This is a genomic window from Oscillospiraceae bacterium, from assembly GCA_035353335.1.
Taxonomy (GTDB): domain Bacteria; phylum Bacillota; class Clostridia; order Oscillospirales; family JAKOTC01; genus DAOPZJ01.
Genome location: DAOPZJ010000007.1, coordinates 1 through 57,671 on the forward strand (window position 1 = coordinate 1; position 57,671 = coordinate 57,671).

Sequence of the window (57,671 nt, forward strand, 5' to 3'; positions counted from 1 at the left end):
GGACAAGCCCGAGGTCGAACAGATCGACGGGCTCTCCCCGGCTATCTCGATTGACCAGAAGACCACGAGCAACAACCCGCGTTCCACGGTCGGCACGGTCACCGAGATCTACGACTATCTGCGTCTGCTCTATGCGCGCGTCGGTATTCCGCACTGCCCCATCTGCGGCGCTGTGATTAAGCGCCAGAGCGTTGACCAAATCGTCAACCGGATCATGGAGCTGCCGATCGGCACCAAGGTGCAGGTGCTTGCGCCGATTATCCGCGCCAAAAAGGGCGAACATATCAAAGAGCTGACGGGCGCTTCGCGCAGCGGTTTTGTCCGAGCACGCGTCGACGGCTCTATTTATGATCTTTCCGAAGAAATTTTCCTCGATAAAAATAAGAAACACACGATTGAAATCATCGTCGACCGCCTGATGATCAACGAGGAGGCAGAGGGTCGTCTCTCGGGCTCGGTCGAGACCGCCGCCGCGCTCTCCAAGGGCCTGGTCACGGTATTGTATGACGACGATCAGGAGATGTCGTTCTCTCAAAATTACGCCTGCCCCGAACACGATATCGACCTCGAGGAATTGACGCCGCGCGCATTTTCGTTTAATAATCCCTACGGAGCTTGTTCCAAATGTTCCGGTTTGGGCATCTTGATGAAAATCGATCCCGCCAAAGTCGTTCCGGCCCCGCTGCTCTCGATCAAGGAGGGTGCGATCCGCGCGGGCGGCTGGAATTACGATTCCGGCGGCATCTGCCAGATGTACTTCGAAGGGCTTGCGTCTCACTACGGCTTCTCGCTCGATGCACCTTATCACACACTTTCCGAAAAGGCCAAAGAAGTGCTGATGTACGGCACCAAGGGCGAAAAGATTCAGCTGCGCTATAACGGCGCGGGTGCGCATACCAGTTACATGCACGATTTCGAAGGCATCATCAACAACCTCAACCGTCGCTATTCCGAGACCACGAGCGATTATTCCAAAAAGGAAATTGAGTCGATGATGAGCAGCGAGGACTGTCCCGAATGCCGCGGCGACCGCCTGAAACCCGAAATTTTAGCCGTGACGGTCGGTGACAAGAACATCAGCGATTTGTGCAAGCTGCCGATCACCGACATGATCGCATTCTTCGATCATATCAAATTTTCAAAGACCGAACTCCTCATTGCCGAGCGCATTATCAAAGAGATTGAGACCCGTCTGGGCTTTTTGCGAGATGTGGGTTTAGAATATCTGACCTTAGCGCGTTCGGCCTCGACGCTTTCGGGCGGCGAGGGGCAGCGCATCCGGCTTGCGACCCAAGTCGGTTCGGGCCTGACCGGCGTGTTATATATTCTTGACGAACCGAGTATCGGCCTGCATCAGCGCGACAACGCCAAGCTGCTTGCAACACTCAAAGGACTACGTGATCTCGGCAACACGCTAATTGTGGTCGAGCATGACGAGGAGACTATGCGAGAAGCCGACACGATTGTCGATATCGGGCCGGGCGCGGGCATCCACGGCGGCGAAGTGCTCTATGTCGGCCCGCCGGAGGGACTGAAGGACTGCAAAAATTCCATCACTTCCGATTATCTGTTCGGGCGCAAAGCCATCGAAGTACCCTACCGCCGCCGTAAACCTACGGGTGCTTTAAAGATTTTCGGAGCAGCGGAAAACAACTTGAAAAACATCGATGTAACCATCCCGCTCGGCGTCATCACCTGTGTGACCGGCGTCTCGGGCAGCGGAAAATCGTCGTTAGTAAATGATATTTTATTCGCTTACCTCTCGCGCGAACTCAACGGCAGCAACGAGCGGCCCGGAAAATTTGAGCGGATTGAGGGCATCGAGCAACTCGATAAAGTTATCGATATCGACCAGTCGCCGATCGGCAGAACGCCTCGTTCCAACCCGGCGACTTATACCGGTCTATTCACCGATATCCGCGATTTGTTCACCCAGACACAGGATGCGAGGGCGCACGGCTTCGGTCCGGGACGGTTTTCGTTCAACGTGCGCGGCGGGCGCTGCGAAGCCTGTCAGGGCGACGGAATTATCAAAATCGAGATGCACTTTTTGCCCGACGTCTATGTTCCCTGCGAGGTCTGCGGCGGCAGGCGGTATAATAAAGAAACCCTTGAAGTGAAGTTCAAGGGCAAAAACATCTATGAGGTTTTGGAAATGACTGTTGACGAGGGCGTTGAGTTCTTTTCAAGCATTCCGAAAATCCACAAGAAACTGTCAGTTTTACAGGAAGTCGGCCTCGGCTACATCAAGCTCGGGCAGCCGGCGACGACCTTATCCGGCGGTGAGGCGCAGCGTGTCAAGCTCTCAGCGGAACTGGCGCGCCGTTCGACCGGAAAGACCGTCTACCTGCTCGACGAGCCGACCACCGGCCTGCACACCGCCGATGTCCACAAGCTCGTCGAAGTGCTGCAAAAGCTGGTCGCGGGCGGCAATACGATCATCGTGATCGAGCACAACCTCGACGTGATCAAAATCGCCGACCACCTCATCGACCTCGGACCCGAGGGCGGCGACAAGGGCGGCGAAATCGTGGTCTGCGGCACCCCCGAGCAGGTGATTAAGTGTGAGAAGTCCTATACGGGGCAGTATTTGAAGAGGGTTTTGAAGAAGTAAAGCGATGAATAGAGCTTCTGGATTTGTTGTTCGAAGCATTAATAACTGAGCGATTATTGATGCTTTTTTCTGATTTCGAATTCCGTCAGCAACGCAGTCGCTCTCGTGTGTTTCACAATACTCCCCAACGCACCGATTAATAATGAAAGGGCATGATAAATCAAATATTCGATAAAAGCAGCCATGCCGTATGTAATCAATCCGGTGAACAATACCAACACTTGAAACTCCGTTTTCGGGTCTCCGAAATAATCTGTTCCGACGACTACAAACGAATCGACGATTGATTTGATAATACCGAAAATGATAATAATCCAAAACAGAATCTTACCCCATTTTTCCAACCTTTCCGACCAAAAAACCAAGTTTTGCGTTAATTTATCGGGCTTAACGCAATCGTCGATCGTTGCGGGTGCCGAATCGGATGAAGAACTGTTCACAAAAGTCGGTTTTTCGCTAGGTAAACAGTATCCGCATTTGTTGCAAAACTTTTGAGTGTCATCCATGTTTTCCGTTCCGCAATTAGAGCAAATTTTCATTTAATAATCCTCCTATATTGCATTTTAACTACAATTATTAGCAAAGAATTCAATATTCCGTGGCCAAGACAGTTTACGGAATTAAGCCGAAAATCCACCCGAAAAGAAAAAAGAAACATATGAGGAATGGTATAACCAGTGTGAAAATGATAATAAAAATTTTCTCCCGGGTTGTTTTTAGCATCTCTTTTGAGATACCTTTTCCGCAATATCCGCAAAACTCGCTGTTGTCCGAATTTTCCTTTCTGCATTTTGGACAGATTTTCATTTGAATAACTCGCTTTCTATATATAGAATTTTACGAAACCGTCGAATACGGAGACAAAGGCGGCGAGATCGTCGCCTTCGTTTCAAAAAGCCACTTCTTACTTCTTTAAGAAATCGGCACAATGTTTCACAGCTTAACCATATAATGATGGTTATTATATCGACGAAATAAATTTTTCCTTTACACCTTTTTGACACCAACGACGAACATTCTTTCTTTCCCACTCGATTACCAGTCGCTCTCTCAAGTCCTCGAAAATATCCGTCTTTTCAAGTGAATATAAATTCCCACCGTTGGCTTCTTGATACCCATTATTTTTATAACAAGCAAAAAACCGTGCGGTGGTTCCCCTTTGCTCTCCGAAAAAAACCATCCAAAACTTTTCCGTCTTCTTGAAATTGCTTTTTTGTTCGGCAGTATATTTCATCATTGTCCCATCTTTATAATGATTACGAATGTGTTTCCAAGGATGCCGCATCAACAGAACATCGTTTTGGTCCAGCCCCTGCCTTTTGAACAAATCGCTGAGCATGATGTTGTTTGTCATTTTATAAAACACTCCTTATCAAATTGTGCTTTTATTCCCCACAATTTGCTATTTCCAGTATGATTTTACCATCTCAAATATAGAGTGTCAACATAAAATTTGACCGTTATTTACTTTTTCTCAATATGTTTTAAAATCCGCTCTTGATTTTGAATCAATAGGTCGATTTTCTCATGCAAATCACTCAAAATCAATTCGTTTTTCAAATTGACCTGATAATCATTTTCGGCACGGGCGCGGTCCTTTTGCTCCTGTCGGTTTTGGCTCATCATAATCAGCGGGGCTTGAATCGCAGCGATGCACGACAGCAGCAAGTTCAATAAAATGAACGGGTACGGGTCGAACGCTTTGAGATATAACAAGATGTTCAAAGTGATCCAGATAAAAAGTACCCCTAAAAAGCTGCCGATAAACAGCCAGCTGCCCACGAATTTTGCAACTGCATCCGCCGCCCGCTGTCCGAAAGTCCCCTTTTCCTCTTCGTCCCCGACATTCAACGAGACCTTGTTTGCCAGCAGCAGATGAATCAATTGCTCGTCGCCCAACTCTTTGTCGGCACTTTTCACCAGTTCCCGAATCAGTTTTTCTTTATTTTGCATGGTTTTATCCCCCCGAAGAGAATTCAGAATACGAAACCACCCCGGTGCTTCGCACCAGCCCCTCCACAGAGAGGAATTTTTTATATCATATTTTCACTTTAAATTTTACATTTTACACTTCACACTAAGCAGTACCGGCGGGCTTTTCAGCCCGCCGGTTTGTTTCATGTTATATCGTTTGATCCGTGCCGTATTTGACGGTTACGGTGCGGTTTTGCGGGGTCAGACCCGTCATCGCAATCGTGAACGCCTTGGCGTCGCCGGGGATAGAACCGCGCATGGTCTTGGCATAATGGTGGGTTCTGAAACCGCCGTCGACAATGAATTTGACATGATTTTCAAAGGTGTAAGACGCGTGCCCGTGATTTAAGAACACATAATCGCCCTCTCGGGTGAACATGTCGACGCTGTCGCTGGCTAAAACGCCGCCTGCGTCGAACATCAGTTCGAACTTAACCGGAATATTATCGCAGCCGCCCGCGGTCAATTCGATTTCGAGCTTTTTGTCGAACATCCGGATGTCAAACGCCACATCAAAGTCCTGCATGCAGACATCGGCGCGCTTGGTGTGATCCATCTCGCGCCAGTTTGCCGTGCCCTGCGGCACCTCCAACGGGCGCTTATATCCCCAGGTCTTGTGGTAGGTCAAGCGGTAGCCGCCGCCGATCGGGGTCAGGGTCTGCGGCACAAACTGGGCTAGCGGCCCGAAGAAGGAACCGGCAAACCGGAGGTACACGCGCTTATCGGCAAATTGCAATTTTGCGAACAGCGGGCGATCTTTGATCAATGTCAGTGTCGCATCGCCCTCGCGCTTTCTCAAAATGCCGCTTTCCACAAAGAGTTTTTCATATTCAAATGACGGCTTCAACGTCTTTTGCGCCAACATTTTCTGTTCGAGCGTGGAGTCCATTAAAAACGGAATCATCTGGCAGGCAACACCGGTCCTTTTTTGGATATGATCGGCCATCCAGGCAAACTCGGCGTTGCCCGTGATCAGCGCCATGCGCAGATAATTCTCGTAATAGCAGGAGAACGACGGTTCGGCGCCAAAGTCCTGGCGGGTCGAGTTCATGGTGTTGATGGTCTCGTCCGGCTCGATATATTTCAACACCATCATCAGGTTGCGGGTGATGTGATCGAACATCACGGGCATATTCAATTCTTTGCCGATGATGATCAGGGAATTGTTGCAGGCAATGTTATAAATACCCGCACTGCGTTCGGTGTATTCGCCGTTTTCATCGACGTCCATGCCCTCCGCGAGGAATTTTTTGAGATGAATCAGGCATTTTTCATCGCCCAAAATATTATAGCAGTAAGCCAATGCCGAACTGACAACCCAACGGTGATTGGGCGTATGGAAGCCGCAGTTGACCATGGCGCGTGCGCTGCGTTTTAAAAATTCGCGCATCATGTCGCCGACTTCTTCTTCGGCGTCGGTCTTATCGGTAAATTTCTGCAACAGCAGATATGCCGGCGCAAGCACCTGCACCGTAAACGCGTTGCTGGTGGAATCGTGGAAATTGGTCTCCATCAGGTCAATGGTGCCGTCGTCGTTGGTATGCGCAAGCGAATACGCCATTCCGATTTTCGCTCTGTGCAGAAGCTCGGAGTTTTTATACCATTTTGTGTGCGGGTTATAATAAGCGGTGACAAAGGTGATTGCGCAGCCGCAGCCCTCGCCCGGTTCGTTGAAGCCCTTGACAAAATTCGGGACTACTCCGAAACATTCGTTGTTGTCGTCAAGGCACTGCGCATCCAGCAGTTTCCCGACCGAAAACTCAAACTTAGGAAGGGACTCCCTGAAGTGATTTAACATATCATTCAAATTCCTTTCAAAAGTTTGAAATACTTTTTCAAACTTTTTCACCTAAAATTAGGTTTGACCAAAGTATATCACCCGTTTAAAAGGAAGTCAATTTAAATCGGGAAGAACAGGGGATAGTTTGAAAAAGCTGTGAAAGGGAGGAAGCAGAAAAAGACCTTATCTGCGTAAAGGCTCGCTGAAACAGGAAGTCTTACCATTTCCTAAAATATATACTGTTTTCCGGTCGATGAACAGGCAGAAATTCGTAATCGCAAAACCGTAAAATGCTTGAATAGTAACTCGGTAAACTGAAAAAATAAGAATGTGCTCAAACAGTCGCTTTGATTTTTTGAGCGCGAAGGGGGTTAATTATGTGAGCAGCAATAACAACAACGGCGGCGGTTATGGCAGCGGCGGCAACAAAGGCAGCTACGGTTATAGCGGCAAAAATGTCCGTACGAACTTGCGGCGTTTAAAGGATGAAACGTCAAAAGAGTTGGGCATTGACCTGAATGATATCGATACGCTTACTACGTACCAGGCCGGCATGGTCGGCGGCAATATGGTCCGGAAAATGATTGATATCGCAAAGAACTCCTAGATTCAATTGGATGAAATCGCGACCGCCTTCCGGCCGAAACGATTTATTAAAGCGGGACTTGCCGCGGTCAAAAAGCTGTTGGCGGGATTTTGCAAAAGGGAACGGGCAACGGCTCGTTCCCTTTTGCATAAAACTTTAAGACAAGTTGAGCAGAAAACAATCAGGAAAAGTTTTATAATTAATCATACGTGTCTGATTTTGTTTAGCGAAACGCTGTTTTAAAAAGGGAAAAGAGCTTGAAAAATCGTTTTTCTCCCTCTAAAACCGCTAATTACCAGAGTAAAGTTATCATCATGTGCAAAAATAAGACCGAGTTCGAAACCGCTTAACTGCGTTTCGAAACGTTAACAAAAGGGGGTTAAACAAAGTGAGTAACAGTAATCAATCGGGCTCAACTAAAAAAGTCCGTGATACACTGAACCGTTTCAAGACCGAAACGACTACCGAACTGGGTATTGACCTGTCCGATATCGACAATCTTCGTACTATCGATGCCGGCAGAGTCGGCGGTAATATGGTCCGGAAAATGATTAACATCGCTAAAAACTCTTAGTTTTTTGCGGCTGGCTAAATGCCGCCGTTAAATAATCGCTGGCGGCGTTATACAAGAGGGAACGGAATTTTATCCGTTCCCTTTTATAATAAATTAAACCGCAAATTTCCTGAGTAATGTCCCACTTGTGTGTAAAAATAAGTGTAAGCCCTTAACGGCTATTCCGCCTTTTGGGCAGTTCACGAAAGGGGTAAATCATAGTGAGTAGCAATTACACGAGTAACAGCAAGAGCGCGCGCGATACCTTGAACCGTTTCAAGATGGAATCGTCCAAGGAATTGGGCGTCGATCTTTCTAGTGTTGACACACTGACCACTGTCCAGGCCGGTTCGGTCGGCGGCAGAATGGTTCAGAAAATGATCAATATCGCTAAGAACTCTTAGGTAAAACTAAATGAGCTTGCAACGGCCTTCTGGTCGGCATCGAATCCGGAAGCGGGACTTGCCGCCGTCGCAAAAAGTTTTCTTAAGGGGCTGTTTGCAAAGCGGGCGGACTTTCGTCCGTTCGCTCTCAGAGAGCGGGCTTTCGCCCGTTCTCTTTTTGAGAGATTATACGAAGTTTTGCAAATTCATCTTCATAACCGAAGACCTCAAAGTCCTTCTGAATTTGCGCGTAATAATCACGCCGGTCGCCTTTATCGCTTCGATTGCAATGCGCGAGCGGGGCAAAACCGTTTGGCGGGCGACCATTTTTCCTCTCAAAAAAGAGATCTCCGTGTTCACGATTACAATCAACAAAATGCAATCAAGGGGAGATTTCGAACCGGCTGCCCCGATGAAACAGTTATCAGGAATTTCACAGGAAATCAGGAAAATCAACAGGGGTTTTGCAAAGTATTTATAAAATTACTCTGATGTATATAGGATAGGTAACAGTATATAAAATATAAATACTTTACAAAGTGATCCTCGAAATTCCTGATTTCCTGAAAATCCCCGACCCATAAAAACGATATTGAAAGGAAAAACAGCATGATTAAAAAACAACGTTCTGCAATTCCCGCATAAACCGGAGACGGCAGCACTTCAGCCCGGAAAATCAAAGAAGAATATTTTGCTTAATATGAACAGCGGTTTTCCCGTCATTGGGCGAAAGCCGGGCGGCGTGCTGCCGCGCCTGATCGGACAGATTAGAAACAAAAAGAGGGGACTTTTTTGTCCCCTCTTGTTTCGTTGTTATCTCTTTGAGAACTGAGGCGCGCGACGGGCCTTTTTGAGTCCGTACTTTTTGCGCTCGACCATTCTCGGGTCACGCGTGAGCAGACCGGCTTTTTTCAGCGTCAGGCGGAGGTTTTCGTCAAACTTCAGCAGTGCGCGCGAAATGCCGTGGCGGATGGCGCCCGCCTGGCCGGAGACACCGCCGCCGTCGACGTTGCAGACGATGTCGAACTTCGCGGTGGTCTCGGTCAGCACCAGCGGCTGGCGAACCAACAGCTTGAGGGTGTCAAGGCCGAAATAGTCGTCGATGGTACGGTCGTTGATCGTGATGTTGCCGCTGCCCGGATAGAGGCGGACTCTGGCAACCGAACTCTTTCTTCTGCCCGTGCCGTAAAAATAAGGAACTGTATCGTACATTTAGATGTCCTCCTTAATCCTGATACGCGAGGGTCTTGGGTTTCTGGGCTTCCTGTTTGTGGTCGGCGCCGGCATAGATCTTTAGGCGGGACAAACTGTTTCTGCCGATGGAATTGGACGGCAGCATGCGTTTGACTGCAAGATACATGGCTCTTTCGGGGTCATTTTCCATCATGGTCTTATACTGGATGGATTTGAGATGGCCGATGTAGCCGGTATGATAGCGGTAAAATTTCTTCTCGGTCTTGTTGCCGGTCAGAACTGCTTTGGCGGCGTTGATAATGATGATGTTATCGCCGCAGTCGACATGGGGTGTGAAGATGACCTTGTGCTTTCCGCGCAAAACAGCCGCTGCCTGAGCTGCAATTCTGCCCATCGGCTTTCCGGCTGCATCTATCACATACCACTCCCGGACGATTTCGTCGCCCTTTGGCATAAATGTGGACATAAATCAGATTCCTCCGTTATAATATCGCCTTTACAAATCCCCGATGGCGGGGCTTGCGTTTAGCCTGATTATTATAGTGCAGTAGAAACACGATGTCAAGGGTTTTTGGCGTATAACCGGAAACACGGTTTTGATAGTCGATTTATCTTCGTTTATATTATTTTAACTTGATTTATCTATGTCGGCATTTTTATGATTTTGTAAAAACCAAAGACCGACGCTTGACAGATGTGGCAAAGTGGTGTAAAATTTGTAAGAATTATTCGTGCTCTTCGGCTTCGAATCGTACGCATGTTTTTCAGCTGCGTTTTGTTTTCGGCGCCGGATGCGCGGGTTTGATATATAGGAGGTGCAGTTTTTGAAACTGTTTCGTGCCGTAATCGGCGCTTTACTGGACCAACAGCCCATTTGGGCGATCGTGATATGCGTAGTGGTGATTGTCCTGGCGCTGCTCGTCGGATATCTGATCTCCGAGAGTAAGCACAAGCGAGAAGAGGCCAAGAGGGCCGCTGCCCTTGAAGCGGCCAATATGCGTATTGCCGAAAGCGAAAGCAAGGCGGGCGAGATCATCCGCAACGCCAACAAAGAGGCCGCGAAGCTTCAAAACGAAGCTCTTCGCAATGCCGAAAGCCGCAAAAAAGAAATGATGATCGAGGCCAAGGATGAGATTTTCAAGCTCCGCTCCGAGGCCGATAAAGAACTCAAAGAACGCCGTAAGGAAGTACAGTTCTCCGAACAGCGTCTGCTTCAAAAGGAAGAAGCCCTCGACCGGAAACTCGAGAATGTCGATAAAAAGGAAGAGGCTCTGAACGACAAGATCAAGCTCGCAGAGAATAAAAACGCAGAAGCCGAAAAACTCCGTCTGGATCAGCAGAAACTGCTTGAGGAGATAGCGGGTTATACATCCGAACAAGCCAAGAAATATCTGCTCGATTTGGTGGACGCGGAACTTGTTCATGACAAGGCGCTGCGGCTGAAGGCCTATGAAAACAATCTGAAAGAGGAGTCGGAATCCGCCGCGAAGGAGATTCTGACCACCGCGATTCAGCGTTATGCCGCCGAACATGTCTCCGAGGTCACGGTTTCGGTGGTTCCGCTGCCGAATGACGAGATGAAGGGCCGCATCATCGGCCGCGAAGGCCGCAACATCCGCACCATCGAGACGATGACGGGCGTCGATCTGATCATCGACGACACGCCCGAAGCCATCACGATTTCATCCTTCGACCCGGTACGCCGCGAGATCGCAAGGCAGTCGCTTGAAAAGCTCGTCTGCGACGGGCGCATCCATCCGGCCCGTATCGAGGAGATCGTCGAAAAGACCCGCAATGAGGTTGAAGCCACGATCAAAGAAGCCGGCGAACGCGCCGCGCTCTCGGTCGGCATCCACGGCATCAACCCCGATCTGGTCAAAGTGCTCGGTCGTCTGCGCTACCGCACAAGCTACGGGCAGAATGCCCTTGAACATTCCACCGAAGTCGCGTTTATTGCCGGACTCATGGCCGCCGAAATCGGCGTCGATCCGGTCATGGCACGCCGCGCGGGACTGCTCCATGACATCGGCAAAGCCATTGACCACGAGACCGAGGGTTCCCATGTGACCATCGGCGCGGAGCTGGCCAGAAAATACCGCGAGAACGAGATCGTCATCAACTCGATCGAATCCCACCACGGCGACGTGGAACCGACCGGCATCATCTCGGTGTTGGTCGCCGCAGCCGACGCGGTTTCGGCCGCGAGACCGGGCGCGCGCCGCGAGAATATCCAGACCTACATCAAGCGGCTTGAACAGCTCGAGAACATCGCCAACAGTTTTGAGGGCGTTGATAAGTCCTTTGCCATGCAGGCGGGCCGCGAGATCCGCATCATGGTTAAACCCGATATTGTGAACGACGACGTAATCACCGTGATGGCGCACGACATCGTCAAACGCATTGAGGACGAGATGGATTATCCGGGTCAGATCAAAGTGCATGTCATCCGCGAAAACCGCGCGATTGAGTTCGCGAAATAAATCATTGAATTGTAAGAGCGGGGAGCCGTTATGACTCCCCGCTCTTTCTTTTGTTTATTTGTTAAATCTTTCACCTTTATGTTCGGCGTATCCCGAGCCGATAACCGAGGTTTATGAAAAAATTGGATAATATTTTTGTTTTTGAAACACGCGTCCTTCGAATGAAGGAACGTAAAGAAAAGAACTGCCGCCGGAAACGAAGATAGCCGTCAAAAAGTGCGCGGGCGGTCATATTTTTCGGCTCAAACGCCACCGCTGTCTTGCTGTCGTATTTACTCCAATCAGTGTCGAGCAGCCGCCCTTCGCTTTTGAATTGCTCGTGAATCGGCGTTTTCGGAAACGGCGTCAAAATACTCACGGTTGCGCCGTCAATACCGAGCGCCTCACAAGCGGTGAGCGTTTCGTCAAATACGGTTTTGGTATCGCTGTCAAAGCCGAACACGATGCCCGATTGAATCATGATCCCGTGGCGGTGAATTTTATCGATCAACGGTTTGTAGTCCTGTACACGATTTACGCCTTTTCCCGCATCGGAAAGCGACTGCTGCGAAAAAGATTCCAATCCGATAAATAAATAAGTGCATCCGGCGGCTTTTGCGAGGGACAGCAATTCCTCGTCCGCGCAGTCGCGCAGAGTCGCCTGCGCCGCCCATCGGCGTTTTAACGGCGCGATAACGCAGAGCAGTTCTTTGGCATAATCGGCGTCGGCGAACAGATTGTCATCCCAGAACACAAAGAATCGGGAAGGCAGCCGCCGAATTTCTTCAACCACTTCGGTAACGGGGCGTATCCGGAAACAGTCGTGATAGATCTGTTTGAGGTTGCAGTAGCGGCAATGATAAGGACAGCCGCGCGTGGCGAATACCGCGCCTTTCATCGTGCGGCTGCGTTTGAGCAGATCCCAGCGCGGAAAAGGCAAATGATGCAGCTTCGGCGGTTGTTCGGAGCGATAAACGCTTTTTGCCGTACCGTTTTGAAAATCATGCAGAAACTCCGGCCATGTCGCCTCGCTTTCGCCGACGAGCAGGTGGTCGCAGTGCTGCGCCGCTTCCTCCGGTAAAAGCGTTGCATGGGGGCCGCCCATTACAACTTTTACGCCGCGCTGCCGGAATTGCCGGCTGATTTCATAACAATGCGGGGCGTTCGGCGTATTGACGGTGATCGCAACGAGGTCAAAAGGCCGGTGATACGGGATTTTGCCGCAATATTCGTCTATAAGGGTGATCTGAAAAAAGCGTTCGTCGACGTAAGCCGCGAGATAAGGAATTGTGATCTGTGAAAAATTATTGAACTGAAGCCGCCGGAAACGGTTGATGTTCCGGTTTTCCGGTTGAATCATCAGAAGTTTGATCATGAGTTGAAGAAAAACGAATTGGCCACCCCCAAGATAACTACGCCGATGTTAAACAATGCAAGCGCAGCGCAGATAAAACCGGGCAAAAAGATGAGAATAAAATCTCTTGTTTTATGGGCGCTTTTTTGAAGAGTATTGAAGAAGTATACCGCGAAGCATGCCGCAAGCATGGGGATGGTTCCGAACGAAAGCCAAATAAATGCTAACTCTTTTTGAGTAAACGGAATCATCGCATCTGGATTTACCGGTGCTGAAGCACCGAACAGCGCGAAAGCTCCAAGAACCAGAACGATTGCCGCGCCTATGCCGTAGACGATATCACTGATGATTTTTACGGTTTTATTCATTGTTGTCTCCCTTTCTGTACTCTAAAATATCGCCCGGTTGGCAGTCGAGCGCCTCGCACAACTTATCCAGCGTCGACATTTTCAACGCCTTAATCTTTCCGTTTTTGAGCATGGACACATTCGCCATCGTGAAGCCCACCCGCTCCGCGAGTTCGGTGACGCTCATTTTCCGTTTGGCGAGCATGACGTCCACATTGATGATGATCACAGCGTTCCCTCGCTTTCCTCCTGCAGGACGGCGGCTTTGGTCAAGTAGCGCGACAGCACCGCCGCAAGCAGCGCGAGTCCGACCGCAAAAACCGCGCCGATCAGGGAAAACAATAGCACACCGGGATGGCTCATGCCCAAAAAGAATAGAACGATATTACCGACAAACAAAAACATGATGTCGGATAAGAGTAAAATTGAGCCGCTTTTCACCCATCCGGCTGTCCGAACGGTGAAAACCGTCTCCGCTATTACCGCGCCAGACACTTTCCAAACCAAGACGAGAATGGTAAAACAGGGCAGTGAAAACAGCCAAGCGAAGATTAACCACGGCCAGAACCAGGAACTCGTCTCGGGATTGGCTGCAATGGCGTTTTTTCCCATAAAGGGAATGACGAAGGCACAAAGGAAAAGACCGCAGAAAGCGGCGGCGAAAACGGAAATACGCATCAGATTTCCGAAAAATTTTGAGGACATATGAAAAGCTCCTTTCTAAAGTTGCTTATATCATAACACGTCTGTGCTTAAATATCAATAATAAATTATCGTAATATGATAATTTAATATCATAACGGGATAACATACAGAAGAGCAGTAATGCTTCATGGCAGCGAAACATTAGTAAAAAATAATTAAGACGATTTTTATATTAACAACAAAGGATGCCGTACAGGAAGGTCAATTTTTGTCGGAAAAACGTTGATTTTCAAATCGGGGTATGATAGGATGGTTACAATTCAGTTAAGAGGTGAACGGGTTTGATTTTTACGGATTTTTCACTGGGCGATAAAACGCTGCGTTTGAGCGTATATGCGGATAATATTATTAGGGTACGCGTATCGAAGAGCTTTGAGCTGTCTCTGTTCGAGCGTTACAGAGTTTTTAAAGAGCCGGAGGAGACCGGAGAGAAGACGGCGAACGGCGTGCGCACCGGACGGCTTGGTGTCTCTTTCGACGGCATCGGAATTGTGATTACAAACGACGGCATTCGCGCACGAACGAATGCCGAAAAGAGCCGCCGGATGGATTTTTCAAGGGATATCGCGGCGGACAGCAAGTGGTACAACGAAAAATGCAACCGCTTCCGGCCCGATATCAAGCGCATTTTGGGTGACGAGGCCAAACGCACGATCAACACGGTCGATTTTGAAAAGGACCCGAAATGCCTGACGATGGCGGCGCTGCCGGGTGAAAAATTTTACGGGCTCGGTACCGGCAACTGCGAGGATTTGATTTTAAACGGAAGAACCTATTTGCAGCGGGTGATCTATGCGACCTGCGAGGTTCCGATTCCGTTTTTGATGAGCGAAAATATCGGCGTGTTGTGCGCCTCTACTTTCTGGCACGGCATCGATGTGTGCAGCCGGAAAGAAAATGAAATCGGCTGGTTTTTACCCGATGGGGAGATCGATTTTTACATCTTCGGCGGAAATTCGCTGAAAGAAAATTTGCGGCTGTTCACGCGGCTGACGGGCCGTTCCGCGCTGCTGCCGAAATGGGCCTACGGGTTGACATTCATCGACCAGTATAAAGCCGACCAATTTGAAGTGATGCGCAACGCGGCGGATTTCCGCAAGAAGAAGTTGCCCTGCGACATGATCAGTTTAGAGCCGGGTTGGATGGAAAACGAATATGACTTTTCTACCAAAAAAAAGTGGAATACCGAAAAGTTTTATATCGCCGACTGGATGCGGCACGAAGAGCCCGGAAAGCAGATGTTTACGGCAGCATTAAAGCGGTACGGGTTCAAACTGGCGCTGTGGTTATGCTGCCACCACGATTTCACCGCGGATGAGGAAAACCGCGCGGGGAATCCTACCGACTTCGGCATCGAGCCGTGGTATCTGCACCTGCGCCAGTTTGTCAACGACGGGGCGGCGGCTTTCAAGATGGATCCCTGTCAGGTCGTGGACGGCGCAAACGAACAACGTGTTTATGCCAACGGGCGCGGCGAGCCGGAGATGCACAACCTCATGCAGACGCTGTATCAAAAGCAGATGTATTACGGCATCAGCGAGCACACCAAAAAAAGACCGATGCACCATTTCTGCGGCGGCTACACCGGTACGGCTCAATACGGTGCGACGACTACCGGCGACAGCGGCGGCGGGCACAAGACCATGGTCTGGGTTTTGAATTGCGGGCTCACCGGTCTTTCGAACATCACCTGTGATATGGACATCTTTTCGCCGCAGACATTGCATTACTGCTTTTTCACGGCGTGGTGCCAACTCAACAGCTGGTCGGGTTTCCGTCAGCCTTGGTGGGCGGGTGATGACAATGAGGAATGTTTTACGTTCTATGACCGCAACCGGTATGCGCTGCTGCCCTATATCTATTCGGCGGCGATTGAATCCCATCTGACCGGAGTGCCGGTCGTGCGAGCAATGCCGTTGGAATATACCGATAAAGAAGTTGAAAACACGGTAATGCAATTTATGTTCGGCAGCGAGTTATTGGTTGGCGCATTCACGGATAGAGTCTGGCTGCCGAGAAACGAGGTCTGGATCGACTTCTGGAGCGGCAAGGAATATGAAGGCGGGCAGTGGGTTGAGGGCACGACACCCGAAAACCGCGGCGGACCGCTGTTTATCAAGGGAGGTGCTATCCTTCCGACACAGCCCGAGCGGCAGTTCACCTCCTGCGCCGACGAGCCGTTGTTAAATTTGAAAATATACCCGTGCAAATCAAGCGAATACACGCTTTGGGAAGACGACGGGCTGTCGCTTTCCGAGGCGAAGGCAAAAACGGTGTTCACCGTGGAGACCGATAAAAAGACAGTAAAAATAAAACTTGGGCCGAGAACCGGTTCTTTCGAGGGCATGTGTATTCGGATGTACAACCTTTCGGTTCGCTGCGACTGCCCGAAAGAGGTTGTAATCGGAGGAAAGCCGCAGAGTTTTACCTGTGACGGAGGATTTGTTAAATTTGCCGCGCACGACGGGGACGAAGTCATCATCAAACTGTAGAGGATGAAAGAAGCGGATTGAGAAAGGATAACAGCAAGACCCTGAAAACGCATCTGCCGTACCGGCTGCTTTATGCGGTACTCTCAGCCGGGGCGACCGCGTATTATGCCCGAAAAGCCAAAATCGTCTGTGACAATGCGGCCATCAGGAGTTTGAAACCGCCTTTTATCGCCGTCTGCAATCACCCAAGCTTTTTCGACTGGGTTTTGTTGGCGCGGGCACTGCGCCCGCACCGGGTCAACATCATTATGACCCGTTATTATTACTGCTACCGGGTGCTTGCGCCTCTGCTCTCGGGCCTCGGTGCGATTCCGAAAGATTTATTCTCACCCGACCCCCAGACCGTGCGCGCCGCGATGACCGTGATCAAAAAAAACGGATGCGTCGGGGTCTTTCCCGAGGGAAGGCTGTCCCCGGACGGAAAAATCGAGACCTTTCACGCTTCAATTTACAAACTGATGAAAAAACTCGGCGTCCCGGTTGTGAACGTCCACATTGAAGGCAGTTATTTTATCCGCCCGAAATGGTCGCATGAGATGCGTAAAGGAACGGTATACGTCAAAGCCGAGCCCTTGTTTAAGGCGGGAGAACTGGAACAAATCGATGAGCAGACCGCACTCGTACGGCTCGAAAAAGCGCTTGCCTATGATGAATGCGAAACACAAAAAATACGCAGAACGGAATATCAGCACCCTACCATTGCCGAAGGCCTGCATAGAATTATATATTTGTGCCCGAAATGCGGAGCGGAATTTCTAATGAAGACGGCGGGCGATCGGATTTTCTGTGAAAAATGCGGAAACGCCGCAAGGTTAAATTCTTTTTATGATCTCACCGCTGAAGCCAAAGAGTGTGTGATTCCGGCCTCGATCGCGGACTGGTATGATTTTCAGCGCAAACATGAATTTTCACGCATCTGCCGCGACCCTGAAGTAAAAATGTGCGGACATGTGGTTTTGCGGCAGCCGCGGTTTAAACGCGAACCATTTTCCGAAGTCGGAGAAGGGATCGCAACGCTTGACAAAAGCGGGCTTGTCTACGAGGGCACAAGAGACGGCCGGGACTTCAAACTGGAAGTTTCGCTGGATAAATTGAACGCCCTTTTGTATGGGGCAGAATGCGATTTCGAGATCTATGACAAGGGGCAGTTTTACTATTTCGAACCGGACAACTTGTTGGAATGCGTGAAGTGGTCGGTTTTCGGAGAACAGCTCCATACCTATCATATTTCAGAAAAGCGGGATGCGGATGGAACAGTCGGAACAAAGCGGGATTAGAATCGGAAAACGCACTTTTATCAGCACGGTATGCATATTGCTGGCGGTGATGATCTGCGCCGGCGTATTGACTCTTGCGCTGCCTCAGAGCAGTTATGAGCGGGTGATCGTGAACGGCTACGAGGAGATCGTGCCGGAGTCTTACACGGTCACGGAAGGCGCAAAGCTGCCGGTCTGGCAGTGGTTCATGGCGCCGTTTGAAGTGCTCGCCGGAAGCGACGGCAAAATCGCGATCATGATCATCCTGTTCCTGATCTTCATCGGCGGCACGTTTTTGGTGCTGGACAAGAGCGGCGTAATGCGGTATATGCTGACTTCGGTTACGGCGAAGATGGGCAGGCATAAATACGCGCTGTTGGCCGTGATGACGCTTATCTGCATGGCGATCGGTTCGACGATGGGAATCTTCGAGGAATTTGCGCCGCTTGTTCCGCTTGCGGTCGCGCTTGCGCTGACGCTCGGGTGGGATTCGCTCATCGGGCTCGGGATGAGCATTCTGGCGGTCGGGTACGGCTTTTCGGTCGGAACTTTTAACCCGTTCAGCATTCTGGTGGCGCAAAAACTCGCAGGTCTTCCGGTCTTTTCGGGGCTGTTGTTCCGGGTCGGTTCGTTTTTGATTTTCTATGGCATTCTCTTTACCTTTTTATTTTTATATGCCAAAAAGATCGAGAAAAATCCGCAGAAGTCCCTGTGCTGGGAATCGGATAAGGTCATGCGGGAAAAATACCGTTATGACGCGCAGGACGGAACGCTAAACAATGATGCTCTGAAAAAGGCGTCGTTTGTCTTCCTCGGGGCGTTTGGGTTGATCTTCTTATACATTTCGGTTTCGTTAGTTTTGCTCTACGGCGGAAACGGCGCGCTGACCGATTATACGATGCCCATGATGGTGGTATTGCTGACCGCGGGCGGGCTTTTAGCCGGAAAGGTATCGAAATATACAAAGAAGGAGCTTTTGCGCGACTTCGGAAAAGGGATGCTCGCAATGGCGCCGGGCGCGCTGTTGATTATAATGGCGATGAGCGCAAAACAGATCGTGCTCGCGGGCGGGGTCATGGATACGATTTTGCACGGGGCTTATGAATTGATGAGCGGCGTGGGAAAATATCAGGCGATTTTGATCGTATTCGGCTTTGTGCTTGTGCTTGAGTTTTTCATCAGCAGCGCATCGGCCAAGGCTTTTATCGTCATGCCGCTGGTCATGCCGTTTGCGTCTTTGCTCGGGCTGACCCGGCAATCGCTTGTGCAGGGCTACTGTTTTGCTGACGGCTTTACGAATATGTTTTTCCCGACCAATGCCGCGCTTTTAATTGTATTGGGGCTTGTGAATATGTCCTACGGAAAATGGCTCCGTTGGGGATGGAAACTGACGCTTGCAACGGTTGCCGCCTGTGTAGGTCTATTATTACTTGCGGTTAAAATCGGGTACGGCCCCGCGTGATTAGACAACCCGGCTAAAAAACGGTAAAATTAAAGTCAGGAAATTTGAAAGGGCTCTATGATGGAACAGGCATACCAAAAGATCTATGCGTTTTTGGATGAAAACCGTAATAATATGATTGCGGATCTCTGCGAGTTGATTGCTTATAACAGCGTTCGGGGCGAAGCATTGCCCGGAAAGCCGTTCGGAGATGCGCCCGCTGCCGCGCTTGCCAAAACGGAGGAAATCTGCCGCAGAATGGGTCTTGCGGCGGAAAACCATGAGAATTACGCGCTGTCCGCAAAGCTGAACGAAAAGCCGGTGAAACTCGATATTTTGGCGCACCTGGACATTGTGGAAGCCGGGGACGGCTGGGACACCGATCCGTTCAAGGGCGTGATCAAAGACGGGAAAATTTTCGGGCGCGGTTCGTCCGACGATAAAGGGCCCGCGGTCGCGGCGATCTATGCGGCTGCTGCGGTCAAAAAATTCTGTCCGGAACTCTCCGGCAACTGCCGTCTGGTGCTCGGAAGTTCCGAGGAGACGGGAAGCGAGGATATCAAACACTTTTATGCGACGCATAAGAATGCGCCGATGTCGTTTTCTCCCGACGCCGAATATCCGGTCATCAACATCGAAAAGGGCGCATACGGGCCGAAATTCTCAGCGGAATGGGAATCGGACGTATGCTGTGCTTGTGAAGCGTGCATCGCAGGGATGCGTGTTTTAAAACTGGCCGGGGGCAAGACCAATAATATCGTACCCAAAACGGCATGGGCGCAGATTTTAATCCCGGTTCAGGGGGAAATCCTGATTGAGCTTTTGACCATCGCCTGCGAAAAAACCGGGAAAGCGACAGGAGCGGTTTTTGACATTAGACGGGAGTCGTCTGAAGTATACAGGGTCACCGTAACAGGAGAAGGCGCGCACGCATCGATGCCCGAACGAGGCAATAACGCCCAAACCGCGTTAATTAAGATGCTGGCTTCGCTGCCGCTTGCCGATTGCCGCAGTACCCGCGCGATCAAAGCGTTCAACGCGCTGTTCCCGCACGGAGATACCTCCGGGAAAGCACTCGGAATTGAACAAAAAGACGACATCTCGGGCGCGCTGACCTTGAATTTCGGGGTGCTCGACCTCGGGGAGAACGGATTTACCGCGCGCTTTGACAGCCGCGTTCCCATTTGCGCAACAGAAGAGACGGTCTCGAAACCTGTGGCTAAAAAACTTGCGGCGCTCGGATTCACGGTTGACACGCTTCAGATGAAAGCCGCGCACCACACACCCGCGGACAGCGAACTGGTCAAGACTCTTATAAGAGTTTATGAACAGCACACCGGAAAGAAGGGCGAATGCCTTGCCATCGGCGGCGGGACCTATGTCCACGATATCGAGGGCGGGGTGGCGTTCGGCTGCGAGATGCCCGGCGCGGATTACCACATCCACGGGCCGAATGAATACGCCATCATCGACGAGCTGATCAAAAGCGCGAAGATGTTTGCGCAGGCCATCTTTGAACTCTGTGTATGAAAAGAACATTTACCGAACGCTGCGGCCTTTCGCAGATTCAGATCATTATCGCACGGCTCTACGCCGCTGTTCCCTGTGACGCGGCTGAAGTGAAAAAGGTCTTTTTGGGGCTGCACTTCAATGAACTAAGTTCCGAAGAGAGCTTGCTGCTTGCGCAGGCCGCAGCGAGAAACGAATATGCCGGCGTGCCGCCGAAATTTCTGCCCAGACTCAGGGGCGTGCTGGCTTATCATGCAGCCAAAAACGCGGCGGTGATGAGCGAGACCGCGAAACTCATCGGCTATATCCGTGCAGAGGGCATTGACGTGCTATTATGCAAAGGGGCGGCAATCAAATGCTGTTACGGTCAAAACCGGATTCGACACATGTGGGACGCAGATTTTTCGGTAAAAAAACCGGATTTTAAGCGGGCTCTCGAAATTGCACGCGAAAACGGGTATACCGGGTTGGCGGCGCGTCATTCAGTCGATTTGCGCGGGAAAAACGGCAATTTAGCCGACATCCACAAAATATTTATGCGGGAATTACTGATTTCAGGGGACGATGCGGTCTGGAAGCGAGCGCTCCCCGCCGATTTTTACGGGCAAACCGTATTCGTACCCTGCCGGGAAGATTTGATCATTCAATTGATGGCCAATGCGGCGCTGGATTTTGCGCAGCAGCCGATCCCGTTTAAGTGGGTCGCCGATATGGTCAATTTGTTGCCTGAAGCAGATCCCGAAAAGTTGGTCGTTTATGCCAGGGAGCTCGGCGTGGGCGCGCAGGTGGGATCCTCGTTTGCAATTCTGAGCGGCGTTTTGCCGGATTTATGCGATTACGGGAAATTGATTTCGGGCATGAAAGAGAAAGATGATCACGTGATTCTGGAGCGGCTTGCAAAACTCGCATGCAGTTATCCGGTTTATCAGACCGGCTATCAAAAAAAAGGCATGCGCTACATAACCGCCTCGTTGAGGGCAAAATGGGATGAGCACTGTTATCTGTGCGGCAAGCGGCTGTTTTTATATCGGCTGTTTACGTTCCCCGCATTTTTAAAGAACTGCACGGGCGGAGAAGGCCTTATAAAAAGCTTCTTCGCGCGGCTTCGCAGGCACCGTGAGGCAGTAGGATGAGCGCCGTCTCGGAGCGGTTTAGTCAGTGCTGCGCGCGGTATGGAACCGAGCCCGCTGAGCGGTCAATAACCGTTGGCGGCGTTGGGCTGCATCTGCATTTCTCGGATCAGTTACTCGCGGAAACAACAAAAATATCGCTGAATTTTCCGGCGGTCGGCTCGGACTGGGATTTATATATTTATCGGGATCAATTTCCCAAGGCAGTCCGCAACAGGGAAGAAAACAGTTATTTATTTCACAGGGATGATGAACGCATATTCGGTACATTTGGCTTCGACACCGTTTTTGAGGTGGATTTTGCGGCAAAAGAAGGATATGTTTGCTTTGATGCGGACAAACCCGTACCGTTCGAATTTCAATGCCATCCGCTTCGGATTTTACTGCACTATATTATGCGCGTAAGCGGTAAATTACTGCTCCACAGCGCCGCGGTAGGGCTGGGAGATACAGGCGTAATGCTCTCGTCGTGCGGCGGGCGCGGAAAATCAACGCTGGCGCTCTCCTCGCTGATTTACGGGCTGGATTATCTCGGTGACGACTACATCATTTTATCCCGGAACAGCCACCGCGCCGAGATGCTGTATACCAGCGGATATCTGACGCCCGTATCTCTGCAAATGATGCCGACACTGAAGCCATATGCCTGCGCAAAGGACTCATCAAGAGACGATAAGACCCTTTTGGATCTGTCGGATTTTAAGAACAGTTTTTCAACGGGATTTACGGTCGGCGCAATCGTCTTTCCGCAGATCAGCGAATCAAATCAACCGGCAATCAAATCTGTTTCTGCGCAAATACCGACGGCGCATCTGGCTGTCTCCACCGCCGCGCAGATGCCTGATCCGGATAAAAATGAATTCATCGCAGCGGTTATGGGGGCAATCAAAGGAATTCCGACTTATCAGATCACGCTGACGCGCAATCTTGAGGCCAACAGCGCGGTACTCGCGCAGTTAATTAAAAAACTGAAAGAGGAGAAAAACAAATGAACTTTAAACTGAATCGGACGGAAATGTTTTTTGACCTTGCGGACGAACAGGCCGTTATCATCGACACAATGCAGGGGTACTATTATGCCGTCAACAGGTTAGGCTCCGTTTTGCTTGACGAAGTTTTAAAAGGCGGCACGCTTGAAAGCGCCGAAACGGTTCTGAAAGAACTCGGGGGGCCTGCCGATATCGGCGAGCAAATATGTGCGTTTTTCGATCGGCTCAAAGAATATCGGATCATTTTGGAAGATGACGGTAAGGGAGAAGTACATATTCCGCAAACAGCCGTTACCGACGGATTTAAGCTCGAGATTACGCAGTTTGAAGATATGGCTGATCTGCTGACCGCAGATCCGGTTCACGACGTAGACGAGGACATCGGCTGGCCCGAAAAAAAGGACACGCTGTAATGGATGCGATTCTGAAGATCAAATGAAAACAAAGAAATAGAAATTCAACTGAGGTGGAAGCATGCCGAAAATTTCTGTTTTAATTCCTTCTTACAATTACGGGCGTTTTTTGGGGAATTGTCTTGATTCGGTATTTGCCCAAACTTACCGTGATTTTGAAGTCATTGTCGCTGATGACGGTTCAACCGACGATACCGAAGAGATTACCCGTTCATACCCTGTGCGCTATTTTAAACTCGAGCACAGGGGTATTTCTGCAACGCGAAACTTTCTGCTGGAGCAGGCAGCGGGCGATTTCATTTCATTTGTCGACTCCGATGATATATGCATGCCCGAAAAACTGGCGGTGCAGATCGCTGAATTTAAAAAAGATCCGGACCTACAAGCGGTTTTCAGCGCGGTCGAAATCTGGATTGATCCGGAAGTTCGGGAAGTAAATGAATGTGTTGCGGCGGAGTCCGAGAACGTGACGCTCTATTTTCCGAGTGCTTTATTCAGAAAAGAAGCCGTTGAACGCTGCGGAGAATTTGATGAAACTTTACGTATCGGTGAGGATACCGCTTACATGTCAAAGTTTCATCTTCTCAATTTAAAGTATTCGGTCTTGCCCCTGAAACTATACCGACGCCGGTTTCACAATAACAACACGATATATACCCGTAATGCGATAGAAGATCGGGAGCTGTTATTAAGAATCGTCAGGAACATCAGGAGAAATCTGAATGAAAAATAAGATATCCGTTATTATACCGCTTTACAACTGCGAAAAATATATCACCGAAGCCATCGGAAGCGTTAAACGGCAAGGCGTTCCGACGGAGATCATCGTGGCCGATGACGGCTCAACTGACGGCGGGCCGCAGATTGCGGAAGAGTTGGGGGCTAAGGTACTGCGACAGCAGAGAAAACGAACCGCTGCAGCACGCAATGCCGGATTTGAAGCGGCAAGCGGTGAGTACGTTCTGTTTTTGGACAGCGACGATGTCTTAAGCGATGGCGCACTGGCTGCTCTCATGGCCGGGTTTGATTGCAAAACCGATGTAGTATTCGGTAAAATTACCGAATTTATTTCCGAGGAACTGCTGCCGGAGGAAAAAGAAAAACTTCGTCCGAGGACAGAGCCTTTTTCCGGACAATATATCGGCTGTGCATTGCTGCGTCGCAAAGTCGCGAAAGAGACTCCGTTTGATGAAACGTTAAAAACAGGAGAAGCGATTAAATTTACGCAGGCTGTTCGGGAGAGATTTCGGGTGAAACCGATAGAGACGGTCACAATGAATCGCCGCTTACATATGACCAATACCGGGCGCATCGAAAAATCGCAGGAGATGAAGGATTATGCTGCGCTGATCAGAGAGCGTATCAGACAGAAAGTTTAACGATTTGTATCCGTAAGAAAACCGTTCGGGATCAACCCGGGCGGTCTTCTGTTTTTGTAATTCATTACAATTTGCATTTCGATAATTTAATAAGAAATATCAAATTTTATAGAGTTTCATCACTCTTCCGATAATTTAGTTTACAAAGATACCGGATACATTTGGGGTATTTTTCACCGAGGGAAGTGATTACAAAACCGCATCTGCGATAAAAACCGATAGCGTCGTTGTCTGTTTCGGCGGTGATTTGAGCGCAGTGAAGAGATTGGGCCGCATAAGTGATCAACTTCGAACCGATTCCTTGATTTCGGCAATTCGGTATGACGGCGATGCTCATGATTTCGAAAGATTGTGCACCATGATTTGTTAAAACGATAGTGCCAAGAGGTTTTTCTTTATCGAAACAGGCGAAAACGGAGACGTCGGGATCTGCTTGATAAGCGGCAGCACGTAAAGCAAGTTTTTCCGGCGTCGGCAGATACATGCTCAAGGTGAAGACGGAACGGATTGCCGGTTCGTGCAGGCGGTTTTTGATATTGATGATTGTCATAAATAACTCCATATGTCACTTTTAAACGGAATCATACGCATGTTTTTTTCTTTTGCGAAGAAAAACCCAAAGGGCGATTGTAATGATAAGAACTGAAAGACATGCACAAGCAATCCATAAAATTGCCTTGAGAGAAGAATCGGACGCCCCGAAAGCTGATGCAGCCATCAGTTCGGCGTTTGGAATCGTCTTTGTCGTGATCACATATTCGGACATGGTGTTGTTTTGATATGTGACAATGCCTTTTTCGCCGACTGTGAGTCCTTTTGCAATCAGAGTGAATGTGCCGGAAGACGCATCGAATTTGTAGACATTGACCGTTTCGCCCGCAGAAAGTGTTGTTGAAACGGAGAAGGTCGCGGTACCGGGAAGCGCACCGTGGTGTTGGAATCCGTAAGTGAAGCTCTTGTAATCCGAACCGATTTGATCCAGCATGGTTTTTTCGTGTACCGCGTGAGTGAATCCGATGTTTATTAACTCTTGTTCGTCGGCTGTTTTAATCTCTTTTCCTGCAAAGGTGATGTCTGCGCCTTCCTGCCGGAAGGTGATAGACGCTCCGGAATTGCCTTTCAATACGGTAAAATATGCGCCCGAAACGACGGTGCCGGTTTCAGTAGTCAATTCAACCGAGTACGCGCCGCCCTTTTTGCCGTTGATTTCGGCGACAAGCGCTCCGTAGTCCAGTACCGATGTCTGCCGGTCGATGGGATTGACAAGGCCGATATCGTTTGCACCGATTTGCCGGACGGTGTTGTATCCGTTTTTATATGCCGCCATTTCTTCGCTGACGACGTTTTGCAGATTTGCCTTGAGTTTCTCCAGTTCCTCGGTTGAAAGCGGCAGTGTCGGGGCGGATGGGTCGTAATAATGATACCGGTCGCAGACGGGCGTGTTGTCGCTCATAATGACCGTTTTGCTCATATAAATCCTATTTTGACCGGAAAGGTTTGTTCCCGTCAGGTAGGAAGTATTCATCATCGTCGCAAGCGTGATCGTGATGGATGTGTCCCAGTGGATGAAATATGCGCCGTCGCAAGTTTCCCGGTCATGGGTATAGACGTCTTTGGGATCATCACATCGGATAGTCAAGTTGTTGGGTGGTGTTTGACCGGCGAACAAGTCCGGCACAACGGTCTGAACCGGTTGATTGCCCGGATTGATTTTGGCAATCGGCACAACGGCGGAGGCCGTATCGGTGTATCCGGAGCTGGAAAAGCCGGTCTTGCGGGAGAGAAGGGGCGTTGTCACTTCCAGTGTGCAGGTTCGCTGATCCGAACCTGCGGCGTTGCTCGCCTTGACGATGAATTCGTAGGAACCCGTTTTAATGCCGTCCGCGGTTCCGCCTTTGACATGCAGTATACCCGTGGAGGCGCCGATTGTGACCTCAGCCGGGACGGGGATGCGGGCGTTCACCGCCTCCAGCGACCACACGATTGGTGCACTGCCTGTGGCTTTGAGCTGCACTGTATAGTCGGCAGTGAAGCGGGACATGGAAAATTTGTATCCGTCTCGCCTGTTTTCCAATACGGGTGCAGTGAGCGGCGCTACGACAAGGGTGCATTCGTGCTGGTCGCTCCCTGCGCTGTTGACTGCTTTTATGACAAAGGTATAAGTGCCGGGGGCGACGGATTTAACCGCTTTCAGCAAGCCGGTAGAAGTGTCGATGGAAACGCCGGTCGGTGCGGGTTTACCGCCGGATAAAGCCAGTTCCCAGGTGATGGGCGTGCTCCCCGTGGCCTTGAAAGCGACGGTCAGATCCTTGCTGCCGTCCATGGTGAGATAGGTGTTATATTCGTCCGCGTAAATCACGGGAACTTGCTGCCCGGACACGGAAGAAGATACTGACGCAGAGGAGACCGATGATTCGGACGGTTTTGAGGATGAAGTCACCGTATTCTCCGTGACCGTGAGGGTAAAAGTTTGGCTGTCGGGCGGGGAGGAATCGTTGCCCTTTTTGGGGTCTTTTCCATTCAAAACCGAAAGGGCAATACCCTCTTTTGCGTGGATGGTAAAGACATATTCACCGGGGCTGAGGGTTTGAGGGATATATAACAATCCGGTTTTTTCATCGATCCAGACCCGCCGGGGCGCGCCTTCCAAACTGAACCGGGGTAAAAATCCGTCGGCTGTCACCTGAAAGGATGACTCGACCCCGGCAGAGACCTGCGTGTGGTCTTTGCTGGTGATTTTAATCGGGTTGGGGTGTTCCTGCCACACCCATTGCACGGTCACGCGCTGGGCGTAAAGCGCCGTTCCGTCTGGATTCCCCTCGGCCGCAGGAATGAGCGTAAGAGGACCCTGCCGAACCGTTGTGACAGGATTTTGCCCGTAACCCTTGTAGTCCTGCGAAGAAAATCCGGTCACCGCGTAGGACAGCATATCCGCCGTGACCGCGCGGGTTCCGTTCAGGTTCGCGATCCAGATGTATTCATCGTATTCCATTTGATTGACGACCTTGCCGCCTTCGGTCAGCGTTTTTTGGGAATCCTTTACGGCATTCAACGAGCGGGTGATCTGAAACTCCGGCATTCCCGGTGTGATACCGTAAAATGTGACGGGTCTGACCGCGTAGTTGATTTGCAGGTATGCAAATACGCCGATCCAGGCGGGCGGATAAACCGGGGCGTATTTTGCTTCTCCGTTTTCGTAATAGAGAAATTGCTCGCCCGTCTGTTCGAGCACATCAATCACACCGGGAGCGTGCGTATTGCCGTCTTTATCCCGATAGGGGTTGCGGGTGTCGAATACGCCTTTCTCGTCGGTATCGGTGCGGGCTGTCCCGCTGACAGTGTATGCGCGGTGTTTGGCGGAGGTCTCCATGCCGTAATCGTTAAACGGAGAGACGAAAATCGGGCCTTGATAATAGGTCAGTTCGGTCTGTTCCTCATCGGGATTCAAGCGGTTTGCGTCCCATATGATCGTACGCACGGGTTCCACTTTGCCGGTGATATAGTCGTTGAACAGATCTGTTTGGGTGATGGTGATGTCTATAAAAGGCAGAATCGGTTTTGCCGGCCCGACAAAAAAGGTCTGCGGTACAGTGTTCCCGTTCTTGTCTTTTACCTGCCCGATGAATTCCAGCCAGATTTGATCCCCTTCGTAGCAGATGTCGGGGTTTTCTTCAAAGAATTCGCCCTCGATGTTGGTCTCGGAAAATCCGGTATCGGGATAAGTGCGTAACCGCTGTGTGAGCGGGGTTTTCACGTCCGCTTTTGCCGCCGATAAAATCGTCTCACGTTTCGCGGCGTCAAAGGAACCGATCAGTTTTTTCGGTATAATCCAAATACGATAATCCAAACCAACGGAGGATAGATAAGCGCCGCCCGTTTGCGTCGGTTCTTCTTCGATCAGGCCGCCGACACGTCCAGGACTGATATAGGTCTCTAAAAAACTCACCCGATAGCCGTGCATGTCGGGCTGCTGCTTTTTATAAATCGTCGGACGAGCGGTTAAAAGATTAAAGTTTTCGTCCGCGAGTGTGACATAGATGTCGATGCTGGCGTATAGCTCGACATCCATCATAGAACCGTCCGAGTCCACATTGACGCCCGCTCCGAGCAGTACGCCCGCACCCGCCAAATCAAAGCCGAACAGCTCTATGCCGAGCATCGGACCGAATTTGATAAATCCGTTGATCTGACCGTTCAACCCGCAGTCGCCGGAGAGTTTGGGCGGCTCCGGTTCAAAGATCGGTTGAAAACTGGTGGGAACATATAAAAAAGTGCCGCCTTTGATGCCCATTTTACACGAGCTGGTCTCCCGCGCCTCGATATCCAGTCGGATTGTGCCGTCCATTCCGATGACGGCGAAAACGCCGCCGTATACAGAGCCGATGCCGAAAGGAATGTCAATGCCGAGAATCGGAACGCGGATTTCCTCGTGAACTTCCGCGTCCAAGGTGGCGACGAGATAGCACTCCTGCTGTAGCGTCAGGGATATCTCGTAGCCGCCGTTGCAGGAATACCGCCCGGTCAATTGGATGCCGCCGATGGCAATACCGCCCGAAAGCCCGACATAAATAGTGGAATTACCGACCTTCCCCTGCACGGCAGGGACATCTTTAAAATCCAGCTCAATCAAATTATCGCCCGTTAAGTACTTGAATTTTTTATCGCTGTCATCCACGGTTGAGAGCGGTTTTACGGCGAGCTCCACATTCGGCGCAAAACCGGTGATGTTGGCTTTGTTGAGCTGCACGGTATCTTCTTTCAGTTCGAAATTGCCGACTATCTCGTGCAGTTCGGGTTTCGTGACCGAATACGTGCCCTCCAGCGGTTTTACCAACTTATTCAGCTCCGGGTCCGAATCGAAGATGCCTGTATATTGGGTTTCAGACGAGATTTTAAAAGCGGTGCCGGCCGCCTCATCGACAACCACCGAACCGTTTTTAAGGACTTTTCCGGCGGCGTTGTCCAATACCGCTTTTGAGATATAACCGCCTTTTTCCACGATGCGCCCGGGCGAGAGCTTTTGTTCGGTGCTTCCGGATAAAAGCTGCCCCGCGTCTGCGAGTTTTTCGGAGATATGATCAATCTTGGTGACACCGGGGGAAAGCGTGTATTTGATTTTGTCTTTGGAAAATGTAGCGGGTTGTTCGCCGCCCACTTGTGCGAGCCATTTGGCAGTTGCGGGTAAAAAATCATTCTCAAACGCGGTTTCAGACGGCAGACCTTTCAAATCTCCGGAGGTATAAATCGATGTTTTAAATGCATCCGTAAAGGTCACGCCAGCAGCTGGCGCAACAGCTGCAAATACCGATAATGAAGGGGCAAGGGTAGTTCCCAAAAGGAAGAGCGATACCAGCAATGCAAAAAATCTTTTCATAATTGACCCCCTCTGTTCTTGTAGGTACATCGATTCATTTAATTGCGGACAGTATCCAACACTTGTATTTTAGCACAATGAAATCCGGTTGACAAGAGCATTATAAAACCCGAGGACGAACAACAAGTCGATCCTCGGGTTGCGGTTTATGACTGTACGGGATAAAAATAAGGAGTTTTTGCCGCGACAGATAGTCCTATGGTTGCTAACGTTCGATTTTGATCTCTACATCTTTGGGCAGTGCGAGACCGGCTTCGACTTCCATCGCTTTGAGCATGGCGGTGCAGACCGGGCAGGCGGTATGTTTAAGATGCGGGGACATGACACGATAGATTTCGGTCTCGCAGGATTTTTTAAACATCTCGATAAGCGGGTCCATCGGCTCGAGTCCTTTTGCACCCGACATCACCATGGGGCAGTTGCTTTCTACTTTGAGTTCGATCAGATCGTCGTCGTTGGCAGTTGCGGTGATCGTGGTCTCGAAGCCGCAGATACCGGATTTGACATGCGCTTTTGCCATGGTTATTCACCTCTTTCTTATGATAATGATATTTCCGCGTGCAGGGCATCTCCCGTAAGCGGAATCAACAAGCCGTCGCCCTCGGGCTTTGCGCCGGAGAGTTTCGGGGTGACTTTGTCCGGGGTGCGGACATGTAGGAAAATGCTTTCGAGCGGAATATGGCCGGGTTTATGGGTGAAGTCAAAGAGCAGCGTAGAACCTTTGCGTTTGAGGGTATAACTGACATCCCCGAAATCGGTGCGGATGTCTTCGATATGAATGTGTTCCCCGTCGGCCATCCACTCGCGCGGCAGCATGCGGGCGATGTGAAGCATATTGCCTTTTTCGGTCACAAGACCGTCACGGATAAACTGCATTAAGGCGTTAGGGGTAAAGGTGTGTTGGATATCACCCGTGATCTTGGTCGCGCCGGGTTCGGGCATGCGCTCCTCGCACCAGGTGAACAGCGGCGTTCCGTGATTGAGAGTGATCGGCAGATAGGCAGCGGCTTCGTCGATCTCGCCGCGCGCGATATGGCCTCTTGCGATCTGATCGAGCGCCATCGCGACCCAAAGGCCGCCTTTCATCCAGCCGAGATCGACCGGAACGCCGCCTTCGCTGCGGGTACGGGTCAAATGGCGCATCGTGCCCTCGGCAAGCGGATCGAACGGACTTATCAGATCGACGCCTTCCATAAACGGAAGCACTGCACCGAACCGACTGCCCGAGGTCTTGCCGGGTACAGCGGGAATCCAGCGGTAGCCGTCCTCCTCAATCGAGCCGCGCTGCATGGCCTCGTAGGTGCAAGCCCAGAGGTCGTCAAGTTCGGGTTGCAATTCCGCGACAATTTCAGGTTGATTTAAAACTTTGGCGGCATAAATAACGTCTTTGAGGGTTTGGCAGTGGGCGACGCTCGCCATATAGAAATGGCCGAAATAGTCATCGCCGTCCATCAGGCCGCCGTCACCCATGCTGCGCGGCAGCATGCCGTAATAGAGTACCTTTTCGCCGTTTTCATCGGTGATTTTGGTTTTATTCCGAGCGTTCTTAATATACCGGCAATGCGCAGCCATGCGCTCCATCGGGATTTTAAGGGAGTTCTTGTCGCCTGTGAGTTCGTAATAGCGGATATAAAAGTGCATACGGTACATCTGCGTCCACAAAATGTGATGGCCCCAGACGCGCACATCGTCCCAGCGGCCGTTCGGCTCCTGGAACAACATCAGAATGTCGACCATCTCGCTTGAGATGTTTAAAAAGCCAAAGGAGGCCAGTATCTGTGAGGCGATGGTCGGCTCGACGGTGTTGGTGGCGCGGTACATATCCGAGCCCGCGACTCCGCCTATGTAACCTTCGATTGCGCGCTCACGCATGACAAAGATGTCGGCAAAGCAGGCGTAAAAAGCATCCTCGATCATCTTGTCGGGCAGCTCAATTTTACTGGCCTGTTCAAAGATTGCCGCCCATTTCGACAGACCCCATTCGATCTCGGCGTCCCAATCACGGCTTGTCCGCTCCTCGAGCGAATCGAAGGTGATTTTGCGCGGGATAACGAGATATAAAACACGTTCTTCGCCGGGTGCAAGCGTCACGCCCATGCGGGCTTGGCGCACTTTTTTTGGCTTGATATCGTCGCCTCCGATGCAGAAAGCCAACACGCGGTCGGCACGCTCGTTCATATGAGGTAGCAGAGCATTATAACGGGCGTCTTCCTCCATCCAAAGGAGGTTGAAGCAAAAATGCTTGGAAAGGGCGTTGATGTCGAGTTCGACCGGTTCGTTGCCGGTATTCGCGGCTGTGATGCGCATTGCCATGGCGTCGCGGCAGGGAGCGGTGAAGGTATGTATGGAAGCAGAGTTACCCGAAAGCGTGCATTCCAGCGCGGGATAACGGTTTTGATAGCGCTGATACGCAGTTGTTTTCATCGGCTCCCCGTTTTCGGTGGCGGAGACATTGATGATCCAATCGATGCGCGGCCACGCGAACGCGCCGAACGGCACCTTCGTCAAATCGCCGTCGGACCACGAGAGCGTGATCTGGTCGTCGTTTACATCGGCGAGCAGCTTAAAGCCATCGGAAGGAAGGCATACGGTCAGCCGGTGGGGAAATCCGAAAGCATGGGAAAAATCGATTTGAGTGCGCATAAAACCTCCTGCGTGCGAAAGGTCTTTCACACGTGATATCATGAAATTCGGTTGAATTTTTCAAGAAAAAACACTGCTCCCCGCCATGTCGTAGATGCGGGTTTTTGATAACCTGCCTAATTTCTTAAACAGGAGGGATGCCGCCGACCGGGTTTGTGCTTCCAACTTCCGCGCGCGGGGCGCGGGAGGCCTGCATTCCTGCCGGCCGAGAAGGCATCCGATTACGAGAAGTTGTAGGGTTATAAAAACCGCAATTCGCATACATGGCAGGGAGAAAGCGAATTCGAAGAATTCGCTTTACATGGATATTTTGTTTTGCAAGAATATCTCTTGCGAGATATTCTTGATGCGCTGAATAGGGCTTAGTTAGAATTCGCTTGGCAGGAATGTCTCTTGTGTGACATTCTCGGCATTGATATTATGCACAGAGTTTAGAATTATTCGTCGGCGTCCTTATCCTCGTCTTCATCTTCATCGGATTCGGGTTCTTCTTCAAAAGCGGCTTCAAAAGCGGCGGAGACCCGCTCAAATTCTGCGTCGTCTTCGATGATCTCGAAGATTTCTTCCCCGTTTTCTTCGATGACTCGGACGATATAGACGTCTTCATCGTCATGGTCATGGTCGCATTCATCATCATTGCAGACGGGCAGAAGTGCCGCGTAGTGTTCTCCGTCGAGTTCGAGTTCCCGAATGATCTCAAATTCGTATTCGGTGCCGTCCTCATCGGTGAGGGTGACAAAGTCATTGCCGTATTCTTCGCTCATGATGGTTACCTCCGCAAATAAAAAAGTTAAGAGATGATTTTGATGACATTGACGGAGCCCGGACGCAGATAGAGATATTCGCTTAGCGGGCTGAGAACACCTGTCTGCGCATAATCGCTGTTTTCGTCAGTGACAAAGAAACGCGCTTCGTGCTTCTTGGGGAGCCCTTTGATATCGAATTTATATTCGCGCGCGCAGCCGGTATAGTTGGCGATCAGAATTACCTTTCCGGCATCGGACTTGGCTGCGAGTATTTCGACGCCGTCGGCGCTGCCGGTACACTGAACTTGATTCATTCCCGCGGTTTCATGAAATGCCGCCAATGCATAATAGGGCTTTTGGGGGACGCCGTGCCGGTCGAATCCGGATTCCCAGAGACCGCCGTCATCGTTGCGGTAGAAGTTCGCAATTTGAACCGGCAGGTTTTGAAAAATGATCATAGCGCCGAGGATATAACTTGCCGCCCGGGCGCTTTTCATATCTTCAAACAGGGCCGCGCAGAAGTGTTCCCCGTTCGGGTCGCCGAGTTTACGCCAAATGTCTTCGAATTCCCAGATATAATTATATTCGGTACAAAGCAGTTCGAGATCGGAATAACCGCTTTTTTCGAGGGTCTTTGTGATATAGTTTACGCGGTCGCGCAGCTTTTTGAAACTGTCTCCGTAGGCATGGAACGAAAAAAAGTCAAAGGCGTGCGGGAATTTTTTAAGTGCTAAGAGAAAGTTTTCGAAAAAGACCCTTCGGGACGGCTCGTCGACCGCGCAGGAGGCGTATCCGCCGATTCTGAGCGCGGGGAACCGCTCTTTTAGTATGGACGAAGCGGTGCAGTAGAATTCGTAAAATTGTTCGGGAGTTCCGCTCCACTGACCCGCCATGGCCATATTGGGGTTTCCGAGGTCGGCGTCAGGTTCATTCCAGATCTCCCAATACTCTATATCGTAGGAGAATCCGTTTGCCCAGCCGAGGTTATAATGCTCAATGATTTTGCAGCAGATGCGGGCCCATTTTTCGTAATCCTTCGGGGGACGGTTGTGGAAGCGGAACGGGCCGCCCTCCATACTGCTGCCGAGCCGATAGATGACGTCCATGCCTGCGTCTTTGATCGATTTCAGGTAATAATCGGTCGGAGCAAAAAAGTAATTGCCCGGATCGTTTTCGTCGGCGTCAAAATCGGGAAAGACCGCATGGACGTCGACACAGGCGAGATTGCCGATGTAACTGTCGTGCATGCGGGTATAGGGCGGGCTGACCCGCTTAAAATACTTCGCCGTGCGGAAAGTCGGCGCATTGCAGGTGCCGTTGACTGGCTTGATCGGCCCGATAATTTTATCGAAATCGATGGAAAAATCGGATTTAATCGGGCGGTATTGATATTGATTGAGCAATATCTCCATATAATTTATTGTTGTGCGACTCCACCGTAGAACACGATGTCGATGCTGTTGATCACGACATCTTCGACCGGTTTGTCGTTTTCATCGGTCTTGACCGCCGCAATTTTATCCACTGTATCCATGCCGTAGAAAATGAAGCCGAAGACGGTGTGTTTATAATCGAGCGAAGGTGTTCCGCCGTATTGGCGGTAGACATCGATGACCTCGCTTGAGAAGCGGGACGGAATCTGCTGCATCTGAGAGATCAGGTCATCGGTGACTGTGTCGAGCTGTACGACGAAGAACTGGCTGCCGTTGGTATTGGCTCCGGCGTTTGCCATAGAGAATGCGCCGCGGAAATTGCGGGCATCGGTGCTGAATTCATCGTTGAATGCATGACTCCAGCAACTGTCGCCGTAATAGCCGGTGCCGGTCGGATCGCCGCCTTGAATCATGAAGTCCTCAATGACCCTATGGAAGATGATGCCGTTATAATAACCGCCGGTCGCAAGTTCTTTGAAGTTCGTCACGGCGAGCGGTGCGGCTTTCGGGAAAAAGCGAATGCAAAAATCGCCCATTGAAGTATGCATGACGGCGATTTCTTCGCCGACATCGGGCTCGCCGTAAAGGCCGAAGTTGTAATTGAGGATCTTGTCTTTTGCTTCCGCGGGAAGCGTAACGGTCTGGGTGGCATAAGCCTTGTCGGAGACCGAAGGTGTGCTTGAGGTTTTGCCGTCGATAATCACGGTTTTGTCACATCCCACTAAAAAAATAAAGATTACGAGAGTCAGCGCGAAGAGTTTTTTTGCCATGTTCGAGTACCATCCTTTATTCGATAATATCCGATTAAACGCCGAGAATTTGATTGAGTCTGTCACGGGTCGTCAAAATATATTCGTCGGTGCGCGGATATTGTTCAAAAGTGAGCGTGCCGTCCGGGTCGATCAGCTTTATCACAGCGGATTTTCCGATTTTGGCTGCAGCGGCGTTGAACGCGCGCAGGTCGCACAAGGCCTCGTAAAAATGCAGGTAATGCAGCGAGAGCACCGGGCCGTCTTTACCTGGATAGACTGAGAACGCATCGCCCGCCGGGAAGACGCTGTCGCCGTCGGTATCGCGCCACGGGTCAAGCGATGAAATCGAAAGATGGGAGTTCCAGAAGTTATAACCCCACTGCAAAAATCCCGCGATGTCGTATTTGAACAGCTGGCTCGCAATCACGCGGGTGCGGCGTCCGGGCATCGCGATAAACCGATTGCTGACTTTGTCGCCCTGACCGCAGCAGTAGTATACCCACAGATCGGGCACTTTTGCCGAAATAAACGCTCCGGCATGATCCGTGGCTGCCACCGGTCTTTTTAATAGCCCGTCTTTATAATAATCCAAATTGCTCAGCGCGTCAATAATTTTTTCCGCCGGAATGAATTCCCGAATCAGCGCCGCGCCGTCTTTATAGTTTTCAACGGAGGTCTCGTTGGGCTCGTCGGAGACATGAAAGACGCAGCTGTCCCAGATGCCGGTGTTTTTTAAATACGCGGTCAGAGCCGTTAAAAACTGTCGCAGGAACGATTTGTATTCGGGACCGTGCGCGTCGGTCTCCCAGCCGAAGATACGCTGCTGCCTGCCGTTCTGCTCCGCAATGATTTTCGGCGCGTTTTTTGCGCCCCACTGGGTGAACAGGTGGGAGATTTCAAAATATTCCATTCCGGCGCGTTTGGCGGTTTCGATCCAGCGGGAGAGCAGGGTGAAGTCAAACTCGTATTTACCGTGATTTGATTTTACAGCGATCAGTTGAACGGTCGGGCGTTCGGTGCCGATTCGCGTGTCTAATGCAGGGGTGAAGACCGGCGTCAGTATCATATTCTGCCCGTGGGCGGCGGCGGTTTTCATGTATTTTTCGATCAGTTCCCAATGTTTTTCCGAGAAGATGGGGACGCCGTAATACTGTGCGATGCAGTCGGAATGGAACCACTGGGTGTTGATGAGTTTTTGTTTGGGCAATTCAAATCCGATCAAATCGAGATCGAATTGGACCGCGGTCAGTTCGCCGTGTTCGCTGTCGCCGAAGGCAAACATCAATTTGTGCGTCCCGGGTTCGGGGCGGAATTTCGCCAGATCGACACTGACGAGCAATGAGCGCCATTCCTGATTGACCGCCGCAAGTTCGCCGCCTTTTTCAAACGGAAGCAATGCGTCGGGCAGCAAACCCGGTGAACGGGTGATATAATCGCCGTCATCGACATTTGGGTAACAGGGCAGTTTGACCGGAACGAGTTCAACCCGAAAAAGCGAAACCGCTTCGGCAAGGTCTCCCGCGACGCCCACGGTATAATAACCGCGCATGCTGTCGGGGCTTTGCAGCGTATAAGCAATTTGAAACGAGAACTTTTCTCCGTTACAGGCCGAAAACCGCTCGAAGCCGCCTTTTGGTTCGGCTTTCGGCAGGACTTTTTCAAGCGAAGAGCAGGTTTTCAACAAAATCGGCATCGTAGGGTTCCTTTCATGCTTAAGGTAATGTAGGGGCGAACTGCGTTCGCCCGTCAGAATGCCCTGAAACGATGAGTAATGGCGGGCGAACGCAGTTCGCCCCTTCATTATCATCATTATTTTTCTTCATTGCTCCTCATTCGCTCCGCAGCATTTTTTGTACTTTTTGCCGCTGCCGCAGGGGCAGGGATCGTTGCGGCCGACTTTTTTGCCCTTGTTGACCACAGTTGAAACGGCCTTCTTTTCCTTGGGTAATTTTTCGCCGTGGACAGCTTCGGAGGGTTTCGCCAGCTGAGTTCGCTGCATCGGAGCCGCGGGACGCGGCATGACGGTCAGAATCGCGCGTACGGTATCTTCCCGGATGATGGCGACCATCGCGTCGAACATCTCAAAACCCTCGACACGATATTCGACCACCGGGTCGCGCTGGCTGTAGGAACGCATATAGATACCCTGTTTGAGATCGTCCATCGCATCGATGTGATCCATCCACTGGCGGTCGACATTTCGCAGCAATAAAATGCGCTCAACTTCACGCATGTTTTCTCCGAAAATCTTTTCGCGCTTTTCGTATTCAACGTCGGCGCGTTTTTGCAGCAGGTCGATGAAGCCCTGTTTGCCCATCTTGTGAATGTCCTGCGGGGTCAGGTCTTTGAAGTCGTTATCGGCGCACAGCCACCCTTTGAAGTGCTCGCGCAGCCCGTCGACGTTCCAATCGGCGCTTTCGCCGTCGGAGATGAAGGTGCCGACGCCGCTCTCGATACACTCGGTGATCATATTCGTGATGACCGGTTTCAGATCTTCGCCGTTCAAAACGCTTCTGCGCTGACCGTAGATGATCTCGCGCTGGCGGTTCATAACGTCGTCGAATTGCAGAACACTCTTGCGGGTCTCAAAGTTGCGCTCCTCGACGCGTTTCTGGCAGTTTTCGATCAGCTTGGAAAACATTCCGGCTTCAATGGGCTGATCCTCGGGGATTTTTAGCGTCTCCATCATATTGGTGAGCCGCTCGCCACCGAACAGACGCATCAGGTCGTCTTCAAGCGACAGGAAGAAGCGGCTTTCACCGGGGTCACCCTGACGGCCCGAACGGCCGCGCAGCTGGTTATCGATACGTCGTGACTCATGGCGCTCGGTGCCGACAATAAACAGTCCGCCAGCCGCGACGACTTCCTGCGCGGCATCGGAGATTTCGGCTTTATGCTTCTCCAAAAAGGCACTGTACTTTTCACGGGCGGCGATAATCTCGGCGTCGTCTGTCTGGGAACGGCTTACCGCGTTTACGATCATCTCATCCTCGAAGCCCTCTTTGACCATGTCGTTGCGGGCCATGTATTCCGCGTTGCCGCCGAGGATGATATCGGTGCCGCGCCCGGCCATATTGGTCGCGATCGTGACCGCGCCTTTTTTACCGGCCTGCGCGACGATCATCGCCTCGCGCTCGTGGTGCTTGGCGTTCAGGACTTCGTGTTTGACGCCCCGGCGCTTAAGCATTCCGGAGATGATTTCCGATTTTTCGATGGACACCGTGCCGACCAGTACGGGTTGTTCTTTTTCGTGGCAGGCAATAACCTGTTCGACGATGGCCTCATATTTGGCTTTTGTGGTTTTATAAAGAACGTCGTCGTGGTCGTCGCGGATCATCGGCTTGTTGGTCGGGATCTCGATGACGTCAAGCGAATAAATATCCCGGAATTCCTGCTCCTCGGTCAGCGCAGTACCCGTCATACCCGAGAGTTTATTATACAAGCGGAAGAAATTTTGGAAGGTGATGGTCGCAAGCGTTTTGGACTCGTTCGCGACCTTGACGCCTTCTTTGGCTTCGATCGCCTGGTGAAGTCCGTCATTATAACGGCGGCCATACATCAGACGTCCCGTGAACTCGTCGACGATAATGACTTCGTTGTCTTTGACGACGTAGTCGACGTCGTTTTGCATGATTCCGCGCGCGCGAATCGCTTGATTGATATAATGGGAGAGCGAGCTGTTTTCGGCATCGGAGAGGTTTTCGACGTTGAACGTCTTTTCCGCTTTTTCGATGCCGTTGGCGGTCAGGGTGGCGGTCTTGTGCTTTTCATCGACGACATAGTCGGCGTTGGCGAATTGCTCGGTGTCCTCCATGTCCTGTTTGTCGTCGACTTCTTTGATCTTGATCACGCGCAGGCGTTTGGCGAAATCGTCGGCGAGCAGATACATCTCGTTGGATTCTTCGGCCTGGCCCGAGATGATGAGAGGTGTTCTCGCTTCATCGATCAAAATCGAGTCGACCTCGTCGACGATGGCGAAGCTGTGGCCGCGCTGCACCATCTGGGCTTTCTGAACGACCATGTTGTCGCGCAGATAGTCGAAGCCGAACTCGTTGTTCGTGCCGTAAGTGATATCTGCGGCGTAGGCCTTTTTGCGCTCGTCGTTCGGAATATCATGCAAAATCAGACCTACGGACATGCCGAGGTAGTTATAGAGCCGCCCCATCCACTCGCCCTGGAATTTGGCCAGGTAATCGTTTACGGTGACAATGTGAACGCCGTTGCCGGCAAGCGCGTTCAGATAAGCCGGCATGGTCGCGGTCAGGGTCTTGCCTTCGCCGGTCTTCATTTCGGCGATACGGCCCTGATGCAGCACGATGCCGCCGATGACCTGCACCGGGAACGGCTTTTGTCCGAGCACCCGTACGCTGGCTTCACGGCAGGCGGCAAAAGCATCGGGCAGAATCTCATCGAGCGACGCCCCGGCCTCCAATTTCCCGCGCAGCCGCTCGGTCGTGCCGCGCAGCTCCTCTTCGGTCATATTTTTATATTTTTCTTCGAGGGCAAACACCTGATTCGCGATCGGTTGAACGCGTTTCAGTTCACGCTGGCTGTGTGTGCCGAAGATTTTTTCAGCAAGTCCCATTCTTTTATCTCCGTTCATTCCCGTCAAAACGGTATCAATCTTTTTCATTTTTGGTTGCATTCGCAGCCATTTTGCATTATAGCACAGCTCTATGAAAAAATAAAGTCGGCGAGCGGGCACTGCTCGCTCACAAACGCGCCGGCATGATGCCTGTTTCAAACGCGTCATAGAATCTGCGTGCCGTTCGCCGCATAGCTCGCGCTTCCAACCCTTTACCTCCCTTGTTAAAGGAGAGGGAAGCGTGCCGCAAACGACACTAACACCTTACAGTGGCGGTGAGATTTTTTTAGGGGCGTTCATATATTCAAAACACGCTTTCGACTTCGGTGTTTATCATAGGGACGCAATCACTTGTTCGAACAAAACCTGTTATCCTGTGAGGTTGCAATTATATGCTCATCATGTTAAAATAAGGGTGAATTTTTATCGGGAGGGATGGGCCGTGATTCTTGTCGTCGACGGCAACAGCATCATCAATCGCGCTTTTTACGGCATCAAACTGCTCACGACCAAAGACGGGCGTTTTACCAACGCCGTCTACGGTTTTTTGAACATGCTCGACGCCATCCGCGAACAGGTGAAGCCCGACGGAATTGCGGTCGCGTTCGATTTGCACGGCAAGACCTTCCGCCACGAGATGTATGAGCCGTACAAGGCCGGGAGAAAGGGCATGCCCGAGGAACTCGCCGCGCAATTACCCGTAACCAAAGAAGTTTTGGCTGCGCTCGGCTGCGAAATCGTAACCTGTCAGGGTTATGAAGCAGACGATGTTTTGGGTGCATATGCAGCCGCTTGCGAAAAAGTCGGCGAGCCTTGTGAAATCGCGACCGGCGACCGCGACAGCTTGCAGCTGGTTCGTCCCAATGTTTCGGTCCGGATTGCCAAAACCACCATGGGCGCGGCGGATTCGGTATTATATGATGAGGTAAAAATCCGGGAAGAATACGGTGTTCCGCCGAAAGCACTGATCGACGTCAAGGCGCTCGCGGGCGACAGTTCCGACAACATCCCCGGCGTGGCGGGCATCGGTCTCAAAACCGCCTGCGATTTAATTGCAAAATTCGGGTCGCTGGATGGCGTCTATGATCATCTTGACAGCCCCGAGATCAGGGACGGCGTGCGCAAAAAGCTGACCGAGAGCCGTGAAAACGCCTATATCTCGAAAGAACTCGGCGCGATTGTAAGCGATTTACCGCTGAAAATCGATTTGGAAGAACTGAAAGCAAGAAAACGGGACGACGCCAAACTGCGCGCGCTGTTTGTCGAGCTGGAGTTTTTCCGGCTGCTCAAAAAATACGGACTTGAAAATGTGACAGCTGAAACCAAGGTGATTCCGGTTATAAAAGAGCAAAAAGAGCGGGACAGCCGCGATATTTACGACCTCAAGAGTTATCATAAACAGCATCCGGATGAAGTTTTACCCGATAATGTGTTTGATCCGATGTTGGCGGCCTATTTGATCAACCCGCTGGCAAACAGTTATGCGCTCGACCGGCTTTTGACCGAATACGGCTGCGGCGAAGATGAGTTTTCGTCGTTGTGTCAGTTGCTCTCGGAAAAGGTTGACGACATGGGCATGACACCCCTGCTGCGAAATATCGAACAGCCGCTTGCCATGGTACTCGCCGATATGGAAACCATGGGAATTCGGGTCGAAAAGAACGGATTGGAACGGTACGGCGCCGAGATGATCAATATGGCCGAAGCCGTCAAACAGGAGGTCTATGAATTGGCGGGTGAGGAGTTCAACATCGGCTCCCCCAAGCAGCTATCGCACATTCTGTTTGAAAAACTCGGTCTGTCGTCAGGCCGCAAGACCAAAAGCGGCTTCAGCACCGACGCGGATGTGCTCGCCAATTTGGCTTTGGAAAATCCGATTGTCGAGAAAGTCCTATTATATCGGCAATATACCAAACTGGTCTCGACCTACTGTGAGGGACTTTCCAAACAAATCGCCGAAGACGGCAGAATCCACACGACCTTTATCCAGACTGAGACCCGCACCGGACGCATCAGCAGCGCCGAGCCGAATCTGCAGAATATCCCCGTTCGAACCGAACTCGGGCGGCAGCTTCGGGAATTTTTCGTCGCCGAACCGGGGCATATCTTACTCGACGCGGACTATTCTCAAATTGAACTGCGCGTTTTGGCGGCGGTCGCCGGCGATGAGAACATGAAAAGCGCATTTGCGAGCGGGCTGGACATCCACACCAAGACGGCATCCGAGGTGTTCGGATTGCCGCAGGAGATGGTCAATTCCACGCTGCGCAGCCGCGCAAAAGCCGTCAATTTCGGCATTGTCTACGGCATTGGGGCGTTTTCGCTGTCGCATGATATCGGCGTCACGGTCGCGGAAGCCGACCGATATATTAAGAACTATCTGGCCGCTTACCCGGCCATTGCGAAGTTTTTAACCGATACGGTTGAAAGGGCTAAAAAGGACGGATTTGTGACGACCTATTTCGGACGGCGCAGACCGCTGCCGGAACTGGCTTCCTCGAACAACAACATTCGAAATTTCGGAGAGCGCGCGGCAAAGAACACGGCGATTCAGGGCACCGCCGCCGACATCATTAAGATTGCGATGATCAAGGTCGCAAAACGGTTGAAAGACGAAGGAATGAAGTCGAAGCTGATCTTACAGATTCACGATGAACTGATCGTCGAAGCACCGAAGGACGAAGCGGATTTTGCGGCCGCGATTTTAAAACAGGAAATGGAACGCGCTGCCGAACTCGGCGTACCGTTGCGCGCAGATGTCTCAAGAGGGCAAAACTGGCTCGAAGCCAAGATTTAAAAAACGGAAGTGAACGTATGAAGATCCTGTTTGTCTGCACAGGCAATACCTGCCGCAGTCCGATGGCGGAGGCTTTTGCGCAGGATTATGTCAAAAAACACGGACTTGATGTGATTTGCAAGAGCGCAGGGCTTGCCGCGTTCGAAAGCGATAAAGTCAGTGAAAATACAATCGTCTCACTGGCTGCCGACGGGCTCTCTGCCGTGACCACGCAGCCGATTCGTTTTACAAGAGAACTGGGCGAGTGGGCCGATGTCATTTATGTGATGAGTGAACAGCACCTCGATTTTATCAAGATGCGGTTTTCGGAGTTCGCAGATAAAACGAAACTGCTCGGAGAGGGCATTCCTGACCCTTACGGAAAGGATTTAAATGCCTATTCGGAATGCTACCGGCAGCTGAAATGGTATATCAGGGAGGTCTTCGATGCTCTCAGACATTGAGATCAAAACGCTCCTGCCGGAGTTTTATCAAGTCGTTTACGAGTTGGAAAACAGCGTTTTTTCTTCGCCGAGGTCGCTTTCCGAAGTGAAAGAGGACGCTGAGAATCCGCGTGTGGTGTTTTTGACTGCCTTTTGCGGCAAGGAATTTTCCGGATACGGCGCGTTCGGATATGTGTTGGACGAGGGATATATCGGTAATATCGCAGTAGCGCCGGAGTTTCGGCGGCGCAAGGTCGGCTCGGCGATTTTGGCGGAGTTCGACCGAAAGGCCAAAGCACTTGGACTTCGGTTTTTGACACTGGAAGTACGCGCGCGCAACGATGGCGCAATCGCCCTATATGAAAAGCACGGGTACGTGAAAAAAGGATTGCGCAAGGGGTTTTATATCAAACCGGACGATGACGGATTGATTTATACGAAAGAATACCTGGGACAGTAAGGACTGTATGAATTGTTATCCCGAGCGAAGCACGAAGTGCGTAGTCGAAGGATCTCGTTCCCTACAAGCCTACGGACATGTTTCCCGAAACCTTCATCAGCTCGAGATTCCTCAGGCTTCAAGAAATATTGCGATGTCATACTCGGAATGACAGTTTAAAATAACGGAAAGATGGTTTATTAATGAGGATATTGGCGATTGAGAGTTCCTGCGACGAGACCGCCGCCGCGGTTATCGAAAACGGGCGGACGGTGCTTTCTTCGCTTGTCAACTCGCAGGTCGCGGAGCACGCCCAATATGGGGGAGTAGTGCCCGAAATCGCTTCACGTCGGCATGTCGAAAACATCGGCGGGCTGGTGAAAGGCGCGCTTGAAAAAGCTGATATGACGCTTTCGGAAGTTGACGCGGTGGCGGTGACCTGCTGCCCGGGGCTGATCGGCGCGCTGCTCGTCGGCGTGAATTTTGCCAAGGGGCTGGCGTTTTCGTCAAACAAACCGCTGATCGGCGTGCATCATATCCGGGGACATGTGGCGGCGAACTATATCGCATATTCCGAACTCAAGCCGCCGTTTTTTGCCCTGATTGTCTCGGGCGGACATACGGTGATCGCGCGGGTGAAAGACTATACGAAATTTGAAATTGTCGGCACGACCCGTGATGATGCGGCGGGAGAGGCGTTTGATAAAGCCGCAAGGGTGATGGGATTTCCTTATCCCGGCGGGATTTATATTGATAAGTCGGCAAAGGCGGGTACCCCCGATGCTTACAAGCTGCCGATGCCGGTGATCGGCGGGCGGCCGTATGATTTTTCATTTTCGGGACTTAAGACCGTCATCGTCAACCTTGCGCACAACGCGCAGCAAAAAGGCGAGACGCTGAATACGGACGACCTTGCGGCGAGTTTTCAACATACGGCGGTGACGATGTTATGTGACCGGTTTTTTGCGGCGGCCCAGGAGTACGGAGAAAAAAAGCTGGTGCTTGCGGGCGGGGTCGCAGCCAATTCGGGGCTGAGAAGCGAACTGCAAAAACGGGCTTCGGCGGGCGGATATGAGTTGTTTATCCCGCCGTTATCGTTATGCGGAGACAACGCCGCGATGATCGGCGCGCAGGCGTATTATGAATTTTCAGCAGGCAACATCGCCGACAACACCTTGAACGGAACGGCGTATATGTCGATTGATTACAGAAACGAGGATAAGCAATGGAGAACATCGTAATTATCGGGGCTATGATGGTCGAGATTAAACCGCTGATCGAACTGCTCGGCGCACGGAAGACCAGAAACGGCGACTGGAGCAAGGGGAATATTAAAATTTGCCACTCCGGGGTTGCTAAAGTGAACGCCGCGATCACAGCACAGCGGGCGATTGATACTTATAAACCAAATTTCATTCTAAATATCGGCATCAGCGGAGGACTTGACCCCTCGCTTGCGATCGGTGAGATCGTGGTCTGCGGCGCGTTTTCGTACCACGATGTTGCGCCCGACGAAATTTTCGCCAACCATCCGACCCTCGGCGGCGAACGGAAAGCCGATGAAAAACTAATTGAAAAGGCCGTTGCCGCCTGCAAAACGCTCAACATTCCATACCGGACGGGCAAGGCGGTCAGCGGCGACCAAATCATCATCAACATGGATCACTCAAAACGGCTGTTCGAAAAAGGCGGGATAATTGTCGACATGGAGAGCGGCGCGCTTGCGCATACCTGTCATGTCAATAAGACTCCGTTTTGTGCGGTGCGGGCGGTGTCGGATTTCGCCGATGAGAACGCTCTCTCCGAGATGGAGCGGCAGGAACACATTTTATCGGTAAAGTTGGCGCAGGTTGCAATTGAGATGTTGTGCGAATATCGGATTATTGGGAAATAAGATTATATAAGTATCATCATTTAGCCCCTATAAAGCGGAAGATGAAAGGTTAAAAATGATAAGACTGATCAGTGTGAATGAAGATAACTGGATCGAAATATCAAAATTGAGCGTTACGGATGAACAAAAAGAATTTCTTGACAGTCCGATCGGAATTATTGCAAGAGGATATGTATATAGAAATCAAAATGCGAGAGTGCTGGGAATTGCGGATAACGATCAAATCATTGGCATAACCTTGGTAAAGGATCTGGATGAAGAGCCTGCCTGCTATGATCTTCAGCAATTTATGATCGATCAACGTTTTCAGAATAAAGGATACGGTACTGAGGCGCTTAAGCAATTCTTGATCATGCTTGGCAAAGAAGGAAAATATAAGTGCGTTGAGGTTTGCGTTAATAAAGCGGATACTCCCGCGCTTCGTATGTATGAGAAGGTGGGATTTCAAGACACAGGATATATTGATGATAATTGTCCCGATTGCCGGAATTTGATGTACTATTTCAAAGTGACGGAATAAAACCCCGGAATACCGGTTATGCTTACGTGTACGACGAATAATTATTTATTCAGCGCATCCGCGATGCGGCAGAAGTCGGCTACCGTTAATTGCTCGGCGCGCATTCTGAGATCGATACCCGCTGCTGCCAACACGGCGGCGGCTTTTTCTTTTCCCGAGAGTACAGACAGAGAATTGTGCAGCGTTTTGCGGCGTTGGCCGAATGCGGCGCGCACGACCGAGAAAAAGGCGGCTTCGTTTTCGGCAAGAACCGGCGGTTCGTCATAGATATTCAGGCGGATGACCTGACAATCTACATTCGGAGCGGGCAGAAAACTGCCGCGCGAGACGTCGAACAGAATTTCGGGCTTTGCGCGGTAATGCACCGTCACGCTGACAGCGCCGCACTCCCGACTCGGGGGTACCGCGCAAAGCCGAACGGCGAGCTCTTTTTGCAATAAAACTGTAATGCCTTTAAATTTTACGCCGCTCTCCAAAAACCGCATGATCAGTTCGGTGGAGATATAAAACGGCAGGTTCGCGCAGACCACGACCGGCATGTCGACGAAATGTTCTTTTAAAAATGCGGGCAGATCGAGTTTGAGCGCATCAGAGAAAACGACTTCAACATTCTCAAGACCGCCGACGGTTTCGGCGAGCACCGGAGCAAGCCGTTTATCCAGCTCGACCGCAACCACCTTCTTCGCGCGTTCGGCAAGCCGGCAGGTCAGCATCCCCGCGCCGGGGCCGACCTCCAAAACGCCGATGCCGTCGCAGCCGCTTCCCGCTGCCATCTTCGGCGGGACGGATGGATTGATTAAAAAGTTCTGGCCGATCGATTTGGTGAACGAAAAGCCGTGCTTTTTTAAAGTTTCATTAATTTCGGCGGCAGTGAGCGGCATGATAATAACCGTCCTTTAATTGAAAATGGCAAGAAGGGGAATCAGTCGAAAAATGTGATAAAAAATATACGGCCCGTATTTGAAGCGGTGCTTGACAGATTTCGGATGAGAATGTTATAATATCGGAGATTTGGACGGCATATACATAAATTCAGTGCCGCTCCTTGATTCGGGTTGAAAGGGTGATCTTGTGAGACGTGATAAACATAATTACTATTTGGATATTGCCGAGACCGTGCTGGAGCGATCAACCTGCCTGCGCCGCCGGTTCGGCGCGGTCATCGTCAAAAACGACGAGATCGTCTCGACCGGCTATAACGGCGCGCCGCGCGGCCGCGCAAACTGCACGGATCTCGGGTACTGCATCCGAAAAAAGCTGAATATTCCGCGCGGGGAGAATTATGAGATCTGCCGTTCGGTCCACGCCGAAGCCAATGCTATTATCTCGGCACCCCGTTATGAGACCATCGACGGCACGCTGTATCTGGTATGCCAGGATACCGAGACCGGCGAAATTGTCGCTGGGACGATGCCCTGCACGATGTGCAAGCGTCTGATCATCAACGCCGGTATCAAGACGGTCATCATCCGCAACACCCCTCAGGAATATACGATCATCGATGTCCAGCGCGACTGGGTGGCCAACGACGAAACCTTGAACGGGGTTTTCAATTACTGATATGATAGTGACCTATTCGGAAGCGGCGATGTCCGATCTCCACGCACTTGCGGAAATGCGCATCCGGATGATAAATTCAGAAGAACACCCGCTTTCCGACGGTCAAAAGCGGTTAATTGCCGAAAACACGAAACAATTTCTCTTTGACGGGATTTCCAAAGATACGGCTGTCGTATGGACGGCGGCTGTTTCGGAGCACTTTGTCGGCATGGGAGTCGTCAATTTCTTTTCACTGCCGCCGAACGACTGGTGCCCGAGCGGAAAAACCGCATACATCGGGAGTATCTTTGTGCGGCCCGAATACCGCAGACAAGGAATTGCGTCCGAACTGCTCACCAGATTGGTGTGGGAGGCAAAGAAGCGGGATTGCCAACGTATCATGCTGCATGCGTCCGATGAGGGCAGACCGCTGTATAAAAAATTCGGATTTGAGGCTTCACCCACGGCCATGGCGCTCTATCCGTTCGGCATCATGCCGGAGAGTTGATCTCCGGCTTTTTTATTTCATACAGCGTTACTTACCCGCTTTGCTCTTTTGCGCGTTATAGCAAAAGTCGGCGGCCAGACGGTCGGGCGCGATGCGCGCGGCAATGCGCCCCGCTTTGACGAGAAATCCGGGGTTGATCGGGGACTTTCCCCGCTCGATCCCTTTGATTGCGCAGCGGGCGATGAATTCGGCGCTCTTTCCTTTGATGCCGACGTTGACGCCTGCAACGTCGTTGAACTCTGTATCGGCCGGGCCGGGGCATAACACAAGAACACGCACCTTGCTGCCGGATTTGCGCAGTTCGGCATCGACCGAAAGAGAGAGTTTGAGCACATAGGCCTTGGTCGCATAATAAGAAGCCATCAGCGGGCCGATCAAATATGCCGCAACGCTGGCGACATTTAATATGGTTCCGGAATTTTTGGCCTGCATTTTTTTCAAAAACAACTTCATCAGGACGTGAAGCGCTTTGCAGTTGAGGTCGACCATCTCCATTTCGCGTTCGAGGGAGCTCTCGGTGAATACTCCGAAATACCCGAACCCGGCATTATTGATCAGTAAGTCGATGTCTTCGTCGGCAACCGCGTCAAAAAGCGCTTTACAGCCCTCGAAGGTGCCGAGGTCGGTGGGGATTATGCGAGATTCACAGGGCAGTGATTTGGCGAGTTCCTCGAGCCGGTCGACCCTGCGGGCGGCCAAAATCGTGCGCCAGCCTTTGGCTGAGAGCTGTTTGGCAAGTTCGGCGCCGAAGCCGGAGCTGGCTCCGGTGATGAGTGCGGTTTTCATGGGGGTGTCCTTCCTTGTAAGCGAAATTTATATATTTTATACTTGCTTATTATTTTGAGATATATGTATATACATCAACATCAACTGCTTCTTGTCCGCCCCAGTTCTTTTTTTGCACAACATATTCTTCTTTTTGAAAACCGTTTTTTAACAGCGCTTTACCGGCATATATATTATCAGGCATTACAAATGCCCGGATTATACTTATTCCGATTTCTTTTGACAAATAAGCTATCATTAGCTCAATAGCATTTGTTGCAATTCCTTGATTCCAAAAAGCTTCATTTATTTGATAACCAACCGTAATGGTATTGGCTCTTTTTTTGTAATCAAACATCTCGGATAAACCTACAAGTCTATTTGTACTGTCATTTAAATAAATTCCGGCAATGATCCTTTTTTTCTTTTCAAAGTCTCTGCCGCCAAGATTTCTAATTGCAGTCAAAAGAAAATTACTATTTTTCTTATATAAGAAAGGGGGTATATATTTATACACGTGATCATTATTACTGATTTCAGCTAATGCTTCAACATCATTCTCTATCATTTTCCTTATCACTATTTTATCGTTTTTCAACTGAGGGAAACTATCAAATAATTTTGTCATTGTTTTTTCTTTTATTGATATAAAAATTCCCGTTATGCTTTGGATGATTCCGACGGGAATATTATTTTTTTCTTTACACTTAATACACGCTTTGTTCCTGCCCGTACTTCGCTGCTGCGACGGCGGCGAAGTCTCCGACTGATTCTCCTAAGCCCGCATAGACGATTCTGCAGACCTCCCATGAAAACGGGATAGCCTCGTGTGCGACGACCCGCTCGACAATCGGCGCAAACCGTTTTTCACGACCGTAGATCGAGCCGATGACAACGATCTCGGGATTGATGATGTCGATGATATTCGAAATGCCGAGCCCCAGTTTTTCGCCGCATTCTTCGATGACCGAGAGCGCGAATGCGTCTCCCGCGTCGGCGGCTTCGCTGATGGACTTTGCCGTGATATCAACGTCTTTCAAAACCGTGGTTTTTCCGGCGTTGAGCCAAGCGGGCATGCGTTCACCGGCAAGGCGTGCAATGCCGCCGCCCGAACAATAGCCCTCAAAGGAACCGCGTTTATTAAAACCGACCGGGCCGTCTTCGGCAACCCGCATATGACCGACTTCGCCGCCCATGTCGTTCGTTCCGCAGTAGAGTTTCCCGTCGAGGATCAGACCGCCGCCCATTCCGGTGCCGAAAGTCAGAAACACGACGTTTTGAAACCCTTTTCCTGCGCCCCAGAGCCATTCGGCGAGCGCGCAGGCGTTAGCGTCGTTTTGCAGGAAAGCAGGCACGCCGATGGCTTCTTGAAAAGGTGTGACGATGTCGATATTGATCCAGCCGGGGAGGTTCGGAGGGCAGAGAAGCATCCCTTTTTTGCTGTTCAAAGGACCTCCGCAGCTGATTCCGACCGCGTCGATAACCGGCCCCTTCGCCAGTTCCTTGGCGTTTGAGACAAGCTCAGCAATGGTCGCTTCGGGAGTCGGTAGCGTCGCGAATCTGTTCTTTTTCAGCATTTTCGGCAGGTTTGCTGAGCAATCGTCTTGCCACAGGGAGACCGCGCATTTGGTACCGCCGATATCAACTGAGAGGTATTTTTTCATGGGTTATATCCATCCTTTTTTAAGGTGTGGTATAAATCAATTCAAGGTCGCCGGTCAAAGTCAACTTTTCCGTATGAGCAGGGATGAATGCGCCGTCGCCTTTTTTTACGGCTTGCCCATTGATAGCGCCGGCTCCGTTTAAAACGGTTACGAGTCCCCAGGTCTTTTTGCAATTGATTTCACCGTAACCGAGATAATGCGTTGAGGTGAAATAGTCGCAGCGGGCAAGAACTGTGCGTGAAAGCGTTCCGAGTTTGCGAGTCTTGCCGCGCGGTTTTCCGTCCGGTCTCGACGGGGAGAGATCGGCTGCTTCACAGGCCTTTTGAATGTGCAGTTCGCGGGGTTTTCCGTCCGCGCCGGGGCGGTTATAGTCAAATATGCGATAGGTGAAATTGCTCGACTGCTGGATTTCGCAGATGAGCAGTCCCGCGCCGATAGCATGTACCGTTCCTGCGGGGATGAAATAGACGTCGCCCTTTTTGCACTCGACTCTATTGAGCGAGTCGCAGACTGTGCCGTTTTGAATGCTGTCCGCAAACTCTTTCGGGGTCACGCGGTTCTTGAAACCATAATAGAGGAAAGCGCCGGGCGCGGCGTCTATGACGTACCACATCTCGGTCTTGCCGCGTCCGTTCTCATGTGCGGCGGCGTATTTATCGTCCGGGTGCACCTGAATCGATAAGTCGCTTGCGGCGTCGATGAACTTGACGAGCAGCGGAAAATCGTCGCCTGTTTTGCCGCCGCAGAGTTCCGGGTGTTCGTTCAGTATCTCGCCGAACGGTTTACCGCCAAATTCGCCGCCGATCGCAACGGACTGCCCCGCAGGATGCGCGGAAACCACCCAGGCCTCGGCGATGCGGGTGAGATTTTTATCGTATCCGAATTCGGTAACAAGGCGGTTACCGCCCCAGATGATGTCTTTTAACGCAGGTTTGAGCAGGATGATGTCCAAAGTTACGCACCTCCGAAATTGATCAAGCCTATTCTACCACAACGCAGCGGGAAATTCAAAGGTTGTATTTCCGTTATCTGAGAGGTATAATGACATCGTGTCAATTGTCGTGATGCGGCGGCGAAAGCAAAAGAGAAAAACTGCCGGGGAACGATCACACCGCTTGCGGCATCGGATTGACGCGGGGGGAACGGCAAATATGGCTAAAATCAAAAGGACCGCCGGGAAACATTCCGTGCGGGAAAGCAAAGCAAAAAAAAAGAGCGACAGAATTTTTCTGCTGGGAGTATTGGCAGTGATACTGGCTGCCGCGGCAGGTACAACGCTTTGGCTGGCGTTTGATAACCGGCAGACATTGGATGGCGCATTGACCTCTGAGACCGCTTACACGGGGGAACAAAATATCGCGGCGGTTAAGAACACAGAAAATCAGCGGTATTATTCGATCGAGACTCATAAGCCTGTAGCAGCTGCACAAGCGTTCAATGAGCTTTATAACAAGAACATTCAAACATTCAGAATGCAGCTTGACGGACTTTTAAACGCGAAAGCGTTAAACCGGCAAGACCCTGCGAAACTGACCATCGGTTTCAGCCTGTTGAAATTTGAACAATATACGACCTATACGATACATACCGAACAATATATTTCCGCAAGGAATTCCCAAAATAAAATCGTCGATTATCGAATGATATTCGACGGAGATAAGCCGCTCAAAGCAGCGGATTTATTCAAAATCGGCATAGACTATACGGCGAAACTGTCCGAATTGGGAGGATTGAATGCTTCCGACCTGGACGGAAAACTGGCTTTGACAAACGAGGGCCTTACGGTGTTCGCGGACAAAACCGCGGTGATCGATTATGCCGGTTTATATAAACTGATGGCAATATCGCTGCCTGATAAATATAAGCCCGTTGAACCGAATCCGATCGATCCGAAGGCGGAAAAGGTGGTCGCGCTGACTTTTGATGACGGGCCGTATTCTTCGGTGACGAAAAAACTGCTCGATCTGCTCGATCAATACAACGCCAAAGCGACGTTTTTCGTGGTCGGTTATAACACCGACTTTTATCCCGACACCATACGCGAAATTGCTAAACGCGGCCAATCGATCGGAATTCATTCCACCGAACACCGCTCGCTGACCAAGATGACCGACGACGAAATCAAAGCCGACATTTTCGGCATGCAGGATAAAATCGAAAAGATCTGCGGTGTAAGGCCTGATATCGTTCGCCCCGTCGGCGGCAATGTCAATCAGCATATCGCCGATTTGCTCGGGATGCCGATTGTTTTATGGGACGTCGACCCAAATGACTGGAAATACCGCAATTGCGACAAAGTGGAAGATTACGTGACGCACCATGTGCAAAGCGGCGACATTGTGCTTTCTCATGACATCTATGAATCAACGTATGAAGCCTATGAAAAGATCATTCCCGAACTGGCCGCGCAGGGTTACCGGTTCGTGACCGTAGAGGAACTGATCGGCTATACCGACGGTGCCTATGCCGGAAAGATTATCCGCTACCGCGATTTGTGCCGAGAACTGCGGCAGGCCGGAGCGTTTGAGCAGTGATCCCTGTGAACACTGCAATTGATATTCCGAATATCGAAATCGTACCCGCAGCATTGCAAAATGCCGCGGGTTCTTTTATAATGGATGAAGGAACCAATTGAGATTTAGGAGGAACAGCTCATGTATTGTCCCAAATGCGGAACACAAATCGACGACGGCGCGAAGTTTTGCGGAAAATGCGGCGCGCAGCTCTCGGCACCGGTAACTCCGGCACAGCCGGTGACGACACAGCCGCAGCCGGCCTATGCCCCGCAGTACGCGCAACCCGCGGCTGTTCAGCCCGCAGCTGCACAACCGATTTATATGCAGAATGCGGGACTTGTGGGTTGGTCGGAAAATTACAGGCATCCGCTGATTATCAAAAAGGCCGAGTCACAGAAAAAGGGTGCTGTAATCTTTACCGCAGTGCTGATGGCTGTTTTTATAATCGGATTTACCATTGCCGGATTTACGGTTGAAAAGATGGAACCTGCCGAGGGTATTATTATCGGCGTTGGGCTGGCGCTGATGATGCTGATTATTTTGCTGGTGCGTATGGCCAAAATGAAAAAGCCGATTTGGGAAGGCACCGTAACCGATAAAAAGGCAAAGCGCAAAACCGATACCGATGATGACGGCAACATCTCGAGGGATTATATACAGTATACCGTCTATATGACCGGTGTTGACGGCAGCAAAAAAACACTGCGCGCCAACGACAACCGAGCTTGGTATGATTATCTTCAAATCGGCGAACGGGTGCGGTTTCACCCCAATTTGAGTACCTATGAAAAATACGATAAATCAAGAGACAATTATCTGATGTGCAATGTCTGCGGCAAGCGCTGTGACATCAACGAGGATGTCTGCCGATTCTGCAAAAGTCCGCTGTTCAAAGGATCGAATACGGGTTTTTAACGCCCGACAACGGCAGTTATACGCTTAAAACGGGATATCCCGAGGGTTTATTTGTCTAAAGTGCAATAGGACGGCGCTTTGGTTTGGATGCATTTCGGCGTTTTTTTTGGTGAAAAATTGCGGTTTGCCCTTGAAAATTTCGCATTTTTGGTATAATATAGTACCGGAATGTCGGATCGTCCGGCATTGGTTAATAATATTTGGAGGTTTTACGATGGTAAGAGTAGCAATTAACGGATTCGGAAGAATCGGCCGCCTTGCGTTCAGACAGATGTTTGGCGCCGCGGGATATGAAGTCGTCGCAATCAACGACCTCACCAGCCCCAAAGTGCTGGCACACCTTTTAAAGTACGATACCTGCCAAGGCAGATATGCCCTCGGCAACACAGTCACTGCGGGTGAGGATTCCATCACAGTTGACGGCAAGACCATTAAGATCTACGCCGAAAAAGACGCCGCGAACCTGCCGTGGGGCAAACTGGATGTCGACGTCGTGCTCGAGTGCACCGGTTTCTATACGTCCAAAGAAAAGTCCTCGGCTCACATCAAAGCGGGCGCCAAAAAGGTCGTTATCTCCGCTCCGGCCGGCAACGACCTGCCCACCATCGTCTACAGCGTCAACGAAAAGACCCTGACCAAGGACGACACCATTATCTCGGCAGCTTCGTGCACCACCAACTGCCTGGCTCCGATGGCTTATACCCTGAATAAATATGCGCCCATCCTGAGCGGCATCATGACCACTGTTCACGCCTACACCGGTGACCAGATGGTCCTCGACGGCCCGCACCGCGGCGGCGATCTGCGCCGTTCCCGTGCAGCAGCCGAAAACATCGTCCCGAACTCCACCGGCGCTGCAAAAGCGATCGGACTGGTTATCCCCGAACTGAACGGCAAACTGATCGGTTCGGCTCAGCGTGTTCCGGTTCCGACCGGCTCCACCACCATCCTCGTCGCCGTCGTCAAGGGCAAAGACATCACCAAGGACGGCATCAACGCCGCGATGAAGGCTGCCGCTTCTGCATCTTTCGGTTACAACGAGGATGAAATCGTCTCCTCCGACGTTATCGGCATCACCGTCGGTTCGCTGTTCGACGCCACCCAGACCATGGTCACCAAGATCGACGACGACACCTATCAGGTGCAGGTCGTGTCCTGGTACGACAACGAGAACTCCTACACCAGCCAGATGGTCAGAACCATCAAGTACTTCGCGGAACTCAAGTAAGCGTTAATCAAGTCAAATAAATCGGGCGGGGTTGAAAAATCCCGCCCGATCTGTTTTTCGTGATGAGAGAATTTGTAGGGGCGCGAAATCGCGCGACGGGACATTGCGCGTCCGTAAGATAACGAAGGCTGTAAATATAATAAAACGGAGCGACGCTGTGCGGATTATGCATCCCAAGTTTCTGACGGTCAATGGCCGCCCCTACGGTGTATCTTCAAACAGTTGGAACTTTATTTCTTCCTTTTTGAGAATATTCTTTGAAACATCTTTACCAACTCCACCATCGGGATAATGGCAAAGGCAAGGCCAAGGGCGATGGCGTATTCGGCGAGGGAGATGGACGCAAATCCGAAGGTGACGGATAAGAAGGGGATATAAATGACAGCGGTCGTCAACAGCAGTGCGCCGACGGCAGCGCCCCAAAGCCAGATATTTTGGCGTTTGACGGTGAAAATCGAACCTCGCCGCGAGCGCAGGTTAAACGAGTGGAAGATCTCGGCCATCGACATGGTCAAAAACGCCATGGTCATGCCGTCGGGGCTGTTCGCGATCTCCCAGACCCCCGATTCGATGCGGTGGCCGATGAAGTAGGCCGCAAGCAGCAGGATCGTTACAAAAACCCCCTGATAGAGGACGTCCGGGCCGATGCCGCCGGAGAAGATTCCCGCCTTAGCATCGCGGGGTTTTTGCCGCATGGTATCGGCCTCGCCGTGCTCCATTCCGAGCGCCAGTGCGGGCAGACTGTCAGTGATGAGATTAATCCAAAGAATGTGAATGGGCTTGAGCAAGGTGAACCCGAGCATGGTCGCAATGAAGATGCCGAGAACCTCACTGAGGTTGGACGAGAGCAGAAACTGAATGGCCCTGCGGATATTGGCGTAGATTCTGCGCCCCTCCTCCACGGCGGCAACAATGGTGGCAAAATTGTCGTCGGCTAAGATCATATCGGCGACATTTTTGGTGACGTCGGTGCCCGTGATGCCCATGCCGATGCCGATGTCGGCGGATTTAATACTCGGCGCATCGTTGACACCGTCTCCGGTCATGGCCGTGATCTTGCCTTTGCGTTTCCAGGCGTTGACGATGCGCACTTTATGTTCTGGTTGGACGCGGGCGTAGATGTGATAATGTTCAATTTGCCGGTCGAGTTCTTCGTCGGACATACCGTCGAGCGCTTGACCCAAAACAGCTTGAGAGGCATCAAGCAAAATGCCGAGGTCTTTGGCAATGGCGACTGCGGTGTCGATGTGGTCGCCGGTGATCATGATGACGTTGATGCCGGCTTCACGGCACTCTTCAACCGCCGCTTTTACCTCCGGGCGGATCGGGTCGATCATCCCGCAGAGGCCGAGAAAGACCATATCGCGCTCCAGTGTTTCCGGGGAGAAGTGCTCCGGCTTTTGGGATAAATCTCTATAAGCCGCCGCAAGCACGCGCAGGGCATTGTCCGCCATGGCCTTGTTAACCCGGCGCAATTCTTCCCGCTCGGCATCGGTGAGAGCGACGACGCCTTCTTTGGTCAGAATATGCGTACAGCGCTTGATAATCTCGTCAGGCGCGCCTTTGGTATATTGAATAAATCCATTTTGTGTTGTGTGCACCGTAGACATCATTTTACGCATTGAGTCAAACGGCGCTTCACCCACGCGCGGCTCGGTCTTTTTGAGTTCGTTTTTATTAAGAGAAAGAGTGTGGGCGTAGTTGACCAGTGCGCATTCGGTCGGTTCGCCGACGGCGGTTTTGGCTTCTTCGTCGAACTCCGCGTCGGTACACAGGCACATCGCGGTTGCGAGTTTTGCGGTATCGGCGCTCTCAGCTTTGACGACTGTCATCTTGTTCTGAGTCAGTGTGCCGGTTTTGTCTGAGCAGATGACCTGCGTGCAGCCGAGGGTCTCCACGGCGGTCAGACGGCGGATGACGGCATTTCGTTTTGCCATTTTGGTCACGCCGATCGAGAGCACGATGGTGACGACGGCGGCAAGGCCTTCCGGAATCGCGGCGACCGCCAGGCTGACAGCGAGCATGAAAGTATTCAGCACAACTTCGGTCGAAAATGCGCCCGCTTTTAAAATACCGGCGGCAAAGATGACCACGCAGATGCCGAGAACAAGCCAGGTAAGAATCCTAGAGAGGCCTGAAAGCTTAACCTGTAGCGGGGTCGCTTCGTCTTTTGCCTTGGTCAGTGCGTCGGCGATCTTGCCCATCTCGGTATTCATTCCCGTGTCGCAGACGACCGCGACACCGCGGCCGTAGACTACGGTACTGCCCATATAGACCATGTTTCGGCGGTCGCCGAGCGGGACATCGCCGCTGCCGAGCATATCATCCGTCTTTTCTGAAGGAACGGATTCACCGGTCAGCGCCGCTTCCTCG

General features: G+C 51.1%; 50 protein-coding genes and 1 other RNA gene (1 of these 51 running past the window's edge). 25 read left to right on the top strand and 26 right to left on the bottom strand.

What is annotated here, in order from left to right:
- Window positions 1-2,614 (top strand): excinuclease ABC subunit UvrA (gene uvrA / locus PKH29_02725; GenBank protein HNX13750.1); only part of this gene is annotated, 2,614 nt, incomplete at its 5' end.
- Between the two features lie 53 nt (window positions 2,615-2,667).
- Here uvrA and PKH29_02730 read toward each other — a convergent pair.
- From PKH29_02730 to PKH29_02745, 4 genes are all read right to left on the bottom strand, one after another.
- Window positions 2,668-3,153: a zinc ribbon domain-containing protein gene (locus tag PKH29_02730; GenBank protein ID HNX13751.1), complete on the bottom strand. Its 486-nt coding sequence runs from the start codon at window positions 3,151-3,153 to the stop codon at window positions 2,668-2,670.
- 422 nt (window positions 3,154-3,575) lie between these two features.
- Entirely contained in the window at window positions 3,576-3,968 is a 393-nt protein-coding gene (locus tag PKH29_02735; protein ID HNX13752.1) for a hypothetical protein, read from the bottom strand.
- Between the two features lie 110 nt (window positions 3,969-4,078).
- On the bottom strand, window positions 4,079-4,567 hold the full coding sequence (locus PKH29_02740) for a DUF1003 domain-containing protein (protein ID HNX13753.1): 489 nt from the start codon (window positions 4,565-4,567) through the stop codon (window positions 4,079-4,081).
- A 169-nt stretch (window positions 4,568-4,736) separates the two neighbouring features.
- Window positions 4,737-6,386, bottom strand: coding sequence for a hypothetical protein (locus PKH29_02745; protein ID HNX13754.1), 1,650 nt, complete (start codon window positions 6,384-6,386; stop codon window positions 4,737-4,739).
- A gap of 361 nt (window positions 6,387-6,747) precedes the next feature.
- On the opposite strand from PKH29_02745, the gene PKH29_02750 reads away from it, so the two are divergent.
- The 3 genes from PKH29_02750 to PKH29_02760 all read left to right on the top strand — a co-directional run bounded on the left by PKH29_02750 (window position 6,748) and on the right by PKH29_02760 (window position 7,911).
- Window positions 6,748-6,975 (top strand): alpha/beta-type small acid-soluble spore protein, encoded by a 228-nt coding sequence (locus PKH29_02750; protein ID HNX13755.1) that lies wholly within the window; start codon window positions 6,748-6,750, stop codon window positions 6,973-6,975.
- Window positions 6,976-7,342: 367 nt separating this feature from the next.
- Window positions 7,343-7,528 carry an alpha/beta-type small acid-soluble spore protein gene (locus PKH29_02755; GenBank protein HNX13756.1) on the top strand — a complete coding sequence of 62 codons (186 nt, stop codon included), beginning with the start codon at window positions 7,343-7,345 and terminating at the stop codon, window positions 7,526-7,528.
- Between the two features lie 200 nt (window positions 7,529-7,728).
- Window positions 7,729-7,911, top strand: a complete 183-nt coding sequence (locus PKH29_02760) for an alpha/beta-type small acid-soluble spore protein (GenBank protein HNX13757.1) — start codon at window positions 7,729-7,731, stop codon at window positions 7,909-7,911.
- 792 nt (window positions 7,912-8,703) lie between these two features.
- Here PKH29_02760 and rpsI read toward each other — a convergent pair.
- A complete protein-coding gene (gene rpsI / locus PKH29_02765; GenBank protein HNX13758.1) occupies window positions 8,704-9,102 on the bottom strand; it encodes a 30S ribosomal protein S9 in 399 nt (132 codons plus the stop codon).
- Between the two features lie 13 nt (window positions 9,103-9,115).
- Window positions 9,116-9,550: a 50S ribosomal protein L13 gene (rplM, locus tag PKH29_02770; GenBank protein HNX13759.1), complete on the bottom strand. Its 435-nt coding sequence runs from the start codon at window positions 9,548-9,550 to the stop codon at window positions 9,116-9,118.
- A 358-nt stretch (window positions 9,551-9,908) separates the two neighbouring features.
- Between rplM and rny the strand changes: the two genes are divergently transcribed.
- A complete protein-coding gene (gene rny, locus PKH29_02775) occupies window positions 9,909-11,564 on the top strand; it encodes a ribonuclease Y (GenBank protein HNX13760.1) in 1,656 nt (551 codons plus the stop codon).
- A 76-nt stretch (window positions 11,565-11,640) separates the two neighbouring features.
- On the opposite strand, the gene PKH29_02780 is transcribed toward rny, so the two are convergent.
- From PKH29_02780 to PKH29_02795, 4 genes are read right to left on the bottom strand one after another with little or no spacing between them, the layout of a single operon-like run.
- The gene (locus tag PKH29_02780) at window positions 11,641-12,903 is read right to left on the bottom strand and encodes a radical SAM protein (protein HNX13761.1); all 1,263 of its coding nucleotides are present in this window, start codon (window positions 12,901-12,903) and stop codon (window positions 11,641-11,643) included.
- An 11-nt stretch (window positions 12,904-12,914) separates the two neighbouring features.
- On the bottom strand, window positions 12,915-13,265 hold the full coding sequence (locus PKH29_02785; GenBank protein ID HNX13762.1) for a hypothetical protein: 351 nt from the start codon (window positions 13,263-13,265) through the stop codon (window positions 12,915-12,917).
- Window positions 13,258-13,449 (bottom strand): helix-turn-helix transcriptional regulator, encoded by a 192-nt coding sequence (locus PKH29_02790; protein ID HNX13763.1) that lies wholly within the window; start codon window positions 13,447-13,449, stop codon window positions 13,258-13,260. Before PKH29_02790 ends, PKH29_02785 begins: the two co-directional genes overlap by 8 nt.
- A 20-nt stretch (window positions 13,450-13,469) precedes the next feature.
- A complete protein-coding gene (locus PKH29_02795; protein ID HNX13764.1) occupies window positions 13,470-13,949 on the bottom strand; it encodes a DUF2975 domain-containing protein in 480 nt (159 codons plus the stop codon).
- Window positions 13,950-14,230: 281 nt separating this feature from the next.
- On the opposite strand from PKH29_02795, the gene PKH29_02800 reads away from it, so the two are divergent.
- The 9 genes from PKH29_02800 (at window position 14,231) to PKH29_02840 (ending at window position 24,558) form a co-directional block, all read left to right on the top strand.
- A complete protein-coding gene (locus PKH29_02800; protein HNX13765.1) occupies window positions 14,231-16,441 on the top strand; it encodes a glycoside hydrolase family 31 protein in 2,211 nt (736 codons plus the stop codon).
- Window positions 16,442-16,458: 17 nt separating this feature from the next.
- Complete coding sequence (locus PKH29_02805; GenBank protein ID HNX13766.1) at window positions 16,459-17,718, top strand: lysophospholipid acyltransferase family protein; 1,260 nt, start codon at window positions 16,459-16,461, stop codon at window positions 17,716-17,718.
- On the top strand, window positions 17,690-19,159 hold the full coding sequence (locus PKH29_02810) for an AbgT family transporter (GenBank protein ID HNX13767.1): 1,470 nt from the start codon (window positions 17,690-17,692) through the stop codon (window positions 19,157-19,159). Before PKH29_02805 ends, PKH29_02810 begins: the two co-directional genes overlap by 29 nt.
- Window positions 19,160-19,216: 57 nt before the next feature.
- Window positions 19,217-20,668: a Sapep family Mn(2+)-dependent dipeptidase gene (locus tag PKH29_02815; protein ID HNX13768.1), complete on the top strand. Its 1,452-nt coding sequence runs from the start codon at window positions 19,217-19,219 to the stop codon at window positions 20,666-20,668.
- A complete protein-coding gene (locus PKH29_02820) occupies window positions 20,665-21,780 on the top strand; it encodes a nucleotidyltransferase family protein (protein HNX13769.1) in 1,116 nt (371 codons plus the stop codon). Before PKH29_02815 ends, PKH29_02820 begins: the two co-directional genes overlap by 4 nt.
- Window positions 21,777-22,769, top strand: coding sequence for a hypothetical protein (locus tag PKH29_02825; GenBank protein ID HNX13770.1), 993 nt, complete (start codon window positions 21,777-21,779; stop codon window positions 22,767-22,769). The genes PKH29_02820 and PKH29_02825 overlap by 4 nt, the downstream gene beginning before the upstream one ends.
- Entirely contained in the window at window positions 22,766-23,179 is a 414-nt protein-coding gene (locus PKH29_02830) for a hypothetical protein (GenBank protein HNX13771.1), read from the top strand. The genes PKH29_02825 and PKH29_02830 overlap by 4 nt, the downstream gene beginning before the upstream one ends.
- Window positions 23,180-23,240: 61 nt before the next feature.
- The gene (locus PKH29_02835) at window positions 23,241-23,912 is read left to right on the top strand and encodes a glycosyltransferase family A protein (protein HNX13772.1); all 672 of its coding nucleotides are present in this window, start codon (window positions 23,241-23,243) and stop codon (window positions 23,910-23,912) included.
- Window positions 23,902-24,558 carry a glycosyltransferase family 2 protein gene (locus PKH29_02840; GenBank protein HNX13773.1) on the top strand — a complete coding sequence of 219 codons (657 nt, stop codon included), beginning with the start codon at window positions 23,902-23,904 and terminating at the stop codon, window positions 24,556-24,558. The genes PKH29_02835 and PKH29_02840 overlap by 11 nt, the downstream gene beginning before the upstream one ends.
- Before the next feature lie 106 nt (window positions 24,559-24,664).
- On the opposite strand, the gene PKH29_02845 is transcribed toward PKH29_02840, so the two are convergent.
- The 10 genes from PKH29_02845 to secA form a co-directional block, all read right to left on the bottom strand.
- Window positions 24,665-25,108 (bottom strand): GNAT family N-acetyltransferase, encoded by a 444-nt coding sequence (locus PKH29_02845; GenBank protein HNX13774.1) that lies wholly within the window; start codon window positions 25,106-25,108, stop codon window positions 24,665-24,667.
- Between the two features lie 21 nt (window positions 25,109-25,129).
- Window positions 25,130-29,932 carry an Ig domain-containing protein gene (locus PKH29_02850; GenBank protein HNX13775.1) on the bottom strand — a complete coding sequence of 1,601 codons (4,803 nt, stop codon included), beginning with the start codon at window positions 29,930-29,932 and terminating at the stop codon, window positions 25,130-25,132.
- A 205-nt stretch (window positions 29,933-30,137) separates the two neighbouring features.
- Window positions 30,138-30,452, bottom strand: a complete 315-nt coding sequence (locus PKH29_02855) for a hypothetical protein (GenBank protein HNX13776.1) — start codon at window positions 30,450-30,452, stop codon at window positions 30,138-30,140.
- A 17-nt stretch (window positions 30,453-30,469) separates the two neighbouring features.
- The gene (locus PKH29_02860; protein HNX13777.1) at window positions 30,470-32,575 is read right to left on the bottom strand and encodes a hypothetical protein; all 2,106 of its coding nucleotides are present in this window, start codon (window positions 32,573-32,575) and stop codon (window positions 30,470-30,472) included.
- A 73-nt stretch (window positions 32,576-32,648) separates the two neighbouring features.
- Window positions 32,649-32,851: non-coding RNA, 6S RNA (gene ssrS, locus PKH29_02865), on the bottom strand.
- Window positions 32,852-33,012: 161 nt separating this feature from the next.
- Window positions 33,013-33,339 carry a DUF1292 domain-containing protein gene (locus tag PKH29_02870; GenBank protein ID HNX13778.1) on the bottom strand — a complete coding sequence of 109 codons (327 nt, stop codon included), beginning with the start codon at window positions 33,337-33,339 and terminating at the stop codon, window positions 33,013-33,015.
- A gap of 26 nt (window positions 33,340-33,365) precedes the next feature.
- Window positions 33,366-34,733, bottom strand: coding sequence for a hypothetical protein (locus PKH29_02875; protein ID HNX13779.1), 1,368 nt, complete (start codon window positions 34,731-34,733; stop codon window positions 33,366-33,368).
- 5 nt (window positions 34,734-34,738) lie between these two features.
- A complete protein-coding gene (locus PKH29_02880; protein ID HNX13780.1) occupies window positions 34,739-35,524 on the bottom strand; it encodes a peptidylprolyl isomerase in 786 nt (261 codons plus the stop codon).
- Window positions 35,525-35,558: 34 nt separating this feature from the next.
- Window positions 35,559-37,199, bottom strand: a complete 1,641-nt coding sequence (locus PKH29_02885; protein HNX13781.1) for a DUF4091 domain-containing protein — start codon at window positions 37,197-37,199, stop codon at window positions 35,559-35,561.
- A gap of 126 nt (window positions 37,200-37,325) precedes the next feature.
- Entirely contained in the window at window positions 37,326-40,091 is a 2,766-nt protein-coding gene (gene secA, locus PKH29_02890) for a preprotein translocase subunit SecA (GenBank protein ID HNX13782.1), read from the bottom strand.
- Between the two features lie 442 nt (window positions 40,092-40,533).
- Between secA and PKH29_02895 the strand changes: the two genes are divergently transcribed.
- From PKH29_02895 to PKH29_02920, 6 genes are all read left to right on the top strand, one after another.
- A complete protein-coding gene (locus tag PKH29_02895; protein ID HNX13783.1) occupies window positions 40,534-42,888 on the top strand; it encodes a DNA polymerase I in 2,355 nt (784 codons plus the stop codon).
- Window positions 42,889-42,905: 17 nt separating this feature from the next.
- The gene (locus PKH29_02900) at window positions 42,906-43,331 is read left to right on the top strand and encodes a low molecular weight protein arginine phosphatase (protein HNX13784.1); all 426 of its coding nucleotides are present in this window, start codon (window positions 42,906-42,908) and stop codon (window positions 43,329-43,331) included.
- A complete protein-coding gene (gene rimI / locus PKH29_02905) occupies window positions 43,315-43,770 on the top strand; it encodes a ribosomal protein S18-alanine N-acetyltransferase (GenBank protein HNX13785.1) in 456 nt (151 codons plus the stop codon). The genes PKH29_02900 and rimI overlap by 17 nt, the downstream gene beginning before the upstream one ends.
- 182 nt (window positions 43,771-43,952) lie before the next feature.
- Window positions 43,953-44,990, top strand: coding sequence for a tRNA (adenosine(37)-N6)-threonylcarbamoyltransferase complex transferase subunit TsaD (gene tsaD / locus PKH29_02910; GenBank protein ID HNX13786.1), 1,038 nt, complete (start codon window positions 43,953-43,955; stop codon window positions 44,988-44,990).
- Window positions 44,975-45,643, top strand: a complete 669-nt coding sequence (gene mtnN, locus PKH29_02915) for a 5'-methylthioadenosine/S-adenosylhomocysteine nucleosidase (GenBank protein HNX13787.1) — start codon at window positions 44,975-44,977, stop codon at window positions 45,641-45,643. The genes tsaD and mtnN overlap by 16 nt, the downstream gene beginning before the upstream one ends.
- Window positions 45,644-45,698: 55 nt before the next feature.
- The gene (locus PKH29_02920; GenBank protein HNX13788.1) at window positions 45,699-46,163 is read left to right on the top strand and encodes a GNAT family N-acetyltransferase; all 465 of its coding nucleotides are present in this window, start codon (window positions 45,699-45,701) and stop codon (window positions 46,161-46,163) included.
- A 41-nt stretch (window positions 46,164-46,204) separates the two neighbouring features.
- On the opposite strand, the gene rsmA is transcribed toward PKH29_02920, so the two are convergent.
- On the bottom strand, window positions 46,205-47,044 hold the full coding sequence (gene rsmA / locus PKH29_02925; protein HNX13789.1) for a 16S rRNA (adenine(1518)-N(6)/adenine(1519)-N(6))-dimethyltransferase RsmA: 840 nt from the start codon (window positions 47,042-47,044) through the stop codon (window positions 46,205-46,207).
- Window positions 47,045-47,234: 190 nt separating this feature from the next.
- On the opposite strand from rsmA, the gene PKH29_02930 reads away from it, so the two are divergent.
- Window positions 47,235-47,723, top strand: a complete 489-nt coding sequence (locus PKH29_02930) for a deaminase (GenBank protein ID HNX13790.1) — start codon at window positions 47,235-47,237, stop codon at window positions 47,721-47,723.
- Between the two features lies 1 nt (window position 47,724).
- Window positions 47,725-48,210: a GNAT family N-acetyltransferase gene (locus PKH29_02935; protein ID HNX13791.1), complete on the top strand. Its 486-nt coding sequence runs from the start codon at window positions 47,725-47,727 to the stop codon at window positions 48,208-48,210.
- A gap of 27 nt (window positions 48,211-48,237) precedes the next feature.
- Here the strand turns inward: PKH29_02935 and PKH29_02940 are convergent, their stop codons facing one another.
- The 4 genes from PKH29_02940 to manA form a co-directional block, all read right to left on the bottom strand.
- On the bottom strand, window positions 48,238-48,996 hold the full coding sequence (locus PKH29_02940; GenBank protein ID HNX13792.1) for an SDR family oxidoreductase: 759 nt from the start codon (window positions 48,994-48,996) through the stop codon (window positions 48,238-48,240).
- Between the two features lie 49 nt (window positions 48,997-49,045).
- Window positions 49,046-49,603, bottom strand: a complete 558-nt coding sequence (locus tag PKH29_02945) for a GNAT family protein (GenBank protein HNX13793.1) — start codon at window positions 49,601-49,603, stop codon at window positions 49,046-49,048.
- A 79-nt stretch (window positions 49,604-49,682) separates the two neighbouring features.
- Window positions 49,683-50,639 carry an ROK family protein gene (locus tag PKH29_02950; protein HNX13794.1) on the bottom strand — a complete coding sequence of 319 codons (957 nt, stop codon included), beginning with the start codon at window positions 50,637-50,639 and terminating at the stop codon, window positions 49,683-49,685.
- Between the two features lie 19 nt (window positions 50,640-50,658).
- Window positions 50,659-51,591: a mannose-6-phosphate isomerase, class I gene (gene manA, locus PKH29_02955; GenBank protein ID HNX13795.1), complete on the bottom strand. Its 933-nt coding sequence runs from the start codon at window positions 51,589-51,591 to the stop codon at window positions 50,659-50,661.
- A gap of 199 nt (window positions 51,592-51,790) precedes the next feature.
- Here manA and PKH29_02960 point away from each other — a divergent pair, with 199 nt between their 5' ends.
- From PKH29_02960 to gap, 3 genes are all read left to right on the top strand, one after another.
- Window positions 51,791-53,173, top strand: a complete 1,383-nt coding sequence (locus tag PKH29_02960; protein HNX13796.1) for a polysaccharide deacetylase family protein — start codon at window positions 51,791-51,793, stop codon at window positions 53,171-53,173.
- Window positions 53,174-53,293: 120 nt separating this feature from the next.
- The gene (locus tag PKH29_02965) at window positions 53,294-54,070 is read left to right on the top strand and encodes a zinc ribbon domain-containing protein (GenBank protein HNX13797.1); all 777 of its coding nucleotides are present in this window, start codon (window positions 53,294-53,296) and stop codon (window positions 54,068-54,070) included.
- Between the two features lie 214 nt (window positions 54,071-54,284).
- Entirely contained in the window at window positions 54,285-55,298 is a 1,014-nt protein-coding gene (gene gap, locus PKH29_02970) for a type I glyceraldehyde-3-phosphate dehydrogenase (GenBank protein HNX13798.1), read from the top strand.
- Window positions 55,299-55,528: 230 nt separating this feature from the next.
- Here the strand turns inward: gap and PKH29_02975 are convergent, their stop codons facing one another.
- Window positions 55,529-57,671 carry the 3' portion of a cation-translocating P-type ATPase gene (locus tag PKH29_02975; protein HNX13799.1) on the bottom strand. It continues 491 nt past the right edge of the window, so 2,143 of the gene's 2,634 nt are visible here — the last part of the coding sequence; its start codon lies off the right edge, out of view; its stop codon occupies window positions 55,529-55,531.

Excerpts from the sequence above, each read along its gene's own strand:
- PKH29_02730 (HNX13751.1), bottom strand. The coding sequence starts at position 3,153 with ATGAAAATTTGCTCTAATTGCGGAACGGAAAACATGGATGACACTCAA.
- PKH29_02735 (HNX13752.1), bottom strand. The coding sequence starts at position 3,968 with ATGACAAACAACATCATGCTCAGCGATTTGTTCAAAAGGCAGGGGCTG.
- PKH29_02740 (HNX13753.1), bottom strand. The coding sequence starts at position 4,567 with ATGCAAAATAAAGAAAAACTGATTCGGGAACTGGTGAAAAGTGCCGAC.
- PKH29_02745 (HNX13754.1), bottom strand. The coding sequence starts at position 6,386 with ATGTTAAATCACTTCAGGGAGTCCCTTCCTAAGTTTGAGTTTTCGGTC.
- rpsI (HNX13758.1), bottom strand. The coding sequence starts at position 9,102 with ATGTACGATACAGTTCCTTATTTTTACGGCACGGGCAGAAGAAAGAGT.
- rplM (HNX13759.1), bottom strand. The coding sequence starts at position 9,550 with ATGTCCACATTTATGCCAAAGGGCGACGAAATCGTCCGGGAGTGGTAT.
- PKH29_02780 (HNX13761.1), bottom strand. The coding sequence starts at position 12,903 with ATGATTCAACCGGAAAACCGGAACATCAACCGTTTCCGGCGGCTTCAG.
- PKH29_02785 (HNX13762.1), bottom strand. The coding sequence starts at position 13,265 with ATGAATAAAACCGTAAAAATCATCAGTGATATCGTCTACGGCATAGGC.
- PKH29_02790 (HNX13763.1), bottom strand. The coding sequence starts at position 13,449 with ATGCTCGCCAAACGGAAAATGAGCGTCACCGAACTCGCGGAGCGGGTG.
- PKH29_02795 (HNX13764.1), bottom strand. The coding sequence starts at position 13,949 with ATGTCCTCAAAATTTTTCGGAAATCTGATGCGTATTTCCGTTTTCGCC.
- PKH29_02810 (HNX13767.1), top strand. The coding sequence starts at position 17,690 with ATGGAACAGTCGGAACAAAGCGGGATTAGAATCGGAAAACGCACTTTT.
- PKH29_02815 (HNX13768.1), top strand. The coding sequence starts at position 19,217 with ATGATGGAACAGGCATACCAAAAGATCTATGCGTTTTTGGATGAAAAC.
- PKH29_02820 (HNX13769.1), top strand. The coding sequence starts at position 20,665 with ATGAAAAGAACATTTACCGAACGCTGCGGCCTTTCGCAGATTCAGATC.
- PKH29_02825 (HNX13770.1), top strand. The coding sequence starts at position 21,777 with ATGAGCGCCGTCTCGGAGCGGTTTAGTCAGTGCTGCGCGCGGTATGGA.
- PKH29_02830 (HNX13771.1), top strand. The coding sequence starts at position 22,766 with ATGAACTTTAAACTGAATCGGACGGAAATGTTTTTTGACCTTGCGGAC.
- PKH29_02835 (HNX13772.1), top strand. The coding sequence starts at position 23,241 with ATGCCGAAAATTTCTGTTTTAATTCCTTCTTACAATTACGGGCGTTTT.
- PKH29_02840 (HNX13773.1), top strand. The coding sequence starts at position 23,902 with ATGAAAAATAAGATATCCGTTATTATACCGCTTTACAACTGCGAAAAA.
- PKH29_02845 (HNX13774.1), bottom strand. The coding sequence starts at position 25,108 with ATGACAATCATCAATATCAAAAACCGCCTGCACGAACCGGCAATCCGT.
- PKH29_02850 (HNX13775.1), bottom strand. The coding sequence starts at position 29,932 with ATGAAAAGATTTTTTGCATTGCTGGTATCGCTCTTCCTTTTGGGAACT.
- PKH29_02855 (HNX13776.1), bottom strand. The coding sequence starts at position 30,452 with ATGGCAAAAGCGCATGTCAAATCCGGTATCTGCGGCTTCGAGACCACG.
- PKH29_02860 (HNX13777.1), bottom strand. The coding sequence starts at position 32,575 with ATGCGCACTCAAATCGATTTTTCCCATGCTTTCGGATTTCCCCACCGG.
- PKH29_02870 (HNX13778.1), bottom strand. The coding sequence starts at position 33,339 with ATGAGCGAAGAATACGGCAATGACTTTGTCACCCTCACCGATGAGGAC.
- PKH29_02875 (HNX13779.1), bottom strand. The coding sequence starts at position 34,733 with ATGGAGATATTGCTCAATCAATATCAATACCGCCCGATTAAATCCGAT.
- PKH29_02880 (HNX13780.1), bottom strand. The coding sequence starts at position 35,524 with ATGGCAAAAAAACTCTTCGCGCTGACTCTCGTAATCTTTATTTTTTTA.
- PKH29_02885 (HNX13781.1), bottom strand. The coding sequence starts at position 37,199 with ATGCCGATTTTGTTGAAAACCTGCTCTTCGCTTGAAAAAGTCCTGCCG.
- secA (HNX13782.1), bottom strand. The coding sequence starts at position 40,091 with ATGGGACTTGCTGAAAAAATCTTCGGCACACACAGCCAGCGTGAACTG.
- PKH29_02900 (HNX13784.1), top strand. The coding sequence starts at position 42,906 with ATGAAGATCCTGTTTGTCTGCACAGGCAATACCTGCCGCAGTCCGATG.
- rimI (HNX13785.1), top strand. The coding sequence starts at position 43,315 with ATGCTCTCAGACATTGAGATCAAAACGCTCCTGCCGGAGTTTTATCAA.
- tsaD (HNX13786.1), top strand. The coding sequence starts at position 43,953 with ATGAGGATATTGGCGATTGAGAGTTCCTGCGACGAGACCGCCGCCGCG.
- mtnN (HNX13787.1), top strand. The coding sequence starts at position 44,975 with ATGGAGAACATCGTAATTATCGGGGCTATGATGGTCGAGATTAAACCG.
- PKH29_02920 (HNX13788.1), top strand. The coding sequence starts at position 45,699 with ATGATAAGACTGATCAGTGTGAATGAAGATAACTGGATCGAAATATCA.
- rsmA (HNX13789.1), bottom strand. The coding sequence starts at position 47,044 with ATGCCGCTCACTGCCGCCGAAATTAATGAAACTTTAAAAAAGCACGGC.
- PKH29_02935 (HNX13791.1), top strand. The coding sequence starts at position 47,725 with ATGATAGTGACCTATTCGGAAGCGGCGATGTCCGATCTCCACGCACTT.
- PKH29_02940 (HNX13792.1), bottom strand. The coding sequence starts at position 48,996 with ATGAAAACCGCACTCATCACCGGAGCCAGCTCCGGCTTCGGCGCCGAA.
- PKH29_02945 (HNX13793.1), bottom strand. The coding sequence starts at position 49,603 with ATGACAAAATTATTTGATAGTTTCCCTCAGTTGAAAAACGATAAAATA.
- PKH29_02950 (HNX13794.1), bottom strand. The coding sequence starts at position 50,639 with ATGAAAAAATACCTCTCAGTTGATATCGGCGGTACCAAATGCGCGGTC.
- PKH29_02960 (HNX13796.1), top strand. The coding sequence starts at position 51,791 with ATGGCTAAAATCAAAAGGACCGCCGGGAAACATTCCGTGCGGGAAAGC.
- PKH29_02965 (HNX13797.1), top strand. The coding sequence starts at position 53,294 with ATGTATTGTCCCAAATGCGGAACACAAATCGACGACGGCGCGAAGTTT.
- gap (HNX13798.1), top strand. The coding sequence starts at position 54,285 with ATGGTAAGAGTAGCAATTAACGGATTCGGAAGAATCGGCCGCCTTGCG.